This window comes from Pseudomonas putida (assembly GCF_001941965.1).
GTDB lineage: Bacteria > Pseudomonadota > Gammaproteobacteria > Pseudomonadales > Pseudomonadaceae > Aquipseudomonas > Aquipseudomonas putida_L.
This window is the reverse complement of the sequence record NZ_MKZO01000025.1, coordinates 280,941-338,611: the sequence shown is the minus strand read 5'-3', so window position 1 is coordinate 338,611 and position 57,671 is coordinate 280,941. Positions and strand designations below refer to the sequence as shown.

Genomic DNA, 57,671 nt, shown 5'->3' with positions numbered 1-57,671 from the left:
AGCACCTGGGTGTTGACGAAGAAGCCGATCAGCGGCTCGGTCTCGGCGCGGTTGCGGTTGGCGATCGGCACGCCGACGCGCACGTCGCCGTGGCCCGAGTAGCGGTGCAGCAGGGTCTGGAACGAGGCCAGCAAGAGCATGAACAGGGTCACGCCCTGCCCTTGCGCCAGCGCTTTCAGGTCGGCGGCCAGGTGCGGGTCGAGGCTGAAGCCGAGTTGCGCGCCAGCGGTGCTCTGCACCGGCGGACGCGGGTGGTCGGTCGGCAGTTCCAGCACCGGTTGCTCGCCGCCCAGTTGCGCAGTCCAGTAGGCCAACTGACGGGTTTTCTCGCCCGCTTCCAGCCAGTCACGCTGCCACAGGGCGTAGTCGGCATACTGGATCGCCAGCGGTGCCAGACGTACTTCCTCGCCCTGGCTGTAGCCGGCGTACAGGCGCATCAGCTCGTCGACCATGATCGGCATCGACCAGCCATCGGTGACGATATGGTGCTGGACCAGTACCAGCACATGCTCGTCGGCCGCCAGGTGCAACAGGCGCACGCGCAGCAGCGGACCGTTTTCCAGGTCGAACGGCCGCAGGGTCTCGGCCTCGATGAACAGGCGCACCTGCTCGTCACGCGGCAGGGCCGACTCCGGCAGTTGCTCCAGCTCCAGCATGAACGGCGCCGGCGCATGGATGACCTGCACGGCCCGGGCGCCGTCCTGGCGGAAGGTGGTGCGCAGGGTTTCGTGGCGGGCGATCAGGCGTTCGAAGCTCAGTTCCAGCGCGGCGATATCCAGCGCGCCACGCAGGCGCAGGGCGGCCGGCATGTTGTAGGCGGCGCTCTGCGGCTCCAGCTGCCAGAGGAACCACTGGCGTTGCTGGGCATAGGACAGCGCCAGCGGCTGGCTGCGGTCGGCCAGGGTGATTGCCTGCTGCTTGCTGCTTTCGGCGGCGCCGACCTGACGGGCGAAGCCGCGCAGGTCGCGGGCCTCGAACAGGCTGCGCAGCGCCAGTTCGATCTTCAGGCCCTGGCGGACCCGGGAGATGACCTGGGTCGCCAGCAGCGAGTGCCCGCCCAGTTCGAAGAAGCTGTCGTCGAGGCCGACGCGCTCGATCTTCAGCACCTCGGCCCAGATGGCTGCCAGTTGCTGCTCGAGCTCGCTTTCAGGGGCGACATAGGCGGTCTGCGAGACGCTGGTATCCGGCTGCGGCAGGGCCTTGTGGTCGAGCTTGCCGTTCGGCGTCAGCGGCATGGCCGGCAGTTGCACGACGTGGGTCGGGACCATGTAGTCCGGCAGGCTGGCTTTCAGCGAGGCCTTGAGCTGATCGATATCCAGCTCGCTGCGGGTGACCACGTAGGCGGCGAGTTGCTTGCCCTGTGGGCCGTCGATATCAAGGACCACGGTTTCGCGGATTGCCGGGTGTTCCAGCAGGCGGGTTTCGATCTCGCCCAGCTCGATGCGGTAACCGCGGATCTTCACCTGATGGTCGGCACGGCCGACGTATTCCAGCACGCCATCGGCACGGCGGCGGGCCAGGTCGCCGGTGCGGTACAGGCGTTCGCCCGGGGTACCGAAGGGGTTCGGGACGAAGACCGGGACGGTGCGGCGGGTGTCGCCGACATAACCGCGACCCACGCCGGTACCGGCGACGCACAGCTCGCCCACGGCGCCGGTCGGTACCAGTTCCAGAGCGTCGTCCAGCAGGTAGATCAGGTTGTTGTCGGTCGGGGTGCCGATGGGCAGGTAGGTGCTTTCGGTGGAATTCAGATCGACACGGAAGAAGGCCACGTCGTCCGAGCATTCGGCCGGACCGTAGGCGTTGACCAGGCCAATCTGTGGATAACGCAGCAGCCACTGGCGGGCCAGCTCGGGTGGCATGGCTTCGCCGGTCGGCAGCATCCAGCGCAGGCCGTCGAGGCTCACGCGCTCTTCGGCGAGCAGGCCCTGGATCAGCGACGGCACGCTTTCCAGCACGCTGATGCCCTGAGCCTGAACATGCGCCAGCAGCGCTTGCGGGTCACGGGCGATATCGTTCGGCACGATATCCACACGGGCGCCGAACAGCGGGGCGGCGAGGAACTGCCAGACGGAAATGTCGAAGCTCTGCGAGGCGGTCTGGGCGATCACGTCCTTGTCGCTCAGATCCAGGTACGGGACCTTGCTCAACTGGTTGTTGAGCATGCCACGCTGTTCGACCATCACGCCTTTGGGCAGCCCGGTGGAGCCGGAGGTGAAGATCACGTAGGCCAGGTTATCCGGGCCGCTGTAGCGACCGGGATTGGTGATATCAGCGCTGTGCTGAACCTGCTCCCAGACCAGCAGTTGCACCGACTCATTGTCGGCCAGCAGCTCGCGAGCCTGGGCTTCGCAGGCGGCGCTGCACACCAGCACCGGCGCCCCGCTCTGCCCGATCACGCCGCTCAGGCGCTGATTCGGCAGTGCCGGGTCCAGCGGCAGATAACCCGCCCCGGCCTTGAAGCTGCCGACAATCATGCCCAGCAGATCCGGGCCGCGTTCGGCCAGGAGTGCGATCGGTTGGTCGAAACCGGCACCTGCCGCGATCAGGGCATGGCCCAGGCGGTTGGCAGAGTGGTTCAGCGCGCTGTAGCTGATCCGCTCGTTCAGATAACTGACGGCAACCCGCTCAGGATGCGCCGCCACCCTTTCCTCGAACTGCGCCACATAACTGCGCTCCAGCGGGTACTCGCGGGCGCTCTGGTTGACGCCATGGGTCAGGAACTCCCGCTCGGCCTCGCCCAGCAGCGGCAGCGCCGCCATATCGCCATGGAAGCCTTCCACCAGCGCCAGCAGCAGGCGCTTGAACTCCGCCAGCATGCCCTCGACGGTGGTCGGGTCGAAGTAGCGCTGGTCATAGGACAGGTGCAGGCCGAGGTCATCGCCCGGGTAGCACACGGCGGTCAGCGGGTAGTTGGTGTGGGTGCGGCCGGAATCCGAGGTGGCATTCAGGCTTTGCGCACGGTCCAGCACCGAGACTTCCACCGGGGCGTTCTCGAACACGAACAGGCTGTCGAACAGCGGCAGGCCCTTGGGCAGCTCACTGAGGTCCTGGATATTCACCAGCGGCAGGTATTCGTACTCGCGCAGTTGCATGTTGCTGTCGAGCAGGCCGTTCAGCCACTGGCGCACGCTCTGCCGCTCGCCATCACGGGGCAGGCCGACACGCAGGGCGATGGTGTTGATGAACAGGCCGACGGTGCGCTGCATCTGCGGCATGTCCACCGGACGCCCGGCCACGGTGACGCCGAACAGCACGTCGCGCTCGCCACTGAGGCGACGCAGGGTCAGGGCCCAGGCCGCCTGGGCGAAGGTGTTGACGGTCAGCTGGTGCTGCTGCGCCAGTTCGCGCAGGCGGGCGCCATCGGCGGCGTCGAGGCGGGTGTAGACATCGCCCACCAGCATGCCGCCGCTTTCGCCGGCATGCTCGCGGAGGTACGGGCGGTCGCTCGGAATCGGCGTCGGCCGCTCGAAGCCGCGCAGGTTGCTGCGCCACCAGTCACGGGCCTGTTCCAGGCCGCGCTGTTGCAGCCAGCCGATGTAGTCGCGGTAGCGCGGGGCCGGGGCCAGTTGCGCGTCGCGGCCTTCGCCGAGGGCCATATACAGGTCGAAGAAATCGTTCATCAGCAGCGAACGGCACCAGGCATCGATGAGGATGTGGTGGTTGCTCATCATGAACCAGTAGCTGGCCTCGCCGACGCGGATCAGGCGCAGGTGGAACGGCGCCTGGTGCAGCAGATCGAAACCGGCCTCGCGCTCGCGCTTGTGCAGGGCTTGCAGGTTTTCTTCCTGCTGTTCGGCAGGGACGCCGCGCCAGTCGAGGTAGTCCACCGGGGTATCGCCCGGCTTGTGGATAACCTGGAGCATGCCTTCGCCGATATCCCAGCAGAAGGAGGCGCGCAGGGCTTCATGACGGGCGACCACGGCCTGCCAGGCGCGGGTGAAGCGCTCGGGATCAAGGGCGCTGTTGATGCGGTAGCGGTCCTGCATGTAGTACAGGCCGGTGCCCGGCTCCAGCAGGGTGTGCAGGAGCATGCCCTCCTGCATCGGGGTCAGCGGGTAGACATCCTCGATACGTGCCGCCGGCACCGGCAGCGCGTCCAGCTCGACCTGGGTCAGGCTGGCCAGGGGGAAGTCGGACGGGGTCAGGCCGCCGCTGCCCTCTTCCAGGCAGTGCTCGACCACCGCCTGCAACTGCAGCAGGTACGCGTTGGCGATGGCTTCGATGGTTGCCTGCTGATGGCGCTCGGCGCTGAAGGTCCAGCGCAGGACCAGCTCGCCGCCATAGACCTGGGCATCGATGCTCAGCTCGTTGGGCAGCGGCGCCTGCGGGTCATGGGCGGTGCCGGCGGACTCTTCCAGCGGGCGGAACAGCGCATCGCTGGCGAAGCTCTGGTCGAACTGGCCGAGGTAGTTGAAGGTAACCGGCGCCACCGGCAATGCCTGCATCGCGCTGCGGCTGGCGGCGTCGCCGAGGTAGCGCAGCACGCCGTAGCCGAGGCCCTTTTCCGGTACTGCGCGAAGCTGTTCCTTGATCGCCTTGATCGAGCCGGACAGGTCGGCCGCCGGGGTCAGGCGCAGTGGATAGGCGCTGGTGAACCAGCCGACGCTGCGGGTCAGGTCGATCTCGTCGAACAGGCTTTCGCGGCCATGGCCTTCCAGCTGGACCAGCGCCGAGGGCTGCTCGGTCCACTGGCAAAGCACACGGGCCAGGGCGGTCAGCAGCAGGTCGTTGACCTGGGTGCGGTAGGCGCTCGGGGCCTGTTGCAGCAACTGGCGGGTGCGCTGGGCATCCAGGCGCACGCTGATGCTGGCGGCATGGCGGTTTTCCTGGCCGCCGGCATTATCGGTGCCCGGCAGCGACATGGCGTCGGTGCCCAGGTGGGCTTGCCACCAGTCGCGCTCCGCGCGCAGCGAATCGCTGGCGGCATGGGCGCTCAGGCGCTCGGCCCAGTCGCGCATGGCGCTGGTCTTGGCCGGCAGCGGCTGTTGGCGATAAGCATTCTGCAGGTCTTCCAGCAGCACGCGCCAGGACACGCCATCCACCACCAGGTGATGGATCGCCAGCAGCAGGCGCTGTTCGCCCTGCGGGCCGCTGACCAGCAGAGCACGCAGCAGCGGGCCCTGTTGCAGGTCGAGGCTGCGCTGGGCTTCGTCGTAGAGTGCAGTGCACTGGGCCATGTCGCTGACCTGGGCGACCCGCAGAAGACTGTCGTCGCCTTCGCGGAACGCCGCCTGCCATGCGCCGTCCTGCTCGCGGAAGCCGAGGCGCAGGGCGTCATGCTGCTGTTGCAGGGCCTTCAGCGCCTGCTCCAGTTGTACGGCATCGAGCACCTGGGTCGGCTCCAGCAGAACGGCCTGGTTCCAGTGCTGGCGGTTGGCGATCGGGGTTTCGAAGAACCAGTGCTGGATCGGCGTCAGCGCCGACATGCCAGTCAGTTGCCCCTGCTCGGCGCTGACCACTTCGCGGGTGGTGGCGACGGCGGCCAGGGTCTGCACGGTCTGGTGCTGGAACAGGTCGCGCGGGGTGAAATGGATACCCGCGGCACGGCCACGGCTGACCACCTGGATCGACAGGATGGAGTCGCCACCCAGCTCGAAGAAGTTGTCGTTGAGGCCGACCTGGGCAACGTTCAGCACCTCGCCCCAGATCCGCGCCAGGCTCTGTTCCAGCTCGCTGGTCGGCGCCACGTACTGCTGGCGGTTCAGCTCCGGATCCGGCGCCGGCAGGGCGCGGCGGTCGAGCTTGCCGTTGGCGGTCAGCGGCATGGCATCGAGCAGGATCAGGTGGGTCGGGACCATGTAGTCCGGCAGTTGCGCCTTGAGCGCGGCCTTCAGTTCGTCACGCAGTTGCGACTGTTGCGCTTCATCCTGCGACGCCACATCGCTCACCAGGTAACCGGCCAGTTGCTTGCCGTCTGGTGTGTCCAGCGCCAGCACCACCGCTTCGCGGATGGCGGCATGGTCGAGCAGGCGGGTCTCGATCTCGCCCAGTTCGATACGGAAGCCACGGATCTTCACCTGATGGTCGACCCGGCCGATGTACTCCACCAGCCCGTCGGCGCGCTGGCGCACCAGGTCACCGGTGCGGTACAGGCGGCCGCCGTCATTGGCGAACGGGTCGGCGACGAAGCGCTCGGCGGTCAGGCCGGCCCGTTCGTGGTAACCCACCGCCAGCCCTGCCCCGCCGACATACAGTTCACCCGTGGCGCCCTGCGGCACCAGGGCCAGGTCGGTATCGAGGATATAGGCGACCCGCGCCCCCACCACACTGCCGATCGGCACGCTGGCCTGGCCTTCCTCCAGCTCGGCCGGCGACAGGCAGGCCAGGGGCATGACCACGGTTTCGGTCGGGCCATAGGCGTTGAAGAACAGCTCCGGCGCGAAGGCCGCGCGGATCCGTTGCAGGTGTTCGCCGGTCAGGGCCTCGCCGCCGGTGATGCACATGCGCACCGGCAGGCGCTGTTGCTGGGTTGCCAGCCACTGCGCCAACTGGCTGCCGTAGCTCGGGGTGAAGCCGAGGATATTGACGCCCTGCTCGCGGATCAGCGTGCAGATTTCCTGGGCATCCCACTGGCCCTGGGCACGGATCACCAGGCGTGCGCCGGTCAGCAGCGGCACCAGCAGACGCTCGGTGGCGGCGTCGAAGTTGATCGAATAGAAGTGCAGCTCGCAGTCGCTCGGGCGCATGTCGAAGCGCTTGATCACCGCCTGGCAGTGCATGGCGATTTCACCATGGCTGACCACCACGCCTTTCGGCAGGCCGGTGGAGCCGGAGGTGTAGATCAGGTAGGCCTGGTGCTGCGGCAGGCTGATGAAAGGCGGTTCGCTGTCCGGATAGCCGGCCAGTTTCGGCAAGTCCTCTTCCAGGCTCCAGCGCGCCACGCCGTCCGGCAGTTCGCCAAGGGCTTCGAGCAGCTTGGCGTCGCTGAGCAGCAGGCGCACGCCGCTGTCGCGGATCATGTATTGCAGGCGTTCCAGCGGGTATTCCGGGTCCAGCGGCATATAGGCGCCGCCGGCCTTGAGGATCGCCAGCAGGCCGATGACCATCTCCAGCGAACGCTCCAGGGCCAGGCCGACCCGCACCTGCGGGCCGACACCAAGCTCACGAAGCCTCCAGGCCAGGCGGTTGGCCCGGGCATCCAGCTCGGCGTAGCTGAGGGTTTCGCCACGGAAGGTCAGCGCTCCGGCCTGCGGTGCGGCCTTGACCCGCTCGCTGAACAGGCTGTGGATGCACTGGTCGAGCCGTTGCTCGCCGGCTTCCGCGCCGAGGCTGTCGAGCAGCTGCTGGCGCTCGTCGGCGGCCAGCAGCGGCAGTTCGGCGAGACGCTGTTGCGGATCGACCAGCAGCGCCTCCAGCAGGTTGCGCCAGTGCGCGGCCATGCGCGCGATACGCGGCTCGTCGAACAGGTCGGTGCTGTAGGTCAGGCAGCAGCCCAGGCGGTGGTCCAGCTCGGTGACTTCGAGGTTGAGGTCGAACTTGGTGGCGCGGGCATCGTTGACCAGGTACTCCACGGTCATCCCGGCCAGCTCGCGGCTTTGCTGGAACTCCCAGCGCTGCACGTTGCACATCACCTGGAACAGCGGGTTGTAGGCGGCGCTGCGTGGCGGTTGCAGGGCTTCCACCAGGTGGTCGAACGGCAGGTCCTGGTGGGACTGGCCATCGATCACGGTCTGGCGCACCTGCTCGATCAGGTCGCCGACGCTCATCTGCCCGTCGAGCTGCACACGCAGCACCTGGGTGTTGAGGAAGGCGCCGATCAGCCCTTCGCTTTCCGGACGGATGCGGTTGGCCACCGGGGCGCCGATGCGCAGGTCGGTCTGGCCGCTGTAGCGGTAGAGCAGCACCGCCAGGGTGGCGGTCATGGTCATGAACAGGGTCAGGCCGTTCTTCGCGTTGAAGGCGCGCACGCGGCCGGCCAGGTCATCGCTGAGGTCGAAGCGGAACAGCTCGCCCTGGTGGCTTTGCACGGCCGGACGCGGACGGTCGCCGGGCAGTTCCAGCAGCGGGTGTTCCTTGCCCAGTTGCGCCGTCCAGTAGTCCAGCTGGCGCTGGCGCTCACCGGACTCCAGCCACTGGCGCTGCCACACGCTGTAGTCCAGGTACTGCACCGCCAGCGGCTCCAGCGGCGACGGCTTGCCGTCGAGGAAGGCCTCGTAGAGCAGGCCCAGTTCGCGGGCGAAGATGTCCATCGCCCAGCCTTCGGTGACGATATGGTGCAGGGTCAGGACGAAGTAGTGCTCCTGCTCCCCGGCCTTGACCAGGCAGGCGCGCAGCAGCGGGCCGGTTTCCAGGTCGAAGGGTGTGTGCGCTTCGCTGTCGGCAAAGGCTTGCAGGCGCACCTGGCGCTCGGCGGCCGGCAGCGCGGAGATATCCAGCCACTGCATGGCGACGCCGGTCTCTTCCGCGACCTTCTGGCAAGCCACCCCGTTGACGCTCGGGAAGGTGGTGCGCAGGGTTTCGTGACGCAGGATCAGCGCCTGCAGGGCCGCTTCGAAGCAGCCGATATCGAAGGCGCCGCTGAGCCGGGCCATGCCGCCGACGTTGTAGGCGGGGCTGTCCGGCTCCATCTGCCAGAGGAACCACATGCGCTGCTGCGAGTACGACAGCGCCACCGGCTGGCTGCGGTCGACCTTGTCGATGGCCTGCTGGCTGTTGCGTGCACCGGAGGCTTGCAGCGTGGCGATCTGCGTGGCGAAGGCGCCCAGTTCGCGGTGGTCGAACAGCACCCGCAGCGGCAGTTCGACGTCGCAGGCCTGGCGCACGCGGGAAATGATCTGGGTCGCCAGCAGCGAGTGCCCGCCCAGTTCGAAGAAGTCATCGGCCAGGCCGACCTGCGGCACGCCCAGCACTTCGCGCCAGATAGCGGCGATGCTGTGCTCCAGCTCGGTCTGCGGTTCGATATGCTCGCGGGACTGCCATTGCGGTTCCGGCAGCGCGCGACGGTCCAGCTTGCCGCTCGGGCCGAGGGGCATCACGTCCATGCATACCAGTTGCGCCGGGACCATGTATTCCGGCAGCTCCAGGGCCAGCTCGGCTTTCAGGCGGGCGATCTGTGCGGCCTCGCCCTCCTGCGTTTTCTCGGCGGTGAAATAGCCGACCAGTTGCGGCCCGGAGACGGTCTGGCGCACCACCACGGCAGCCTGGCCAACGCCATCCAGCGCCAGCAGACGGGCTTCGATTTCCTGCGGCTCGACCCTGAAGCCGCGCAGCTTGACCTGGTGATCGAGACGGCCGAAGTACTCCAGCGCACCATCGGCGGCCCAGCGCACGCGGTCACCGGTGCGGTACAGGCGCGAGCCCGGCTCGCCGCCGGCATCCGGCACGAAGCGTTCAGCCGTCAGCGCAGCGCGGCCCAGGTAACCGCGGGCCAGGCCCAGGCCACCGATGCACAACTCACCGGCCACGCCATCCGGCTGGGCATTCAGTTCGCTGTCGAGGACCCGGCAGACCACGTTACCCAGCGGCCGGCCAATCGGCGAACGGGCCCCATCGCTGACCTGGCAATGCCAGTGAGTGACGTTGATCGCGGTTTCGGTCGGGCCGTAGCGGTTGTGCAGTTGCGCGTTGGGCAGTTGCGCCAATACGCGGTTGCGCAATTCGGCAGGCAACGCCTCGCCACCGGAGAACACCCGGCGCAGGCTGATGCAGTTGGCCGTCAGCGGCTCGTCGATAAACAGCTGGAGCAGCGGCGGGACGAAGTGCAGCGTGGTCACGCTATGCTGCTGGACCAGTTGGGCAATGCGATGCGGATCGCGGTGCTCGCCCGGTGCGGCGATCACCAGCTGGCAACCGGTGATCAGCGGCCAGAAGCATTCCCACACCGACACGTCGAAGCTGATCGGCGCCTTCTGCATCAGCACGTCGCTGTCGTTCAACTGGTAGGTGGCCTGCATCCATTGCAGGCGCTCGGCCAGGGCCGCGTGGGTGTTGCCGACGCCTTTCGGCAGGCCGGTGGAGCCGGAGGTGTAGATCACATAGGCGAGGTTGTCGCCGTGCAGGTGCAGGCCCGGCGCGTGGCTCGGCCAGTTGTCCAGCTTGAGGGTGTCGAGGGCGATGGCGCTGACGCCTTCGGCACTCGGCATATCACCCAGCAGATGGCTTTGGGTCAGCAGCAGCGACACGCCGCTGTCGCTCAGCATGTAGGCCAGGCGCTCGCTCGGGTAGTCCGGGTCCAGCGGTACATAGGCGCCGCCGGCCTTGATGATGGCGAGCAGGCCGATCAGCAGTTGCGGCGAGCGCTCGACGGCGATCGCGACTTTCACGTCCGGGCCGACGCCCTTGTCACGCAGGTAGTTGGCCAGGCGGTTGGCCTGGGCATGCAGGCCGGCGAAATCGAGGCTGCCGCCCTCCCAGACCAGCGCGGTGCGCTCGGGGCTGCGCTGGGCCTGTTCATTCAGCAGCTCCGGCAGCCAGCGGCTGGCGGGTGTGCACGGGGCGACGCTCCAGGTGGCCTGACGGGCCTGTTCGGCCTCGTCGAGCAGGTGCAGGTCGCCGAGGGCGATATCGGTGCTCGCGCAGACCTGGCTCAGCAGCCGCACGTAGTGCCCGGCCAGACGCTGAATGGTGGCGCGCTCGAACAGCTCGTCGGCATAGTCGAAGGACAGGTTGATGCGCCCGCTGCGGTCTTCCTCGCTGTGCAGTTGCAGGTCGAACTTGGCCTCGCGGCTGTGCCACGGCAGCTCATCGGCGAGCAGGCCCGGCAGGCGACGCAGCGCGCCGAGGTCGCGTTGCTGGTGGTTGAACATGACCTGGAACAGGCCCTGCTCGCGGGCCTGCGGGAAGGCTTCGACCAACTGGTCGAACGGCAGGTCCTGGTTGGCCTGGGCGTCCAGCGCAGCCTGACGGGTACGGTTGAGCAGCTCGGCAAAAGGCAGGCGCGCATCCAGTTCGGCGCGCAGCACCAGGGTGTTGATGAAGAAGCCGATCAGGCCCTGGGTTTCCTGGCGCGGACGGTTGGCGCCTGGCACGCCGATACGGATATCGGACTGGCCGCTGTAGCGGTGCAACAGGGTCTGGAAGCCGGCCAGCAACAGCATGAACGGCGTGGACTGGCTGCCCTGGGCCGCGGCTTTCAGGGCTTTGCTCTGCTCCGCACTCAGGCGCAGGCTGTAGCGCGAGGCGCTGTGCTGCTGGCGGGTGGAGCGTGGGTGATCGGTGGCCAGGCTGAGGCTCGGGTGTTCGTCGCCCAACTGGTTTTTCCAGTAGGCCAACTGGCGCTCGGCTTCACCACGGGCCAGCCACTCGCGCTGCCACTGGCCGTAGTCGGCGTAGCGCACCGGCAGGGCTTCGAGGGTCAGCGGCTGGTCCTGCACGGCGGCGGCATAGAGGCGCGAGAACTCGTCGATCAGCACGTTCAGCGACCAGCCGTCGGCGATGATGTGGTGCAGGGTCACCAGCAACTGGTGTTCCTGTTCGTCCAGGCAGACCAGTTGCACACGCAGCAGCGGGCCGTTTTCCAGGTCGAACGGCAGACGTGCCTGTTCTTCGCGGATGGCCTGGGCGCGGCTGCGGCGCTCGTCCTCATCGAGGTCGCTGAGGTCGATGCGCTGGATATCGAACGGGCCGGCAGCGTCGATGCGTTGCAGGGCCACACCATCCACTTCGTAGAAGCGCGTGCGCAGGGATTCATGGCGCTCGACAAGGCGCTGGAAGGCGCTGCGCAGAGCGGTTTCGTCCAGCTCGCCGCGCAGGTTGAGGCCGGCGGGAATGTTGTAGGCGCTGCTTTGCGGATCGAGCTGCCAGGTGAACCACAGGCGGTTCTGCGCCAGGGATTGCGGCAGGCCTTCGTCACCGGCCAGACGGACGATGCCGTCCTGCTCTACGGCGCCCGACTGCGCGCCTTCGATGGCGGCGACGAAGCCTTGCAGGGTCGGCGCTTCGAACAGCAGGCGCAGGTTCAGCTCGATCTTCAGGGCGTCACGCAGGCTGGCGACCACCTGGGTGGCGAGGATCGAGTTGCCGCCGAGGAGGAAGAAATGATCGTCGGCGGCGATATCGTCCACTTGCAGGTGCTCGCGCCAGGTACGGGCGACCAGCTCACCGAGGTTGGACTGGGCCAGGGCGGCATCGCTGGCCTTGGCACCGGTGTGCGGGAAGACCGCATAGCTGTCGAGGCTGCCGTCGGCCAGGCGGGTGCGGCAGGCCGAGCGTTGCAGCTTGCCGCTGGAGGTCTTCGGCAGTGCGCCGGGGTTGAGCAGCACGACGACAGCCGGGGCCTGTTGATAAGCATCGGCAACGGTTTCGCGAAGGGTGCGGATCAGTTCGTCGGCAGGCACGTTCTTCTGCACGCTGCGGCCGATCTCGGCGGCGATGCCGATGCCTTCGATACCGTCCTGGGTGACCGCGAAGGCAGCGACCCGGCCTTTGCGCACCACATCGACTTCACGCTCGACGGTCTGCTCGATGTCCTGTGGATAAATATTCTGGCCGCGGACGATCAACATGTCCTTGAGGCGACCGGTGATGTACAGCTCGCCGTCGCGCATGAAACCGAGGTCGCCAGTACGCAGCCAGGTCTGGCCGTCGTGCTCGACGAAGGTTTTCGCCGTGGCCTCCGGGTTGCGCCAGTAGCCATGGGCGATGCTCGGGCCGCTGGCCCAGACTTCGCCGACCTGGTTTTCAGCGAGCACTTCCAGGCTCTGCGGATCGGCGATCAGCACGGCGTGTTCCGGCTGGCTGGTGCCGCAGCTCATCACCGGACTGCCCTGCCCCGGCTGGGCGATATTGCGCGACAGTTCCTGCTCGTCCAGACGCAGGTGCGGGATGCCCTGGCCGCGCTTGCCACCGGCGACGAACAGGGTCGCTTCGGCCAGGCCATAGGAGGCGAAGAAGCTGCTGGCGTCGAAGCCACAGCCGGCGAATTTCCCGGCGAAGGCGTCGAGGCTGTCGAGGCGGATCGGCTCGGAGCCGGAGTAGGCCACGCGCCAGCCACTGAGGTCGAGACGCGCCAGGGCCGCCTCGCTGACCCGGGCGGCGCACAGCTGGTAGGCGAAGTCCGGGCCGCCGCTGATGGTGCCCTTGTACTCGCTGATCGCTTCCAGCCAGCGCAGCGGGCGGGTCAGGAAGTAGGCCGGGGACATCAGCACGCAGGGCACGCCGCTGAAGATCGGCTGCAGCAGGCCGCCGATCAGGCCCATGTCGTGGTACAGCGGCAGCCAGCTGACGATTACGTCATCCGGGTTGATATCGATGCCGAAGCCGTGGCGGATGAGTTTTTCGTTGGCGACCAGGTTGCCATGGCTGACCTGCACCCCTTTCGGCAGCGCGGTGGAGCCGGAGGTGTACTGCAGGAAGGCGATATGGTCGCCGGTCAGTTCCGGAGCGACCCAGGTATCGACGGGCTCCAGCGTGTCGACGCACAGCAGCGCCGGGGCGCCTTCGGCCGCCAGTTCCTCGACCTCCAGCAGGCTGTCGCGCAGGGCGGCAGCGGTCAGGACCAGGGCCGGCTCGGCATCGGCGATGATCGACAGCAGGCGCTCCTGGTGGTGGCGACGATTGGACTCCGGCGGATAGGCCGGCACGGCGATGATGCCGGCATAGAGGCAACCGTAGAACGCGGCGACATAGTCCGGGCCGCTGGGGAACAGCAGGATGGCGCGGTCGCCCAGCTGCGCCTGGCCTTGCAGGGCGGCGGCAATGCTGCGGGCGCGCTGGTCGAGGTCACGGTAGGTCAGCACCGTGCCCTGGTCCTGTTCGTCGGACAGAAAACGCAGGGCCAACTGGTCTGGCGTCTGCGCGGCGCGACGTTGAAGGGACTGGGCCAGGGTGACGGGGAGTTCGAACGCGTCCATGGAGAGTTCCTGCTTGAATTCGGGCTTGGCAAAAAAGAGGTCGGGTGACGAAAAGAAAACGCGCCGGCGCTGAACCGACGCGTGTGTCGCGTGGGCTCAGCCGGTGGCTTTGGCGGGCTGGCGGCCGGCGCGGTTGCGCCAGCGGGACAGGTGTTCCTCGGCGTAGCGGCGGATCTGCCGGAGCAACTGGGCCTGTTCGTCGATCAGGTAGAAGTGATGGCCTTCGAACATGTCGAGGGAGAAACCGGTGCAGGTGTCTTCCTGCCAGTCCAGCAACTCCTCGACCTTGACCGTGTCGCGCTTGCCGCCGAACACGTGGATCGGCAGGTCCAGCGGCTCGCGCTGGCCGTAGCTGAAGCTGCCGCAGACCAGGAAGTCGGCGCGCAGGATCGGCAGGATCAGTTCCAGCAGTTCCTCGTTGGCCAGCACGCCTTCGCTGGTGCCGCCGAGTTCGCGCAGGCGGGCAATGAGTTCGGCGTCGGTCTTGGCGATGGCGTACTCGCTGACATCGCGGCGCGCCGGGCCGGCGGTGGCCGAGGCGAACAGCGCCAGCGGTGCTGGCAGGCCGCGCTCGCGCAGCACATGGGCCAGCTCGAAGCCCAGCAGGCCGCCGAGGCTATGGCCGAAGATCGCGTAGGGGCGGTTCAGCTCGACGGCGATTTCGTCGGCCAGCAGGTTGGCCAGGGCGGCCATATCGGTGTGCAGCGGTTCGTCCATGCGCATGCCGCGACCGGGCAGCTCCAGCGGGCGGATGCTCAGCCAGGCGGGCAGCTTGTGCTTCCACGGGCTGTAGCAGGTGGCGCTGGCGCCGGAATAAGGCAGGCAGAACAGGGTCAGGCCGGATGCGTCGCGTTCGATGCCCATTTTTCGTTTTCCTGTAGGTGCACGCCCCGGCCATGACAACGGCCGGGCTTGTCTCCCAGAAGAACGGATGGCATGTGGAAATAATTAGTCCATCTGCCCACAGGCATGACTCAGGGGCCTCATCGCTGGCAAGCCAGCTCCCACAGGGATTGCGTGCACCGCTGGACCTGTGGGAGCTGGCTTGCCAGCGATGAGGCCCTCAAGAACAACAGAAAAGGAAAAAGAGAAACACCAGAAACGAAAAAAGCGACCCTAAGGTCGCTTTCTTCGTTTTGCTTCGAGGAGTTCAAGGGCCTCGAGGCGGATATGGCGCAGCGGACGGGACTCGAACCCGCGACCCCCGGCGTGACAGGCCGGTATTCTAACCGACTGAACTACCGCTGCGTATCGCACAGACTTTCGTCTGCTTGAAACTGGGATCTGGCCTGAAGGCTTCGGTACCTTCTGACCTCAAACCGGTCATGGACCGATCTGGAGAAAAGTGGCGCAGCGGACGGGACTCGAACCCGCGACCCCCGGCGTGACAGGCCGGTATTCTAACCGACTGAACTACCGCTGCGCGATGTGGACTTGCGTCCTGTTCCTCTCTGGTAGACCGTTTCTTTCGAAGCGATCCGGGTCAGGAACTCTCAGGAAGTGGTGGGTGATGACGGGATCGAACCGCCGACCCTCTGCTTGTAAGGCAGATGCTCTCCCGGCTGAGCTAATCACCCAATCTCATCAAACCTAACTTTCAAACTTCTTCACCGCTTTCGCTGTGTTTCCGCTGTGTTACGTTTGCTTCGCTGAGGCCGCGAAATTTACGCAGGTAACGAACCTAAGTCAATAGCCCCATTGAAGTTTTTTTTCAAAAAGGGCATTTTTTAGCTTCAAGCTTCAAGCTTCAAGCTGCAAGCCGTAAGCTGCAAGCAAGGGCAAAAGCAGCACGCGTGGTTTCGAAGACAGGTGAAATTGAACAGGTAACGCATATTGCTTGAAGCTTAGAGCTTGAAGCTTGCCGCTAGCAGTAGATCATCTTCCGCGTCATACCGCCGTCGACGATGAACTCCTGACCGGTGACGAACCCGGCATTCTTCGACAGCAACCAGGCCACCGCCGCCGCCACATCCTCCACCGTCCCCACCCTGCCCGTCGGATGCTGGGCATGGTCGGCTTCGCTCAGGGGCTCGGCACGTCGCGCCGAAGGATCACGGGCATCGATCCAGCCGGGGCTGACGGCATTGACCCGGATCTCCGGGCCCAGGCTCATGGCCAGGGCATGGGTCAGGGCCAGCAGGCCGCCCTTGCTCGCCGCATAGGCCTCGGTATCCGGCTCGGACTGGCGGGCACGGGTCGAGGTCAGGTTGACGATGGCCCCGCAATGCGCACGCAGGTAAGGCGCGCAGTGCTTGGCCAGGAGCATCGGCCCGCTCAGGTTGACCGCCATGACACGGTTCCAGTGAGCCAGGCTGAGGCTTTCAAGGGTGGTGTTGTGCGGGTCGGCGATCGCCGCGTTGCACACCAGTGCATCGAGGCGACCGAACTGACCGAGGACTTCCGCGACCGCAAGGGTCACCTGGACTTCATCGGACACATCCATGCCGACGAACCAGGCGTTGTCGCCCAGCACCTTGGCGACCTTGGCCCCGCGCACGCGGTCAAGGTCGGTGAGGACCACCTGCCAGCCCTCGGCGATCAGCCAGGCAGCGATGCCCAGGCCGATGCCGCGGGCGGCGCCGGTGACCAGCGCCACGCGACCGTTATGGCTGTTCTCGGCAACCGACCAGTCGATCACAGCGCCGCCAGGCCACGGGCGAGGTCGGCCTTGAGGTCGGTCACGTCTTCCAGGCCCACCGCGACACGAATCAGGCTGTCGCGGATCCCGGCCGCCTCACGCTCCTGCGGCGACAGACGGCCGTGGGAGGTGGTGCCCGGGTGGGTGATGGTGGTCTTGGCGTCACCGAGGTTGGCGGTGATCGAGATCAGCCGGGTAGCATCGATAAAGCGCCAGGCACCCTCTTTGCCGCCCTTGACCTCGAAGCTCACGACCGCGCCGAAGCCCTTCATCTGGCGCTTGGCCAGTTCGTGCTGCGGATGGCTTTGCAGCCCGGCGTAGTGCACCTTCTCGATACCGTCCTGCTGCTCCAGCCATTCGGCCAGTTCCTGGGCATTGGCGCAGTGGGCGCGCATACGCAGGTTCAGGGTTTCGAGGCCCTTGAGGAAGATCCAGGCGTTGAACGGGCTCAGCGAAGGGCCGGCGGTGCGGATAAAGCCGACCACTTCCTTCATCTGCTCGCTGCGACCGGCAACCACGCCGCCCATGCAACGGCCCTGACCATCGATGAACTTGGTCGCCGAGTGCATGACGATGTCCGCCCCCAGTTGCAGCGGCTGCTGCAGCGCCGGGGTGCTGAAGCAGTTGTCCACCACCAGTTGGGCGCCCTTGGCGTGGGCGATTTCCGCCAGTGCGGCGATATCGACCAGTTCGGCCAGCGGATTCGATGGCGATTCAACAAAGAGCAGCTTGGTGTTGGCCTTGAACGCCTGCTCCCAGGCACTCAGGTCAGCCAGCGGCACGTAGTCCACCTGGATGCCGAAGCGCTTGAAGTACTTCTCGAACAGGCTGATGGTCGAACCGAACACGCTCTGCGAAACCAGCACATGGTCGCCGGCGCTGCAGAAGGACATGACCGTGGCGAGGATCGCCGCCATGCCGGTGGAGGTGGCGACCGCCTGCTCGGCGCCTTCCAGGGCGGCGATGCGCTCCTCGAAAGCCCGTACGGTGGGGTTGGTGTAACGCGAATAGACGTTGCCTGGAACCTCGCCGGCGAACCGCGCCGCGGCATCGGCCGCGGTACGGAACACGTAGCTGGAGGTGAAGAACAGCGGGTCGCTGTGCTCACCTTCCGGCGTGCGATGCTGGCCGGCGCGTACCGCCAGCGTATCGAAAGCGACCCCGTCGAGGTCGCTGTCCAGGCGCCCGGCATCCCATTCCAATGTCATGCCGTTGCTCCTATATCAGTTGTTGTGGAGGTCGATGATCGCGCTGACCGCCTGGTTCTTGGCTTTCGCGAGGTCGTTGCGGGCCCGCTCGATGCGTTCCAGGTAGGCTGCGTCGACGTCGCCGGTGACGTACTGGCCGTCGAATACCGCGCAGTCGAAGTGCTCGATCTTGATCTTGCCGCCACCAACCGCTTCGATCAGGTCAGGCAGGTCCTGGTAGACCAGCCAGTCGGCACCGATCAGATCGGCGACGTCCTGGGTGCTGCGGTTGTGAGCGATGAGCTCGTGGGCGCTCGGCATGTCGATGCCGTAGACGTTGGGGAAGCGCACGGCCGGGGCGGCCGAGCAGAAGTAGACATTCTTGGCGCCGGCTTCACGGGCCATCTGGATGATCTGCTTGCAGGTGGTGCCACGGACGATGGAGTCGTCCACCAGCATCACGTTCTTGCCGCGGAATTCCAGCTCGATGGCGTTGAGCTTCTGGCGTACGGATTTTTTCCGCGCAGCCTGGCCCGGCATGATGAAGGTCCGGCCGATGTAGCGGTTCTTGACGAAGCCTTCGCGGAACTTCACGCCCAGGTGGTTGGCCAGCTCCAGGGCCGCGGTGCGGCTGGTGTCCGGGATCGGGATGACCACGTCGATGTCGTGGTCAGGGCGCTCGCGCTGGATCTTCTCGGCCAGTTTCTCGCCCATGCGCAGGCGCGCCTTGTATACCGAGACGCCGTCGATGATGGAGTCCGGACGGGCCAGGTAGACGTGTTCGAAGATGCACGGCGAGAGTTTCGGGCTGGTCGCGCACTGACGGGTGTGCAGCTTGCCTTCCTCGGTGATGTACACCGCTTCGCCCGGCGCGAGGTCGCGGATCAGGGTGAAGCCGAGGACGTCCAGGGACACGCTTTCCGAGGCGATCATGTACTCGACGCCTTCGTCGGTGTGACGCTGGCCGAAGACGATCGGGCGGATGCCGTTCGGGTCACGGAAGCCGACGATGCCGTAGCCGGTGATCATGGCGACGACCGCGTAGCCGCCCACGCAGCGGTTGTGCACGTCGGTGACCGCGGCGAATACGTCTTCCTCGGTCGGTTGCAGCTTGCCACGCACCGCCAGCTCATGGGCGAAGACGTTGAGCAGGACTTCCGAGTCGGAGTTGGTGTTGACGTGGCGCAGGTCGGACTCGTAGATCTCCTTGGCCAGCTGTTCGACGTTGGTCAGGTTGCCGTTGTGCGCCAGGGTGATGCCGTACGGCGAGTTGACGTAGAACGGCTGGGCCTCGGCCGAGGTCGAGCTGCCCGCGGTTGGATAGCGCACGTGGCCGATGCCCATGTGGCCGACCAGGCGCTGCATATGGCGCTGCTGGAAGACGTCACGGACCAGGCCGTTGTCCTTGCGCAGGAATAACCGGCCATCATGGCTGGTCACGATACCGGCAGCGTCCTGGCCGCGGTGCTGGAGGACCGTAAGCGCGTCATACAGCGCCTGATTGACGTTCGACTTACCGACGATACCGACGATGCCACACATGCGACGCAACCCCTACTTAATGAAACTGGATTGAACGGTGCTCACGGGACTTTTGGCCCCAGGAGCTGTTCCTTGAACGGAATATCAGCGGGAGCGCTGATTCCGCTGGCTAGCCACTGGCTGGTCAACCCCAGGATGAGGTTCTTCGACCAGTCAGCCACCAATAGAAATTGTGGCAAGAGTCGCGACTCCTGCCACCATGGATCCTGTTGTACCGGCCCCAGGCTCAACAGCCCGACGGCCACGACGACGAGCAGTGCACCCCGGGCAGCGCCGAAGGCCATGCCGAGGAAGCGGTCGGTCCCGGACAGTCCGGTGACGCGAATCAGCTCGCCGAGCAGAAAATTGATCATCGCCCCGACCAGCAGGGTGGCGACGAAGACGATGGCGCAGCCGCCGATGACCCGGGCGGACGGTGTCTGGATATAGGCGTCGAGGTACTGCGCGGCGGAGCCGCCGAACATCCACGCCATCGCACCGGCGACGATCCAGGTAAGCAGGGACAGAGCTTCCTTGACGAAGCCGCGCTTGAGACTGATCAGCGAAGAAATGGCGATGATCGCGAGAATCGCCCAGTCGACCCAGGTAAATGCCACGGTGTTGCCTGCAAACGGTTGAGGCGGCGCATTTTACCAGAGCGGAAGACTATGGGTAAGCGGTGATTTGCCGTCCGGCGCAGGCGCTGGACGGCAGGTTTCAGCCACGTTCAGGCTGGAAACGGACAACGAAGCCCTTGAGCTTCTGCTGGCGGCTGATGACATCGCGCAGGCGCTCGGCTTCGGCACGCTCGATCAGCGGGCCGACGAACACCCGGTTCATGCCGTCGGCAGAGCGGATATAGGCGTTGTAGCCCTGGCTGCGCAGGGTTTTCTGCAGGGTATCGGCACTGGCGCGGTTGGACAGGCTGGCCAGCTGGACCGACCAACTGACCGGCAGGCCATTCGGGTCGACCTTGTTGGCGCTGGCCTGGGCGGGCGCCGGCGCTTGTGCTGCCGGTTTGGCCGGAGCCGGGGTCGCCGCGACTGCCGGAGCAGGCTTGGCCGCAGGTTGCGGGGTCGGTACCGGGGTGGCCGGCTTCGGCGCTTCCTGCTGGACAACCGGCTGCTGGGCAGGCGCCTGCTGCACCGGGGCAATCGGCGTGCTCGGCGCCGTCTGCGGCTGGGCCGCGACGCTTTCGTCCGGGATCACCTGGGGCTCGGGCACCTGCACCGGTTCGACCTGCACCTGCGGCAAGGCCGGTACGGCAGGCGCCGCCGGCGCCTCGACCTTGACCTGACGCAGCTCGTCTTCCTTGGTGAACAGCATCGGCAGGAAAATCACCGCCAGTGCAATCAGCACCAGCGCCCCGACCATGCGTTGTTTCATGACCTTGTCCAGCCCCGCCATTGGCTCAGTCCTCCCTGGCCTGCCGGTCCAGCCACTCGAGGGCCTCGCCGACACAGAAAAATGATCCGAACAGCAGGATCTCATCGTCCGCCGTCGCCTGCGCGCACTGCCCTTCCAGGGCCTGTGCGACGCTGGAGTATGACTGCGCCGCAGCACCAAGGTTCTCCAGTGCCACCTGCAACTCCGCGGCCGGACGACTGCGCGCAGTCTCCAGTGTAGCTACCGCCCAGTGACGAACGTGCGGCAGCAGCGGACGAATCACGCCATCGAGGTCCTTGTCGGAGAGCAGGCCGAATACCGCCAGGCGCTGGCCTGCGACCGGACGTGCCGCCAGGCGCTCGGCCAGGTACTCGGCGGCATGCGGGTTGTGGCCCACGTCGAGGAGGATATTCAGGCGCTTGCCGCGCCAGTCGAACTGGCGGCGATCCAGGCGACCGACGATCCGCGCCGCCTGCAGGGCCTGGGCCACCACCGCCGCATCCCACGGCAGGTCCATCAGCAGATAGGTCTGCAGGGCGAGCGCGGCGTTTTCCATCGGCAGGTCCAGCAGCGGCAGGTCGCGCAACTCGACTTCAGCCCCGCGTACATCGACACCGCGCCATTGCCAGCACTGCTCGGTGTAGGCCAGGTCGAAATCGCGACCGCGCAGGAAGAACGGGCAGTTCAGCTCGCGGGCCTTGTCCAGCAGTGGTTGCGGAGGATTCAGGTCGCCGCACAGCGCCGGGCGGTCCTGGCGGAAGATCCCGGCTTTCTCGAAGGCCACGGACTCACGGGTGTTGCCCAGCCAGTCGGCATGGTCGACACCGATGCTGGTGACCACGGCAAGGTCGGCGTCCACCAGGTTGACCGCATCCAGGCGCCCGCCCAGGCCCACTTCCAGGACCACGGCGTCCAGCGCCGAGCGACTGAACAGCCAGAAGGCCGCCAGCGTGCCCATTTCGAAGTAGGTCAGGGAGATTTCGCCACGGGCCGCCTCGACGGCAGCGAAGGCCTCGCAGAGCTGTGCGTCGCTGGCATCGAGGCCATCGAGCTGCACCCGCTCGTTGTAGCGCAGCAGGTGCGGCGAGCTGTAGACCCCGACCTTAAGCCCCTGCGCCTTGAGCAGCGCAGCGATGAAGGCGCAGGTCGAACCCTTGCCGTTGGTGCCGGTGACGGTCACCACCCGAGGCGCCGGCTTGCCCAGCCCGAGCCGGGTCGCTACCTCGCGGGAGCGCTCCAGGCCCATGTCGATGGCCGACGGGTGCAACTGCTCGAGGTAGGCGAGCCATTCGCCAAGGGTACGTTGGGTCATACGGTGGCAGGCGCCGGCGGTACGACCACGGCATCGATGGCCGAAGGCACGTATTTCGGCGAAGGCTTGCCGGTCATCTGGGCCAGGATGGTGGCCAGGCGCGAACGCAGTTCGGCGCGGTGGATGATCATGTCGATGGCGCCGTGCTCCAGGAGGAACTCGCTGCGCTGGAAGCCTTCCGGCAGTTTTTCACGCACGGTCTGCTCGATGACGCGTGGGCCGGCAAAGCCGATCAGCGCCTTCGGCTCACCGACGATGACGTCGCCGAGCATCGCCAGGCTGGCGGAAACGCCGCCGTAGACCGGGTCGGTCAGTACGGAGATGAACGGGATGCCTTCTTCGCGCAGGCGCGCCAGGGCAGCGGAGGTCTTGGCCATCTGCATCAGGGAGATCAGCGCTTCCTGCATGCGCGCACCGCCGGAAGCGGAGAAGCAGACCATCGGGCAGCGGTTTTCCAGGGCGTAGTTGGCGGCGCGAACGAAGCGCTCGCCGACCACGGCACCCATCGAGCCACCCATGAAGGAGAATTCGAAGGCGCTGACCACGATCGGCATGCCCATCAGGGTACCGCTCATGGAGATCAGGGCGTCTTTCTCGCCGACCGATTTCTGCGCGGCGACCAGGCGGTCCTTGTACTTCTTGCCGTCGCGGAACTTCAGGCGGTCCACCGGCTCCAGCTCGGCACCCAGCTCGTTACGGCCTTCCGGGTCGAGGAAGATGTTCAGGCGGGTGCGTGCACCGATGCGCATGTGGTGGTTGCACTTGGGGCAGACGTCCAGGGTCTTTTCCAGTTCCGGACGGTACAGCACGGCTTCGCAGGACGGGCACTTGTGCCACAGGCCTTCGGGAACCGAACTCTTCTTCACCTCGGAACGCATGATCGATGGAATCAGTTTGTCTACTAACCAGTTGCTCATGCTTTATTTCTCCAGTAGCGGCGGCCGGCAGGCATTGGTTGGGTGCCGGGTCGCGCGTATGCCCTTGAGCTTCAAAAATGTTTCGGGAAAACCGGGCGCATCCCCGGGCGCGCTGGGTGCGCTGGCCCGGACGGCGTGCGACCGCTCGTCAATTCGTATGGCCGGCCCACGGGCCTGACCTGGCAGCACTCGGCTGCGAAAGTTATGGACGATGCCTTGTCGGCCGCCGTCACATCGACACGCATCACGCGCCGCGTACCGCAGCGAGGAAGGCGTCGATCCGCGCCGCGTCCTTGATGCCCTTGGCCTGCTCGACGCCGCCGCTGACATCCACCGCATACGGCCGCACCTGGGCGATGGCCGTGGCGACGTTGTCCGGGGACAGGCCACCGGCGAGGATGATCGGCTTGCTCAGGTGTTCCGGCACCAGCTTCCAGTCGAAGGCTTCGCCGGTACCGCCGGGCACGCCGGCCACGTAGGTATCCAGCAGAATCCCGCTGGCCCGGGCGTAGCGTTTGCACTCGGCTTCCAGGTCATCCCCGGCACGCACGCGCAGTGCCTTGATCCAGGGCCGGTTGTAGCCTTCGCAGTCGTCCGGGGTTTCGTCGCCGTGGAATTGCAGCAGGTCCAGCGGCACTGCCTCGAGGATTTCGTTGAGCTCGCAGCGGCTGGCGTTGACGAACAGGCCCACGGTGGTCACGAACGGCGGCAGCGCAGCGATGATTTCCCGCGCCTGCTGCACGGTCACTGCCCGCGGACTCTTGGCGTAGAACACCAGGCCGATGGCGTCGGCTCCCGCCTGGGCCGCGGCCAGCGCGTCTTCCACGCGGGTAATCCCGCAGATCTTGCTGCGAACGGCAGACATGGGCAGCGAATCTCCAGAGGGCGAAAGTCCCGGATGTTAGCAAATGACTGTCGGGTCGTCAGCCGTCGGGAACTCGAAACCGGTGAGGAAATGCGGGCCGATGAAACGTTCGGGCAACACGAACTCCTCCGGGTACTCCACTTGCACCAGATAGAGGCCGAACGGATGCGCAGTGGCCGCGGCCTGGCGGCGATCGAGGCTGGCCAGAATCTCCGCCGCCCAGCCGATCGGGCGCTCGCCGGCACCGATGGTCATCAGCACCCCGGCGATATTGCGCACCATATGGTGGAGGAAGGCGCTGGCGCGGATATCCAGGACGATCATCTTGCCGTGGCGGGTAACGCGCAGGTGGTGGATGGTCTTGATCGGCGACTTGGCCTGGCACTGGCCTGCACGGAAGGCGCTGAAGTCGTGGGTGCCGAGCAGGCAGCGGGCGGCCTCGGCCATGCGCTCGACATCCAGCGGCCGGTGGTTCCAGGTGACCTGGTCGCCGAGGTGGGCCGGGCGGATCTGGTCGTTGTAGATCACGTAGCGGTAGCGCCGGGCAAACGCCTTGAAGCGCGCATGGAAGTGCGCTGGCATCTCCTGCGACCAGGACACGCTGATGTCGTGGGGCAGATGGCTGTTGGCGCCCATGGTCCAGGCCTTGGGGTTGCGGATGGCGCGGGTGTCGAAGTGCACCACCTGGCCGCTGGCATGGACACCGGCATCGGTGCGCCCGGCGCATTGCACGGTGATCGGCTCGTCGGCCACTTTCGACAGGGCTTCCTCGAGGGTCTGCTGCACGCTGATCACGCCATCGCCCTGGCGCTGCCAGCCGCGGTAGCGGGTGCCTTTGTATTCAACGCCCAGGGCGATTCGGTAAAAGCCTTCGGCGGCCACTTCGGACGCCGCGGTATCGATGATTTCCAAGGGGATAACAGCCTGTCGGTTACGCAATGGCGCGGATTATAACGACAACGGCAGCCGCGAGGGCTGCCGTCGGGATTACTGCGGTAGGAGTCAGACCAGCTTGCTACGCAGCTCGTTGGCTTCGCGGCGCTGGGCCTGGTCGCCTTCCTTGTTGACCTCGTCGAGGATGTCGCGGGCACCGTCATGGTCGCCCATGTCGATGTAGGCGCGGGCCAGGTCGAGCTTGGTGGCGACTTCGTCGGTGCCGGCCAGGTAGTCGAAATCATCGTCCTCCGGCAGCGCAGCGGCGTCCTCGGCGGTGAAGTGCGGCTCCAGCGACGGGGTTTCCAGGCTGGCGGAGAGCTTGTCCAGCTCGGCGTTGACGTTGTCCAGCTCGGCGGCGAAGTTCTTCGACGCGGCATCGTCCTCGCCCGGCAGCGACAGGTCGAAGTCGTCCGGCAGCTCCAGCGGCGGCAGGTCGGCCTCCAGGCCCAGGTCGTTGTCGAAGGCCGCCAGTTCCGCTTCGATATCCAGCGGTGGACGGTTTTCGGTGGCAACGTCCGGGGTTTCGTCCGGGACGCTGAGGTCGAAGTCAGCGTCGGACAGGTCGTCGGTCGCGCCGGACTGCGCCTTGGTGTGCTCGTCGAGCAAGGCATCGAAGTCCATGTCATCGGCGGCCGCCGACAGTTCAGGCTCGGGCTCGGCTTGCGGCGCGGCAGGTACTTCCGGCTCGGTGGCGGCGTAGTCCTGGAACAGGGCATCGAAGTCTACGTCATCGGTGGTCGCTGGTGGCTCGGCCTGTGGCTCCGGTTCAACGGCCTGGGCAGCGGTGTGTTCCTGCAGCAGGCTGTCGAAGTCCAGATCGTCGACAACCGGCGGTTCCGGTTCCGGCTCGGCTTGTGGCGCCGGCTCGGCAGCCTGGGCTGCGACCTGCTCTTCAAGCAGACTGTCGAAGTCCAGGTCGGCGAAGGCGCTGGTGTCGGGCTCGAGCTGTGGCGGCTCGGCCTGCAGTGCTTCCGGGTTGTCTTGCAGCAGCGTGTCGAAGTCCAGGTCGTCCAGCGCGGCCAGGTCAGCCACTGACTCTGCTTGTGGTTCGGGAGCTGGAGCCGGCTCTGGTTGCACCTGTGCCTGCTCGCTGGCCTGGACCGCTGCCTGGTCAGCCGGAGCTTCCAGGTCCAGGCCATCGAGGTCGTCGAGGCTCAGGTCGAAGGCGCTGTCCAGGTCATCATCGGCCGGCAGGTCATCGGACTGTGGCTCGTCGGACATCAGATCCTCGACGAACTTCTCGTCGAGACCACTGGCCACGGCAGCACCGCCCGCCGCCGCGGCGACGGCAGCTACGGCCAGCATGTTGGGAAAACGGCTCTTCAGCGCTTCGACTTCGGCGAGGTTCTGCGGATTGGCCTGGAGCTGGCGCTCCTGCATGACGAAACCAGCGCGATCGCCCTGGTGCGCATAGACCTCCATCAGTTTCAGGCGCAGGTCGCTGCGCTGCGGAAACTTCTCCACCGCCGGTTCCAGCAGGTTGGACGCCTGCATCAGCCGGCCATTGGCGATGCAGTCGTCGATCTCGGCCATGAACGGATCGGTTTTCGGCTGCGCCTCGGGCTCGGCGACACGCGGCTCGCTGACCTGCTCGGCGGCGGTGGCGGCAGCGGCGGACGCGGCAACCACCGCCGGGGCCAGGGTGACGGTCGGCGGCACGATGTCGAGGCCGTCGAAGCTGCTTGGCGGCAGGTCGGCATCCGGACCGAGGTCGCTTTCTTCAGCCAGGGCGCGGGCCATGCGCAGGTGTTTTTCCGCTTCCTGCTGGGCCTTGCGCTTGCGCATCAGCAGCAATACCAGCAGAAGCAGGACCAGGGCGGCAGAGCCGGCGATCAGCGCCAGCAGCCACGGGTTGCCGAGGATGCCGTCGAGCGTGTTGCCTTGGGCCTCGGGGGTCGCAGCGTCGGCCGGTGCGGCGTCCTGCTCCGGTGCGGTATCGACCGCCGCCGGCGGCGGGGTGACTACCGGCTCGGCAGCCGGGGCCGGGCTGGGTTGCAGGGTCGCGTCGATCACCGGGGCGGTGGCCACCGCGGGCGCCACCGGAGCCGCCGGGGCATTGCCCTGGGCTTCGAGGCGGGCCAACTGGTCGTTCTTCAGCTCGATCAGGCGTTGCAGCTTGTCCAGCTGGCTTTGCAGATCGGCTACGCGGCTTTTCAGTTCGTCGCCTTCGCGGCGGCTGGTGTCGAGGTTTTCCTGGGTCGCCGCCAGCTTGTCGCTCAGCGCCTTGTCACTGCCCGCGCCCTGACCGCCGGGGGCAACCAGCTTGAGGTTGTCCTGCTGGGCGATACGCGACGGCGACGGCTGGGCCGTGCTGCGCCGGGTGGCATCCAGTTGGCGCGCCTGCGGACCAAGGCGACGGCCTTCGCGCCAGGCGGCGTATTGCTCGTTGACCTCTTTTACCGCCTGGGCCTGGGGAATGCTCTGGATCTGTTGCTGGTCCGGCATGCGCAGGACCTGGCCGGTCTTCAACTGGTTGATATTGCCGTTGATGAAGGCGTCCGGGTTGAGCGCCTGGATCGCCAGCATGGCCTGCTGCACCGAGCCGCCCTGGCGCGAGCGCGAAGCGATGTCCCAGAGGGTGTCGCGGCGCACCGTGGTGTGGCTGGCCGGGGCACTCACCGCCGGGGTCACGCCGGAGGCGGCCTGGGCGGTTTCCGGGGAGAACTTGGACGGATCGAGCAGCACGCTGTAGTCGCGCAGCAGGCGGCCTTGCGGCCACATCACCTGGACCAGGAACTTGACCATCGGCTCCGCCAGCGGCTGGCTGGAGGTGACTTTCAGCACGCTCTTGCCCGCCGGATTGATCACCGGGGTGAAGGTCAGGTCATTGAGGAACGGCTGGCGCTCGACGCCGGCCTTGGCGAATTCTTCCGCCGGCGCCAGGCTCGGCTTGACGTCGGCGGCGCTCAGGTCGCGCACATCGAGCAGTTCGATCTCGGCGTTGAGGGGCTGGTCCTGTGCCGACTTGAGGGTCAGCTCGCCAAGCCCGAGGGCATGCGCCATACCGGAAGACAGCGCCGACGCTGCGGCTATTGCTAACACCAGTTTGCGAATTCGAAGCATGACCTCATCCTTTGTTTTGAAGCGTCCCCGGGAACCGAGAAGAACTGAAGAACTGCCGTGAGGCTTGTTACCAGACTGCTATTGAAGATTGAAGGCAAGTTGCCTCCAACCTTTAATGGTCAATATGCAAAGTGTTGCCAAGTATCTTTTACACAAGGTCTTTTATCAACAATTCAGCCAGCTGTACGGCGTTCAAACCTGCGCCCTTGCGCACATTGTCGGTGGTCAGCCAGAGATTGAGTTGCTGTGGCTCGTCGATACCGCTGCGAACACGACCTACATAGACCACGTCCTGGCCGACGGCATCGCCCACCGGCGTCGGATAGTCGCCCTCCTCCACCAGCTCGACACTGTCCGCTGCGTCCAGCGCCTTGTTCACTGCGGCCAGATCGACCGCTTCGCTGGCATTCAGGCTGACAGTGTAGCTATCGCCAAAAAACACCGGGACTTGAACGCAGGTGACTGAAATCTTGAGTAAAGGCAGGTCGAGCAGTTCGCGCAACTCGCGGACCAGGCGGCGCTCCAGCAGGCCATGGCCCTGCTCGTCGCTGGCACCGACCTGGGCCAGCAGGTTGAAGGCCATCTGCCGGTCGAAGAAGCGCGGCTCCAGCGGACGGGCGTTGAGCAGTTCGGCGGTTTGCCGGGCCAGCTCGCTGACGGCTTCGCGGCCCTGGGCGGAAACGGCGAGGCTGGCGGTGACGGTGACGCGCTCGAGGGTCAGGAGGTTTTTCAGCGGGGCGAGGACAACGGCCAGGGCCACGGCGGCGGCGCTCGGGCTGTGCAGGGTGGCCGGGGCTTTCAGGGTGTCCAGCACCTGGGGATTGGCTTCCGGGACCACGGCGGGTGCCTGCTCGGCAGGCAATGCGCCGGACAGGTCGATCACCGTGCAGCCGGCGGCCTGGGCGCGGGGTGCAAAGCTCAGGGTCACGGCCGGGCCGGCGGCGAAGAAGGCCAGGCGCACCTTGGCGAAGTCGAAGTCGTCGACGTCGCGGCTGCGCAGGTTCTTGCCGCGAAAGCTCACGGCGCTGCCGGCGGATTCGTTGCTGGCCAGCAGGTACAGGGTGCCCACCGGGAAGTTGCGTTCCTCGAGGATCTGCACGAGGGTTTCGCCGACGGTGCCGGTGGCGCCGATGACGGCGATGTCGATGGGCTTGGTCATGTGGAGATCTCTCTGGCCTATTGGGACTGCTTTGCAGTCCTTCGCGGGCAAGCCACGCTCCTACAGTCACCGCGTGCTTCTGTAGGAGCGTGGCTTGCCCGCGAAGGACCGCAAAGCGGTCCCGGGAATTCGGGAGCGGCACTTTACTTTGATTTGTCCGAAAACAAAAAACCCGCGCTGTCACCAGCACGGGTTTTTCAGGTTACCGCAAGGCGATCAACGCTCCAGCAGGATCCGCAGCATGCGGCGCAGCGGTTCGGCCGCGCCCCAAAGCAGCTGGTCGCCGACGGTGAAGGCACCGATGTACTGGGAACCCATGTTCAGCTTGCGCAGACGACCCACCGGGATGTTCAGGGTGCCGGTGACGTTGGTCGGGGTCAGCTCCTTCATGCTGATCTCGCGCTGGTTCGGCACCAGTTTCACCCAGGGGTTGTGCTGGCTGATCAGGCCTTCGATGTCGGCCAGCGGCACGTCCTTGTTCAGCTTGATGGTCAGCGCCTGGCTGTGGCAGCGCATGGCGCCGATACGTACGCAGATGCCGTCCACCGGGATCGGGCTCTTGAAGCGACCGAGGATCTTGTTGGTCTCGGCCTGGGCTTTCCACTCTTCGCGGCTCTGGCCGTTCGGCAGTTCCTTGTCGATCCACGGGATCAGGCTGCCGGCCAGCGGTACGCCGAAGTTTTCGGTCGGGTAGGCCTCGCTGCGCATGGCCTCGGCGACCTTGCGGTCGATGTCGAGGATGGCACTGGCCGGGTTGGCCAGTTCGTCGGCCACGGCGGCGTTGGTCGCGCCCATCTGGCGGATCAGCTCGCGCATGTTCTGCGCGCCGGCACCGGAGGCCGCCTGGTAGGTCATGGCGCTCATCCACTCGACCAGGCCGGCTTCGAACAGGCCGCCCAGGCCCATCAGCATCAGGCTGACGGTGCAGTTGCCGCCGATGTAGTTTTTGGTCCCGGCATCCAGCTGCTGGTCGATGACCTTGCGGTTGACCGGGTCGAGGACGATGACCGCGTCATCCTGCATGCGCAGGGACGAGGCGGCGTCGATCCAGTAGCCCTGCCAGCCGGCTTCGCGCAGCTTGGGGAAGACTTCGTTGGTGTAGTCGCCGCCCTGGCAGGTCAGGATCACGTCCAGGGTCTTGAGTTCGTCGATGCTGTAGGCATCCTTCAGCGGGGCAATGTCCTTGCCCACTGCAGGGCCCTGGCCACCGACGTTGGAGGTGGTGAAGAACACCGGCTCGATAAGATCGAAATCCTGCTCCTCGAGCATCCGCTGCATGAGCACGGAACCGACCATTCCGCGCCAACCGATCAGACCTACACGTTTCATCGCAACTACACCTTCGCTAAAAGTGGGCCGCTGCCCTGTTGTGGTTTCGGCAGCGGGCCAGAGAGATTACAGATTCCGCAGCGCTGCGACTACTGCGTCGCCCATTTGCTGCGTACCGACCTTGGTGCAACCTTCGGACCAGATGTCGCCGGTACGCAGGCCCTGGTCGAGAACCAGGCTCACCGCTTTCTCGATGGCCTCGGCGGCATCGTGCTGGTTGAAGCTGTAGCGCAGCATCATCGAGACCGAGAGGATGGTCGCCAGCGGGTTGGCGATGCCTTGCCCGGCGATGTCCGGTGCGGAACCGTGGCACGGCTCGTACATGCCCTTGTTGTGGGCGTCCAGGGAGGCCGACGGCAGCATGCCGATGGAACCGGTGAGCATGGAAGCCTCATCCGACAGGATGTCGCCGAACATGTTGTCGGTGACCATCACGTCGAACTGCTTCGGCGCGCGGACCAGCTGCATGGCGGCGTTGTCGACGTACATGTGGCTCAGTTCGACGTCCGGGTAGTCCTTGGCGACGTCCTCGACCACTTCTCGCCACAGCTGGCTGGAGGCCAGGACGTTGGCCTTGTCCACCGAGCAGAGCTTCTTGCCACGCACGCGGGCCATGTCGAAGCCGACACGGGCGATGCGGCGGATTTCGCTTTCGCTGTACGGCAGGGTGTCGTAGGACTGGCGCTCGCCGTTTTCCAGCTCGCGGGTGCCACGCGGGGCGCCGAAGTAGATGCCGCCGGTCAGCTCGCGGACGATCAGGATGTCCAGGCCGGAGACGATTTCACGCTTCAGCGAGGAGGCGTCGGCCAGTTGCGGGTAGAGGATCGCCGGACGCAGGTTGGCGAACAGGCCCAGTTGCGAACGGATCTTCAGCAGGCCGCGCTCAGGGCGGATGTCACGCTCGATCTTGTCCCACTTCGGCCCACCCACGGCGCCCAGCAGCACGGCATCGGCCTTGCGTGCACGCTCCAGGGTCTCGTCGGCCAGCGGCACGCCGTGCTTGTCGATGGCGGCGCCGCCGATCACGTCGTGCTCCAGGGCGAAGCCGAGCTGGAACTTGTCGTTGGCCAGCTCCAGCACCTTGACGGCCTCGGCGGTGATTTCAGGACCGATACCGTCACCCGGGAGAATCAGAATCTGCTTGCTCATGCTTTCCTCTATCTCGAATCAAGCGGCGCGCCGAAGGTGGCGCGCCGGTAACAATCTGCTGGATTTCAGCGTTCGGCCCAGAGCACCAGGACATCGGTGCTGAAGGAGCCATCGGCTTCGATCCGGTAATACTGCCGTACTTCTTCGCCCATCGCCTGCTGCAATTGCAGGATGGCGGCGCGCATGGCTTCTGGCGTACGCATGCGTTCGACCCAGGAAGTCCATTCCAGGCGCAGGCTCTGGCGCGTGTGGCTACGCACGTGAAGGCCGGCTTCGCTGACCTGGCGCAGCCATTCGGCGGCGGAATAGTCGCGTACGTGGCTGGTGTCGCGCAGCACTTCGACGGTCTGCAGGTAGGTATCCAGCAATGGGCTGCCCGGCGACATGACATCGACGAAGGCGGCCACGCCACCCGGCTTGAGCACCCGGCGCACTTCGCGCAGGGCCAGGCCGAGGTCGCTCCAGTGGTGCGCGGAGTAGCGGCTGAAGACGAAGTCGAAGGCGGCGTCGGCGAACGGCAGGCGTTCGGCGGCACCGCGTTCGGTGACGATATTGTGCAGGCCGCGCCCGGAGGCACTGGCGGCGACCACGTCGAGCATCTGCTGCGACAGGTCGTAGGCCACCACTTCGGCGACCAGCGGGGCCACATGGAAGCTGACATGGCCGGCGCCGCAGCCCAGGTCGAGGACGCGAGCGCCCTCCTGGCCGGCCAGTTCGGCCTGGAGCAGGGCGAACTCGCTGCCCTGGGCGTGCACGGCACTGCTGAGGTAGGCGCTGGCCTGGTCGCCGAACTGGCGCTGGACAACGTCCTTGTGGCTGCTGCTGGTCATCTTTTCGTCTCCGGGGCCCTATCGCTGGCAAGCCAGCTCCCACAGGGCTCTGTGCTGTTCACACCATCTGTGCCCAACACAGGACCTGTGCATGTGCTGTTCACACTCTCCGCGTTCAACGCAGGACCTGTGGGAGCTGGCTTGCCAGCGATGAGGCCGGCACATTCAACACATCATTTGGCGTCGCGGAACAACCATGGCTGGCTGGCACGGTGACGGGCCTCGAAGGCGCCGATAGCATCGCTGTCCTGCAGGGTCAGGCCGATATCGTCCAGGCCGTTGAGCAGGCAGTGCTTGCGGAACGCGTCGATCTCGAAGCCCAGCACCTTGCCGTCGGGACGGGTCACGGTCTGCGCCTGCAGGTCGATGGTCAGCTGGTAGCCCGGGTCGGCTTCGACCTGCTTGAACAGCTCGTCGACTTCCTCGTCGCTGAGGATGATCGGCAGCAGGCCGTTCTTGAAGCTGTTGTTGAAGAAGATGTCGGCATAGCTCGGCGCGATGATGCTGCGGAAACCATACTCTTCCAGGGCCCACGGGGCGTGCTCGCGGCTCGAACCGCAACCGAAGTTCTCACGGGCCAGCAACACGCTGGCGCCCTGGTAGCGATCATGGTTGAGGACGAAGTCCATGTTCTTCGGACGCTTGCTGTTGTCCTGGTACGGCTGGCCGACATCCAGGTAACGCCATTCGTCGAACAGGTTCGGACCGAAACCGGTGCGCTTGATCGACTTCAAAAACTGCTTGGGAATGATCTGGTCGGTGTCGACGTTGGCACGGTCCAGAGGGGCAACGAGGCCGGTGTGCTGGGTAAAGGCTTTCATGCTGCGCTCCCTTGGATCAACTCGCGTACATCGATGAAACGGCCGGTAACGGCGGCGGCGGCGGCCATGGCCGGGCTGACCAGGTGGGTACGACCACCGGCACCCTGGCGGCCTTCGAAGTTGCGGTTGGAGGTCGACGCGCAGTGCTCGCCGCTCTCCAGGCGGTCCGGGTTCATGGCCAGGCACATGGAGCAGCCCGGTTCACGCCATTCGAAGCCGGCTTCGAGGAAGATCTTGTCCAGGCCTTCTTTCTCGGCCTGCTCTTTTACCAGGCCAGAGCCCGGTACCACGATCGCCTGCTTGATGGTCGCGGCCACCTTGCGGCCCTTGGCGATTTCCGCTGCGGCACGCAGGTCTTCGATCCGCGAGTTGGTGCAGGAACCGATGAACACGCGGTCCAGCTGGATATCGGTGATCGCCTGGTTGGCGCTCAGGCCCATGTACTTCAGGGCGCGCTCGATGGAGCCACGCTTGACCAGGTCGGCCTCGGCAGCCGGATCCGGCACGCGCTGGTCGATGGCCAGGACCATCTCCGGGGACGTGCCCCAGCTGACTTGCGGCTTGATGTCCGCTGCGTTCAGCTCGACCACGGTGTCGAACACCGCGTCGGCGTCGGAAACCAGGTCTTTCCAGGCTTCGACGGCCAGGTCCCATTGCTCGCCTTTCGGCGCGTACGGGCGGCCCTTCACGTATTCGACGGTTTTCGCATCGGTAGCCACCAGGCCAACACGGGCGCCGGCTTCGATGGACATGTTGCAGATGGTCATGCGGCCTTCGACGGACAGGTCGCGAATCGCGCTGCCGGCGAACTCCATGGCATGCCCGTTACCGCCGGCAGTGCCGATCTTGCCGATCACGGCGAGGACGATGTCCTTGGCGGTGACGCCAGCGGGCAATACGCCTTCGACGCGCACCAGCATGTTCTTCATCTTCTTGGCGACCAGGCATTGGGTGGCGAGCACGTGCTCCACCTCGGAGGTGCCGATGCCGTGGGCCAGGGCGCCGAAGGCGCCGTGGGTCGAGGTGTGCGAGTCACCGCAGACCACGGTCATGCCCGGCAAGGTCGCGCCCTGCTCCGGGCTGATGACGTGGACGATGCCCTGGCGCACGTCGTTCATCTTGAATTCGGTGATGCCGTATTCGTCGCAGTTTTCGTCGAGGGTCTGCACCTGCAGGCGCGACACCTGGTCGACGATGGCGTCGATACCGCCCTTGCGCTCGGGGGTGGTCGGCACGTTGTGGTCCGGGGTGGCGATGTTGGCATCGATGCGCCAAGGTTTGCGATTCGCCAGGCGCAGGCCTTCGAAGGCTTGCGGCGAGGTCACTTCGTGGATGATGTGACGGTCGATGTAGATCAGCGCGGAGCCATCGTCGCGCTGCTTGACCAAATGCGAATCCCAGAGCTTGTCGTAAAGCGTTTTGCCGGCCATCAGGCGTTCCTCATCAGTCTTTCTATGCCAATAACCCCTTGGCTTGTACGGCTGATGGTATGGCGTTAGATTGGATAACTCAAATTCATAATTTTTATGCTTTGGATAACCAAGAGGAATCCGAAACCGTGGACCTGGCCAACCTCAACGCCTTTATCGCGATTGCCGAAACCGGCAGCTTTTCCGGGGCCGGGGAGCGCCTGCACCTGACCCAGCCGGCGATCAGCAAGCGCATCGCCGGGCTGGAGCAGCAGCTCGACGTGCGCCTGTTCGACCGCCTCGGCCGCGAGGTCAGCCTGACCGAGGCCGGCCGCGCCCTGCTGCCCCGCGCCTATCAGATCATCAATGTGCTGGACGACACCCGCCGGGCCCTGACCAACCTCACCGGCGAGGTCAGCGGGCGCCTGACCCTGGCTACCAGCCATCACATCGGCCTGCACCGTCTGCCGCCGCTGCTGCGCGCCTTTACCCGGCAGTATCCGGCGGTCGCCCTGGATATCCAGTTCCTCGATTCGGAAGTCGCCTACGAGGAAATCCTCCACGGCCGCGCGGAAATCGCCGTGATTACCCTGGCGCCGGAGCCCCACGGCCTGGTGCGAGCGGTGCCGGTATGGGACGACCCGCTGGATTTCGTGGTGGCCCCGGAGCATCCGCTGGCGCGCAAGGCTGCCGCCGGTCTGGAAGATATTGCCCACCATCCGGCGGTTTTCCCCGGTGGCAACACCTTTACCCACCATATCGTGCACCGCTTGTTCGAGGGCCAGGGCCTCACGCCGAACATCGCCATGAGCACCAACTATCTGGAAACCATAAAGATGATGGTGTCGATCGGCCTGGCCTGGAGCGTTTTGCCGCGCACCATGCTCGATGACCAGGTGGCTTCCATCAGCTTGCCGGGCATACAGCTGACTCGCCAGCTAGGCTACATTCTTCATACGGAACGAACGTTATCGAATGCAGCCAGAGCCTTTATGGCACTGCTCGACAGCCATGCGAGAAAAACCTGAGGCCACCCGTTGCGCCGGGCCGGCCCATACCAAGGAAGCGTATTCGCCAAAGGTCTGGTAATCGATGCCCACTACACCCCGTTTTCCGCGCCTTCCACGTATCCTCGCGGCCGATCCCCAGGAGTCGGAGCAGACCTGGGAAAACGCTCCGCAATTGCTCGCGGCCCTGAACGGCGCCCGTCTCGGTGCCTGGTTCTGGGACGTCGAGACCGGCCGCATCAGTTGGTCGCGGGGCACCCAGGCGCTGTTCGGCTACGACCCGCGCCAGCCACTGCCCAAGGACCTGGATTACCTGGACCTGCTGCCGCCGGAAGACCGCGAGCGCACCGTCCAGGCCTTCTATGCGGTCGTGGCCGGCGAACCGCAGGAACAGGCCATGCGCCATCGCATCCGCTGGCCCGACGGCACCCTGCACTGGCTGGAGATCAGCGGCAGCCTGACCCATGACAAGGACGGCCGGCCGCAGATGGTCGGGGTGATCCGCGAGATCACCGCCCAGCGCGAGCGCGAAGCGGCGCTCAAGGACAGCCAGGAGCGTCTCGACCTGGCCCTGGACTCGGCGCAACTGGGCACCTGGGACTGGCATATCCCCAGCGGCATGCTCTATGGCTCGGCCCGTGCCGTGCAGTTGCACGGCCTGGAGCCAGTGCCCTTCCACGAGTCTTTCGAAGCCTTCTTCGAGGGCGTTCCGGAAGACGAGCGCTCCAGCATGCGCCAGGCGTACCGCAGCCTGCGCGAGGGCCCGGCGGGCAATTACCAGATCACCTACCGCATCCAGCTGGAAAACGGCAACTCACGCTACCTGGAAAGCCGCGCGCGGCTGTACCGCGACGAAGAAGGCAACCCCCTGCGCATGGCCGGGACCTTGCTGGACATCACCGACCAGGTCGAGCGCGAGCAGCGCCTGATGGCCTCGGAGGAGAAATTCGCCGGATTGTTCCAGGTCAGCCCCGACCCGATCTGCGTCACCCGCCAGGACAACGGCCAGTTCATCGAGATCAACCCGGCCTTTACCCAGACCTTCGGCTGGAGCGCCGACGAGGTGCTGGGCCGCAATGCCGAGGAAATCGGCCTGTGGGCAGAGTCCTCGGCGCGGGCCAGGCGCATCGAGCAGGTGATTCGCGACCAGGCCCTGAACAACGTGGCGATCGTGGTCAACCACAAGCACGGCCAGGCCCTGACCTGCGTTATTTCCAGCCGCCTGATCAAGGTCGACAACCAGACCTGCAGCGTCACCACGCTACGCGATATCACCCAGCAGCAGCGCGCCGAAGCCGCACTCAAGGCCAGCGAGGAGAAGTTCGCCAAGGCCTTCCACTCCAGCCCCGATGCCATCAGCATCAGCGAACTGCAGACCGGGCGCTACCTGGAGGTCAACGACGGCTTCTGCCGCCTGACCGGCTACAGCGCCGGCGAAGTGCTCGGGCGCAGCGCCAACCAGATCGGCTTCTGGGCCGATGACAAGCAGCACGAGATGCTGGTGGCCGAGCTGCAACAGCGTGAGCGGGTGCACCACCGGGAAATGCTCGGGCGCAGCAAGAGCGGCGACCTGCTGACTCTGGAAGTCTCGGTTGAACCGATCACCCTGAATGAAACCGACTGCCTGCTGCTGACCGCCCGGGATGTCAGCCAGTTGAAGAACGCCCAGGCGCAGATCCGCCACCTGGCCTACCACGATCCGCTGACCAACCTGCCCAACCGCGCCCTGCTGATGGACCGCCTGAGCCAGCAGATCGCCCTGCTCAAGCGCCACAACCTGCGTGGCGCCCTGCTGTTCCTCGATCTCGATCACTTCAAGCACATCAACGATTCGCTCGGCCATCCGGTGGGTGACACGGTGCTGAAGATCATCACTGCACGCCTGGAAGCCAGCGTGCGCCTGGAAGATACCGTGGCGCGGCTGGGCGGCGACGAATTCGTGGTGCTGCTCAGCGGCCTGCAAGGCAGCCGCGAGGAAGTCACCGAGCAGGTCCAGGAACTGGCCGATACCCTGCGCCAGTTGCTCGCCGAGCCCATGTCCCTGGACGGCCAGCGCCTGCAGGTGACCCCGAGCATCGGCGTGGCACTGATCCCCGACCACGGCTCGACCCCGGCCGACCTGCTCAAGCGCGCCGATATCGCCCTGTACCGGGCCAAGGATTCCGGACGCAACACCACCCAGTTGTTCCACACCACCATGCAGAAGGCCGCCAGCGAGCGCCTGCGCATGGAAAGCGACCTGCGCATGGCCCTGACCCGCGGCGAACTGGCCCTGCACTTCCAGCCCCAGGTGGATGCCCGGGACAACCGCATCGTCGGTGCCGAGGTGTTGCTGCGCTGGCACCATCCGCTGCTCGGCCAGCAGCCACCGGCGCAGTTCATCCAGGTCCTGGAGGAGAGCGGGCTGATCCTTGAGGTGGGCAACTGGATTCTCGACGAAGCCTGCGACGCCTGTTCGCACATGCTTCAGGACCAGTTGATCGATGCCGAGGATTTCAGCCTGTGCGTCAACATCAGCCCGCGGCAGTTCCGCCAGAACGACTTCGTCCAGCGGGTGCGGCGCAGCCTGGACGACTATCGCCTGCCCTATCGCATGCTCAAGCTGGAGATTACCGAAGGCATCGTGATCCAGAACCTCGAGGACACCATCAGCAAGATGCGCGAGCTGAAGGCGTTGGGGGTAGGGTTTGCCATGGATGATTTCGGCACCGGGTATTCATCGCTGACCTATCTCAAGCGCTTGCCGGTGGACACCTTGAAGATCGACCAGTCGTTCGTACGGGATGCGCCGGTGGATCCCAACGATGCGGAGATCGTCCGGGCGATCGTGGCGATGGCGCGGAGCCTGGATTTGACGGTGATTGCGGAGGGGGTGGAGCTTTCCGAGCAGCTTGAGTTTCTCGAACGGCAGGGGTGCTTCCTGTATCAGGGATATCTGCATAGCCGGCCGCTGCCGCTTGGGGATTTCCGGGCGATACTGCTGGAGACTCCCGCTGACTATTAGGGCCTCATCGCTGGCAAGCCAGCTCCCACAGGGTCCGCGGTGTATACGATCCCTGTGGGAGCTGGCTTGCCAGCGATGAGGCCCGCAAGAACAATAAAAAAGGGCGCCTGCATAAGGCGCCCTTCTCTTTTCACCTACCCCGCACTCAATTCAGCGCAGGCTTGTCCCCATTGATCGGGATACGCTTGGCCTTCGCCTCTTCCGGCACCACCCGCAGCAGATCGACGCTGAGCAGGCCGTTGGCCAGGGCCGCCGATTTGACTTCGATATGATCGGCCAGGCGGAAGGACAGTTTGAACGCACGCTGGGCAATGCCCTGGTGCAGGTAGGTGACGCTGGCATTGCCGTTGCTGTCGCGCTTGCCGCCAGTGACGGTCAGTACGCCTTTTTCCACTTGCAGATCCAGGTCTGCTTCCTGGAAGCCGGCAGCGGCAACAACGATGCGATAGTGGTCATCGCCATGTTTTTCAACATTGTAGGGTGGGTAGCTGCTACCCGACTCATTACGCGCCGCAGATTCGAACAGGTCATTGAAACGGTCGAAACCAACGGAATGGCGGAACAGTGGAGCGAGGGAAAAAGCGGTAGTCATGGATAGATCTCCTGAACATCAGCGAGTTGGGTTTGCTACGCGACCCGACTTCGGCATCGCGTACCCCATAGATGTGGACCACCAAGACCATTTCAAGCGTCGCCGGTAAAATTTTTTACGCCGCGGCGACCAGCGGCGGTACGCCAAGCAACAGGCCGACCCGGTCGCAGTCGGTTTCCCGGCGCAGTTCGGTGAACAGCGCGGTGGCTTCCGGGTAGCTCCGAGTCAGCATCGCTATCCACTGCTTCAGGCGACCCGGGGCGGAACGCGGGGTCAGCTCGACCCGGACCCGACGCCAGAAGTCCTGAATCAACGGCATCAGTTCGGCCCAGTCCATCGGCACGCACTCGACGCCATCGCGCACGGCGGCGATCTGCCGGGCCAGGTCCGGGCGCGAGACCAGGCCGCGACCCAGCATGATGTCCTTGACCCCGCTGACCTCGCGGCAGCGCCGCCAGTCGTCCAGGGTCCAGACCTCGCCATTGGCGAACACCGGCACCTTGACTACATCCTGCACCTTGGCCACCCACTCCCAGTGGGCGGGCGGTTTGTAGCCCTCGACCTTGGTCCGCGCATGCACCACGAGATGCGCCGAGCCGCCTTCGGCCAGGGCGCGGCCGCAGTCCAGGGCGCCGTCCGGGGTTTCGAAGCCCAGGCGCATTTTCGAGGTGACCGGGATGTGCGCGGGTACGGCCTTGCGCACCTCGCTGACAATGCGGAACAGCAGCTCCGGCTCCTTGAGCAGCACCGCGCCGCCGCGGGATTTGTTCACGGTCTTGGCCGGGCAGCCGAAGTTCAGGTCGATCACCGGCGCACCCAGCTCGCAGGCCAGGGCGGCGTTGTCGGCCAGGCAGACCGGGTCGGAGCCCAGCAACTGCACGCGCATCGGCACGCCGGCCGGCGTCAGCGAGCCGTGCGCCAGCTCGGACGCCATCTTGTGGAACGTGGCCTCGGGCAGCACCCGGTCGCAGACCCGGATGAACTCGGTCACGCACCAGTCGATGCCGCCGACGCGGGTCAGCACGTCGCGCATGATGTCGTCGACCAGCCCCTCCATCGGGGCCAGGGCAATTTGCATGGGGGAGAACCTCGGAAAAAGTGCGTGCATGGTAAACGGGGATGCTTCCTACAGCCACATAGGAAGAGGCCGACATGACAGGCGCACAGTTTATCTTGAAAGTACTGCGGGACCCTGTGGGAGCTGGCTTGCCAGCGATAGCGATGGTGAATTCACTACCGCTATCGCTGGCAAGCCAGCTCCCACAGGGTCCGCGCACGTCAAATCTGAAGGAGATCGATCACATGTCCACGTTCTTTGCCAACAACCAGCACCAGCACACCATCGGCCAGGGAACAGGACATGCAGATCAGAAAACACAACTACGACCTTCTCAACTTCGAACCTGACCCGCCTCCCGGGCCGGAATTGCGCTTGCCAGAGCCCCCTCGGAAAAGGCGCTCGTTCATTCAACGGGTCCTGGAAATGCTCAAGCCAAAACCTTCTCCATGAACACCCGGTTGAAGCCATGCTCGCTGCCGCGATGGGTTTCGCGGTAGCCAAGGCGCTGGTAGAGCGCCACATTCCCGGTCATGGCGGCATTGGTGTACAGGCGGATCAGGGAAAACCCGGCTTCGCGGGCACGGGCTTCGGCGAAGTCGACCAGTTGCCGGCCAAGCCCCCGCCCCTGGCAAGCCGGGTCCACGGCCACATTGGACAGCAGCATCGCCGCCGGCTCGGGACACAGCACCAGCACCGCGCAATCGTCCAGCAGCCAGACCTGCCCCCGCCGAATCAGATCACCATAATCATCATCCAGCGGCCCGGGTCGCACACCAATACGCTCGACATACGGCAGATAAGCCGCTTCCACGACCCGGCGCACGGTCATCTCATCGCCATCGAGCGCCTGCCGTATCACGCCTGCTTTTCCAGCAACGCCTGACCATAACCCTCGAGGAATTCCTGCGGCATGCGCTTGGGCTTACCTGTGGACAACTCGATGCAGACGAAGGTGGTCTGGGCCCGCAGCAAGGTGGTGCCGTCGCTCGGACGGACCAGCTGGAAGTGCCGGGTCATTTTCAGGCGCTGGTCCCAGTCGACGATCCAGGTCGCCAGTTGCAGCTCGTCGTCTTCGTAGGCGCTGGCAAGGTAGTCGATTTCATGGCGGACTACAGCCATGGCACGATCGAGGCGACGATACTCGGCCAGGTCCAGCCCCAGACGCTGGGAATGGCGCCAGGCACAACGCTCCAGCCAGGTGACGTAGACCGCGTTGTTGGCGTGCCCCAGTCCGTCGATATCCTCGGCACCCACCCGCAGGTCGATGACGAATGGCGTTGCCAGATCCCAGCTCATGCCCGCTCCCGTTTGTGATGAACGGGCATGAGTGTAACGGATGATCAGGCCGATTGGCGCAATGGCATCGCCGTGCGCTGCAACAGGTCGAGCACACCGGCGATGACCTGGGGATCGGCCAGCACGCGCTGGTGACCGCCCTCCTCCAGCATCAGCAGGCGGCTATCGAACCAGGCCTCGTGCATCAGTTGCGCTTCCCGGGCGGAAACCAGCTGATCGTCCTTGGCATGCACGATCAATCCAGGCAGATCCAGTTGGTAGCCCTTGACATCCAGATGTTCGATAGCCACCCCGACATCGCGCTCGACCTTGCGGATAAACGCCGCACGGGCCCGCGGCGGCAGGTTCAGGCGGCGGGCAAAGCCGCGCAGGACGCCGATCAACCGCGAAGGCGCAGCGATGCTGACCACGGCCTCGGCCCGTAGCCCCCATTGCAGGGCAAGCAGCATGCTGGCGCCGCCCATGGAGTGACCGATCACCGCCTTCAACGGCGGCAACTCGGCCGCCGCTTCCAGCATTGCCCTGGCGAACAGTCCAACATGCGCCTCCGCGCCCGGCGAACGGCCATGCCCGGGACCATCCAGCGCAACAGCGGTATAACCCGCCTCGACCAGCGCCTCGATCAGCCGGGCAAACTGGGTCGGGCGCCCTTCCCAACCATGCATCAGCAACACCGTCGGACCCTGCCCCCAACGCAGCGCGGAAAGACCGAAGCGCAGGGTGATGCGCTCCGCCGTCGCCAGGATCGGCAACTCCCACTCACGCGGCGGCTTGGTGTAGGGGGTCATGAAGGCACGGTGCATCTTGCTGGCGATATGCCCAGGGACCAGTCGCCCCAGGGTGCCATTGACGCCACGAATCCAGCTCAGGGTATTCATCGCTTCGCTCCAGTGGGGTTGTTTCAGATCACCGCTGTTTTGGCGGCGCGCAGAATGCGATCGGACAGTTCATCGTTACCCAGGGCGCGGGCCAGGGCCAGGCCGCCGACCATCAGGGCGAGGTCGGCGAGGAATTTGTCGGCGTCTTCGGGGCTGTCCACCAGCTCGGCGGTCATCAGCTCGATATGCTCGGCCAGGACCTGGCGAAAGTCGTCGGGCAGGCGGGTCATCTCGCTCAGGGTAGTCGGCAGTGGGCAGGCATCCACCGTGGAATCGCGGTGCTTGCGCGACAGGTAGAAGGCGGCGACCAGGGCCCGCCGGGACTGCCCGTCCAGCGCCGGATCGACCTGGGCCAGCAAGGCACGGCGCTCGCCGAGCAACTGGCTGAAGGCCTCGAGCATCAGCGCTTCCTTGCTGTCGAAGTGGGCATAGAAGCCGCCAACAGTCAGGCCGGCAGCGCTCATTACCTGGTTGACGCTGGCATCGGCCGGGCCCTGCTGGATCAACGCACAACGGGCGGCATCGAGGATGCGTTCGCGGGTCTTGGCTTTCTTGTCGTTCATGACGCTCACCGGAAAATATTATGGGTTTAATATTATGCTCATAATATTTTCTGGCAAGTCTTTTTCCTGGCCGCTTGTCGCCCCAGGGCAAAAACTTTTTCGCGGGAAAAAACAAAAGGCTCATTCAATAATCGAATGAGCCTTGAAATTCCGCAGAGCGGATAAAATGGCGTCCCCTAGGGGACTCGAACCCCTGTTACCGCCGTGAAAGGGCGGTGTCCTAGGCCACTAGACGAAGGGGACTTGTAACCTTCGTGCAGATCCGTTTTCACGAATCCTGGCGGAATTGGTGGAGCTAAGCGGGATCGAACCGCTGACCTCCTGCATGCCATGCAGGCGCTCTCCCAGCTGAGCTATAGCCCCGGATTTCTAGCCTCGCGGCCCAGCGACCTCTTTCGATATCGCTTGTGTGAAACTGGCGTCCCCTAGGGGACTCGAACCCCTGTTACCGCCGTGAAAGGGCGGTGTCCTAGGCCACTAGACGAAGGGGACGAACCTTCTTACCTTCAAGACCCGGTTGCTGGACCCGGTCTTGCTTGTCAGCCTCGGCTGCCAAGCGGAATTTGGTGGAGCTAAGCGGGATCGAACCGCTGACCTCCTGCATGCCATGCAGGCGCTCTCCCAGCTGAGCTATAGCCCCACAATGTCGCTCTGAACTTGATTCGCTTGGCTGGGTGCTTCGCGTTTCGTTTTCGTTCATCGCTGTGGACGGGGCGCATATTAAGAGCGGATGACAGACCTGTCAAACTTATTTTCAAAGAAATTCAAAAATTTTTTCCCAGATAACAACCACTTACCGTCCCCAAGCGGGAAAAGCCCCGTGTTTGCTGGGTCCCGCGCCTTTCGGCGGTGGCCTGAACGACCGCGGGGCGAGCCCCCTGCCCCGGCCAAGTGCCGAAGGTAGAAGGCTCGCCCCGCGAAAAAAACGGGTGAAGGCAATCAGGCGATGGTGCCCAACAGCTTCTCCCATTCCTTGTTTTCTTTCTTGGACACGCCGCCCAGCAGGTCCAGGGCCTGGCGCAGACGGTAGCGGGTCAGGTCCGGGCCGAGGATTTCCATGGCGTCGAGTACCGAGACCGAGCTGGCCTGGCCGCTGATCGCCGCAAACATCAGCGGCATGGCGTCACGCAGCTTCAGCTCCAGGGCCTCGACCACGGCCTGGATGCAACCGGTGATGCGGTCCTTTTCCCACTGACGCAGGCTTTCCAGTTTCCACAGGATCAGCTGGATGACCTGGCGCACCTGGTCCGGCGACAGCTTCTTGTGCTCGAACAGCTTCGCATCCAGCTTCAGCGCGCCTTCGAAGAAGAAGCCGCCCAGCGGAGCGATCTGGCTGAAGGTCTCGACCCGGCCCTGCACGTGCGGGGCGATCTTCATCATGTAGTCGCTGTTGAACGCCCACTTCTGGACCCGTGCGGCGAACTCTTCCACCGGCAGGTCACGCAGCCACTGGCCGTTGAGCCAGGACAGCTTCTCGATATCGAAGATCGGACCGCCCAGGGACACGCGGGACAGGTCGAAGTGCTCGACCATCTCGGCCAGGGAGAACTTCTCGCGCTCGTCCGGCATCGACCAGCCCATGCGGCCCAGGTAGTTGAGCATGGCTTCGGGCATGAAGCCCATGCGCTCGTAGAAGGTCACCGAGGTCGGGTTCTTGCGCTTGGACAGCTTGCTCTTGTCCGGGTTGCGCAGCAGCGGCATGTAGCACAGCTTCGGTTGTTCCCAGCCGAAGTACTCGTACAGCTTGATCAGCTTCGGCGCCGACGGCAGCCACTCTTCGCCGCGCAGGACGTGGGTGATGCCCATCAGGTGGTCGTCGACCACGTTGGCCAGGAAGTAGGTCGGCAGACCGTCGGTCTTCATCAGGACCTGCATGTCCATGCGGTCCCACGGGATCTCGACGTCGCCACGCAGCATGTCCGGGACCACGCAGACACCTTCGCTCGGCACCTTCATGCGGATCACGTGCGGCTCGCCGGCGGCCAGGCGACGTTGCACCTCTTCCGCCGACAGCAGCAGCGCGCGGCCGTCGTAGCGCGGGGTTTCACCGCGGGCCATCTGCTCGGCACGCATCTGGTCCAGCTCTTCGGCGGTGCAGAAGCACGGGAAGGCGTGGCCCAGGTCAACCAGTTGCTGGGCGTACTGCTTGTAGATCTCGCCCCGCTCGCTCTGCCGGTAAGGGCCGTGCGGACCGCCGACATCCGGGCCTTCGGCCCATTCGATGCCCAGCCAGCGCAGGGCGTCGAAGATCTGTTGCTCGGATTCGCGGGTCGAACGCAACTGGTCGGTATCTTCGATACGCAGGATGAACTCGCCGCCGTGCTGCTTGGCAAAGCAGTAGTTGAACAGGGCGATGTAGGCGGTGCCGACATGGGGATCGCCAGTCGGCGAAGGCGCGATGCGCGTACGAACGGTGGTCATGAGAGTCTCGAGAAGAGGTGAAACAAAGGCGGGATGTTAACAGGGTGCAGGCGCCGGGCTCCAGTAATGGGCGTGATCGTCACTTGCGTCGCTGGATCCAATATTTGTTAAATTTGCTTACATTTTCGGAACGATCGTCCTCATGCCTGCCCAACTCAAGCGTCGCCTGCTGATTTTTCTTTTCCTGGTCCTGATGGTTGCCCTCGCCTTCTTTGCCCATTGGTATTTGAAGGGACGCTTCTATGAAAGCACCGACAACGCCTATGTCCAGGGCGAGATCACCCGGGTTTCCAGCCAGTTGAGCGCACGCATCGACAGCGTGCTGGTACAGGACAACCAGCATGTGCAGAAAGGCGACCTGCTGGTGCGCCTGGAGTCCGATGACTTCCGCTTCGCCGTCGAGCGCGCCCGCGCCACCCTCGATACCCGCCAGGCCGAACGCCTGCAGGCGGAAAGCCGGCTGACCCAGCAGTCCAGCCTGATCGCCGCCGGCCAGGCCCAGGTGTCGGCGAGCCAGGCCACCCTCGGCCGCACGCAACTGGACCTGAACCGCGCCCAGGCCCTGCGCAAGCCGGGCTTCGTGTCCGAGGAACGGGTCACCACCCTGTCGGCGGAAAGCAATGTCGCCCGTTCCCAGGTGAGCAAGGCCCAGGCCGACCTGCAGGGCCAGCGCCAGCAGGTCAGCGCCCTGGAGGCCGAACTCAAGCGCCTCGATGCGCAGATCGCCACCGCCCGCACCGACCTGGCCCAGGCCGAGCTGAACCTGACCCGCAGCGAAATCCACGCGCCGATCAGCGGCATGATCGGCCAGCGCGCCGCCCGCGACGGCCAGTACGTACAGAACGGCGCCTACCTGCTGTCCATCGTCCCGGACCAGGACATCTGGGTTCAGGCCAACTTCAAGGAAACCCAGATCGGCAAGATGCAACCCGGACAGCGCGCCGAACTGGTCTTCGACAGCTACCCGGACACCCCGATCGAAGGCCGCGTCGACAGCCTGTTCGCCGCCTCGGGCGCGCAGTTCAGCCTGCTGCCGCCGGATAACGCCACCGGTAACTTCACCAAGGTCGTACAGCGGATTCCGGTGAAGCTGACCTTCGCCGCCGACAACCCGTTGCATGGCCGCATCCGTCCGGGCATGTCGGTCACCGCCACCGTCGACCTGCGCAGCGATGGCCGGTGATCAACTGATCCGTCCCGTCGGCGAACCGAGCCGGCGCGACTGGATCGCGGTCATGAGTGCGATGCTCGGTGCGTTCATGGCCGTGCTCGATATCCAGATCACCAACGCCTCGCTAAAGGATATCCAGGGCGCGCTGTCGGCGACCCTGGAGGAAGGCTCGTGGATTTCCACGTCCTATCTGGTGGCCGAGATCATCATGATCCCGCTGACCGCCTGGCTGGTGCAGTTGCTCTCGGCGCGGCGCCTGGCGGTGTGGGTGTCGCTCGGCTTCCTGGTGTCGTCGCTGCTCTGCTCCATGGCCTGGAACCTGGAAAGCATGATCCTGTTCCGCGCCCTGCAGGGCTTCACCGGCGGTGCACTGATCCCCCTGGCCTTCACCCTGACCCTGATCAAGCTGCCGGAACACCACCGCGCCAAGGGCATGGCGATGTTTGCCATGACCGCCACCTTCGCCCCGTCCATCGGCCCGGCGCTGGGCGGCTGGCTCACGGAGAACTGGGGCTGGGAGTACATCTTCTACATCAACATCCCGCCGGGGTTGCTGATGATCGCCGGCCTGATGTACGGCCTGGAGAAGAAGGAAGCGCATTGGGAACTGCTGAAAAGCACGGACTACGCCGGCATCGTCACCCTGGGCGTCGGCCTGGGTTGCCTGCAGGTGTTCCTCGAGGAAGGCCACCGCAAGGACTGGCTGGAATCGAGCCTGATCGTCGGCCTCGGCAGTATTGCCCTGGTCAGCCTGATCACCTTCGTCATCATCCAGTTCTCCCGGCCCAACCCGCTGATCAACCTGCGTATTCTGGGCAACCGCAATTTCGGCCTGTCGAGCATTGCCAGCCTGGGCATGGGGGTCGGGTTGTATGGCTCGATCTACCTGCTGCCGCTGTACCTGGCGCAGATCCAGAACTACAACGCCTTGCAGATTGGCGAAGTGATCATGTGGATGGGGATTCCGCAGCTGTTCCTGATCCCGTTGGTGCCCAAGCTGATGAAGGTGATTCCGCCGAAGGTGCTGTGTGCGCTGGGCTTTGGCCTGTTCGGCTTTGCCAGCTTCAGCTCCGGGGTACTCAATCCGGACTTTGCCGGGGCGCAGTTCAACAACATCCAGATCATTCGTGCCCTGGGGCAGCCGATGATCATGGTGACCATCTCGTTGATCGCCACGGCCTATATCCAGGCGCAGGATGCGGGGTCGGCGTCGAGTCTGTTCAATATCCTGCGCAACCTTGGCGGGGCCATTGGTATCGCCTTGCTGGCGACGCTGCTGGATGCGCGGACCAAAGTGTATTTCGACTATCTGCGCGAAGCGGTGGTGCCGACCAATCCGCAGGTGGCGGAACGCCTGGGGCAACTGGCGGAGAAGCTGGGCAGCGATGGCGCGGCATTGGCAAGGTTGAGCGAGATCACCCATCAGCAGGCGCTGATCATGGCGTACAACGATGCCTTCCATTTTGTCGGGATCGGGCTGGCGATCAGCATGATTGCGGTGTTGATGACCCGGAAGCTGCCGCAGGGGCTCAAGGCTGGAGAGGCGCATTGACCTTCAGGGCCCTATCGCTGGCAAGCCAGCTCCCACAGGTATCGCGTGCGCCGCAGACCCTGTGGGAGCTGGCTTGCCAGCGATGAGGCCCTCAAGAGCAATAAAGAACTTCAGGCAGTAATCAGCTTCTCACGCAACTTGGCAATATCGTCGCGCATCTGCGCCGCCGCTTCGAACTCCAGGTCCCGCGCCAGCTGGTACATCTTTTCTTCCAGTTGCTTGATGCGCTTGGTGATCTCCCCCGGCGAACGCAGCTCGGCCTCGTACTTGGCACTCTCCTCCGCCGCCTTGGCCATGCCCTTGCGCTTCTTGCTGCGCGAGCCAGGGACATTGGCGCCTTCGAGGATGTCGGTGATGTCCTTGACCACACCCTTGGGCACGATGCCGTTGGCCTCGTTGAAGGCAATCTGCTTCTCCCGGCGCCGCTCGGTCTCGTCGATCGCCCGCTGCATCGAACCGGTCATCTGGTCGGCATAGAGAATCGCCCGGCCATTGAGGTTGCGCGCCGCCCGACCAATGGTCTGGATCAACGAACGCTCGGAGCGCAGGAAGCCCTCCTTGTCCGCATCGAGGATCGCCACCAGCGACACCTCGGGCATGTCCAGGCCCTCGCGCAGCAGGTTGATCCCCACCAGCACATCGAAGGTGCCCAGACGCAGGTCGCGGATGATCTCGACCCGCTCCACCGTGTCGATATCCGAGTGCAGGTAGCGCACCCGGACATCGTGGTCGGCGAGGTAGTCGGTCAGGTCCTCGGCCATGCGCTTGGTCAGGGTGGTGACCAGCACGCGCTCTTCCAGCGCCACGCGCTTGCGGATTTCCGAGAGCAGGTCGTCGACCTGGGTCAGCGCCGGGCGGATTTCCACCTGCGGGTCGACCAGGCCGGTCGGCCGCACCACCTGCTCGACCACACGGCCGGCATGTTCCGCCTCGTAAGGCCCCGGGGTCGCGGACACGAAAATGGTCTGCGGGCTGACGCTCTCCCACTCGTCGAAGCGCATCGGCCGGTTGTCCAGCGCCGAGGGCAGGCGGAAGCCGTATTCCACCAGGGTTTCCTTGCGCGAACGGTCGCCCTTGTACATCGCCCCGACCTGCGGAACGCTGACGTGGGATTCGTCGATTACCAGCAGCGCATCCGGCGGCAGGTAGTCGTACAAGGTCGGCGGCGGCGCACCGGCCGGGCGGCCCGAGAGGTAGCGCGAGTAGTTTTCGATGCCGTTGCAGTAGCCCAGCTCGAGGATCATCTCCAGGTCGAAGCGGGTGCGCTGTTCCAGGCGCTGGGCTTCCACCAGCTTGTTGGCCTTGTGCAGGTACTCCAGGCGGTCCTTGAGCTCGTCCTTGATCCCGTCCACCGCCTCCAGCAGGGTTTCCCGCGGGGTGACGTAGTGGCTCTTGGGGTAGAAGGTGAAACGCGGCAGTTTGCGGATCACTTCGCCGGTCAGCGGATCGAAGGCCGAGAGGTTTTCCACCTCGTCGTCGAACAACTCGATGCGGATGGCTTCCAGGTCCGATTCGGCCGGGAACACGTCGATCACATCGCCACGCACGCGGAAGGTGGCGCGGGCAAAGTCCATTTCGTTGCGGGTGTATTGCAGGTCGGCCAGGCGGCGCAGCAAGGCGCGCTGGTCGAGCTTGTCGCCGCGGTCGATGTGCAGGACCATCTTCAGGTAGGTTTCCGGGCTGCCCAGACCGTAGATGCAGGACACCGTGGTGACGATGATGGCGTCGCGCCGCTCCAGCAGGGCCTTGGTGGCCGACAGGCGCATCTGCTCGATATGGTCGTTGATCGAGGCGTCCTTCTCGATGAAGGTGTCCGACGACGGCACATAGGCTTCCGGCTGGTAGTAGTCGTAATAGGAAACGAAATACTCGACCGAGTTGTTCGGGAAGAACGCCTTGAACTCGCCATACAGCTGCGCGGCGAGGGTCTTGTTCGGCGCCAGCACCAGGGTCGGGCGCTGCACCTGGGCGATGACGTTGGCGATGCTGAAGGTCTTGCCCGAGCCGGTCACGCCGAGCAGGGTCTGGTGCGCCAGGCCCGCCTCGATGCCTTCGACCATCAGGCGGATGGCTTCCGGCTGATCGCCGGCCGGCTGGAAACGGGTGACCAGTTGAAACTCGGACATGACGGACCTCTGCGCAAGTGCGGATACAGCTAACTGTATTTTTAGCCAGTAGTTATACCCAATTAAAGGCGCTCTGCGCCAGTTTCAAGACCGGGCACCCACGGTTGACCGGGGGATTCGACTAACGGTCGAAAAATATTCCCGGAAACAGCCGGAAAAGCTGCGGCAGACTGTCGCCGTGACCGAGCGGTATCACTATACTGACTCCCCGTTTGTGCACCGCTCTAGTGCATTCGGCTGGAGCGTGCGGACCCTACTCACCCTCCATTCAGAGCCAAGGTAATAATGAGCCTGTTTTCCGCTGTCGAGCTGGCACCACGCGATCCCATTCTGGGCCTCAACGAAGCATTCAACGCCGACACCCGTACCGAGAAAGTCAACCTCGGCGTAGGCGTTTACTGCAACGAAGAAGGACGCATCCCACTGCTGCGTGCGGTCATCGAAGCCGAAACCCAACGTGCCGCCCAGCACGCTTCCCGCGGCTACCTGCCGATCGACGGTATCGCCGCCTACGACCAGGCCGTGCAGAAACTGCTGTTCGGTGCCGAGTCGCCGCTGCTGGCCGAAGGCCGCGTGGTCACCGTGCAGGCCGTCGGTGGTACCGGCGCCCTGAAGATCGGTGCCGACTTCCTCAAGCAACTGTCGCCGAACGCCGTCGTCGCCATCAGCGACCCGAGCTGGGAAAACCACCGCGCGCTGTTCGAAACCGCCGGCTTCCCGGTGCAGAACTACCGCTACTACGACGCCCCGAGCAACGACGTCAACCGCGCCGGCATGCTGGAAGACCTGAACAACCTGCCATCGGGTTCGATCATCGTCCTCCACGCCTGCTGCCATAACCCGACCGGCGTCGACCTGAGCCTGCAGGACTGGAAAAACGTTCTGGAAGTGGTCAAGGCCAAGGGCCACGTGCCATTCCTCGACATGGCCTACCAGGGCTTTGGCGACGGCATCGCCGAAGACGCCTTCGCCGTGCGCCTGTTCGCCGAGTCGGGCCTGGAGTTCTTCGTTTCCAGCTCGTTCTCCAAATCGTTCTCGCTGTACGGCGAGCGCGTCGGCGCCCTGTCGATCGTCACCAGCGCCAAGGAAGAAAGCGCTCGTGTGCTGTCGCAGGTCAAGCGCGTGATCCGCACCACCTACTCCAACCCGCCAACCCACGGCGCCAGCATCGTCGCTGCCGTGCTGAACAGCGCCGAGCTGCGTCAGATGTGGGAAACCGAGCTGGGCGAAATGCGTGGCCGCATCCACGGCATGCGCAAGCAGATGGTCGAACTGCTGGCCGAATACGGTGCCAAGCGTGATTTCAGCTTCGTCGGCCGCCAGCGCGGCATGTTCTCCTACTCGGGCCTGAGCGTTGAGCAAGTGGCGCGGCTGAAGAACGAATACGGCATCTACGCCCTGGACACCGGCCGCATCTGCGTGGCCACCCTGAACCAGAGCAACATCCACGTAGTGACCAAAGCCATCGTCGACGTGCTGTAAGCGATATTTGCCAAGGGGAAGCTTGACTTCCCTTTGGTAATCAGTAAGATACGCCACAGATTCCGCGATAGCTCAGTCGGTAGAGCAAATGACTGTTAATCATTGGGTCCCTGGTTCGAGTCCAGGTCGCGGAGCCAAATACTGAAAACCTCCAGATGCGTAAGCACTGGAGGTTTTTTATTTCAGCCGCAAGCTGCAAGCTTCAAGCCGTAAGAAAAAGCAGTCAGCGGCGCAATCGCTTTTTCTTGCAGCTTGAGACTTACGGCTTGCAGCTCAAAGCCGCCCGATCGGATAGAACTCTCCGGAACTCCACACGCCGAGCCAGGCCTCGCCTTCGATCTCACGAGACACCGCCAGCTCCACCAGTTCGTAGAACACATTGCGATGGATCAGCGCTTCGAGATTGGCGCGCATATGCACGTAGGGCGATGGCTCCTGGGTCACGGGATCGATGACGAAACGCAGCGGATGCCCGGGACCGGCCTCGACCTGATCCTCGACATTGCTGGTAAAACGCAGCACCTGCGCCTCGCCACTGCCCTGCACGTCCACGCTGACCGCCACGAACGGCGCATCATCGACCTTGATCCCGACCTTCTCCACCGGCGTTACCAGGAAGTAATCGTCAGCGTCACGGCGAATGATGGTGGAGAACAGGCGCACCATGGGTTTGCGGCCGATCGGCGTACCCTGGTAGAACCAGGTGCCATCCCGGGCGATACGCATGTCGATATCGCCGCAGAAATCCGGATTCCACAGGTGCACGGGCGGCAAGCCTTTTTCCGCCTTGGGGATTTGCGCCAGCAGGTCACCGGCCTTGCCCGTGTCAGCCATGTTCGATACTCCTCAGTTGCTCAAGCCCAACAAGGCACGAGCGTAGTCTTCCAGGGGAGGACCAATCAAATCTTCCGGCTTGTTGTCGTGGAACGTCAGCAAACCGCCACGGGTGTGGATACGCGCGGTGTCTATCAGGTAGCGGGTGCTGGTTTCGATCAGCATCATCTGAATGGTGCCGGTATCGATGCCGAGGCGATCCACGGCCTGTTCGTCATACCACTCGTCGCCGTTGCCGATGCGGTTGTCCGCCCGGGCGAAACGGGTGTAGAGCAGGTAGTGGGCGCCGACGGAGCGAGCTTCAGCCAGCGCATCCTCCAGGCCAATCGGCCCTTGCGCGCGACGCACCAGCGGGAAGTATTCGACGAAGCCCTTGAAGGCCTCCTCCGCCACCACGTTGGGACGCGGATACGCCCGGCCCGGCGGCACGAACACCCCCTGGGCAATGAAAATGAACGAGTCGGGTTGCAGGCGCAGCGACATCGAGCGCTGGGTGTTGGCGTGATCCAGGAAGCCGGCATCACTCATGTGATAACGGGTGGCCTCACCCATGTCGCTGACAGTCATGCAGCCGCCCAGCGTGATGAACGCCAGCAGCAGAACCAGGCTACGCATCTTTCCTCCAGAGGCCGGCGACGGAAAACCGGCGAACAGCCCGCTGATGCAGGTTCTGTTCCAGATTGATTGGAGGATTAGCCGCCGATGATCTTCATCACAGTCGCGCCGCCAGAGAAGGCCACGCTCTGCTTGTCGCCGATGGCCTTGACCAGCAGGCCCTGCAAGGCCGGGAGGGCCAGGTGGCGAGGACGATCGAGAAGGTCGCCGATGTAGTGGCGGTTGCTTGACGACAGGCAGCCGTGCAACCAGCCGGTGGAGGACAGGCGCAGGCGGGAACAGGTCCGGCAGAACGGCACGCTTTCGTTGGCGATCACCCCGAAGCAGCCCTGCCCCGGGATGCGGTAGCGCAAGGCGGTGGCGTCGATCGGCGCTTCGGCCTGGGCATACTCATAGCGCTCGCCGATCACCTGCAGCAAGGTTTCCAGACCGACGAACTGCTGCAGGAAGGCATTGTTGTCCCGGGCCAGATGGCCCATGCGCATCAGTTCGATGAAGCGCAACTCGTAGCCGTGCTCCAGGCAGTACTCCAGCAGCGGCAGGACCTGGTCAAGATTCTGCCCGCGCAGCGGCACCATGTTGACCTTGATGTTCATGCCCGCCGCCGACGCCTGGGCCATGCCGTCGAGCACCGTCGCCAGATCGCCACCGCGGGCAATGGCACGGAAGGCCTGGGGATCGAGGGTATCGAGGGACACGTTGAGACGGCGGATGCCAACATCCACCAGCAGCGGCAGCTTGCGCGCAAGCAACTGGCCATTGGTGGTCAGGCTGATGTCGTCGAGGCCGAAGCCGGCCACGGTGGTCAGGAAGGTTTCCAGCTTGGGACTGACCAGCGGCTCGCCCCCCGTCACCCGCAAACGCTCGATGCCGGCCGCCTCGATCAACCAGGCCACGCCACGGGCCATAGCCTCGGCGGAGAGTTCGTCCTGGGCGGCGACCAGGCGCTTGCCGTCGGGCACGCAGTAGGTGCACGCGTAGTTGCAGGCGGCGGTAAGGCTGACACGCAGATTGCGAAAACGCCTGCCTTGACGGTCGACGATCATGGATTACTCCGGCATGGGTGAATCGGGCCTGCAAAACCTGACTCAAAAATCAGGTTTTTGCAAGCCTACCCTCCAAGTATATTCCTGTGCCGTCGCATCCAATAGCGGACGTGTCGCCAGCGGATATCAGCTGGCGGACGGCTCCGGGTCACGCTTGCGCTTGTTGCCCATGCGCACGCCGATGTCCATCAGGAACTGGAAGAAGCCTTCCTGGTCTTCCAGGACGTTGCTCCAGAACGGCGAGTGATACAGCGCCACCGCGCCATGCACCAGCGCCCAGGCGGCGCAGTAGTGGAAGTACGGCGGTACGTCCTCGAGCTTGCCTTCGCTGATGCGGCCCTTGATCAGCAGGGTCAGGCGGTCGAAGTTGGAGGCGCGGATCTTGTGCAGTTCCTCGACCATCTCCGGCACCTGATGGCCCTTGACCACTTTCTCTTCCAGGCGATCGAACAGGCGGTAACGCTGTGGATCGCGCATGCGGAATTCGAAGTAGGCGCGCGACAGGGCTTCCTTGTCACGGTCGACATCGGCGGAGTGCAGCAACTGGTTCAAATCGCGCTCGTAGTCGAGCATCAGGCGCAGGTAGATCTCCGCCTTGGACTTGAAGTGCTTGTAGATCGTGCCTTTGCCGATACCCACAGCATCAGCGATCATCTCGACGGTGACGCTGTCTTCACCCTGTTCGAGAAACAGCTTGAGGGCGGTATCGAGAATCTCTTGCTCACGGCGACGAAATTCACGGACCTTGCGAGGTTCTTTCTGCATAAGAAGGACTGATCAAAATCGAAGCCAGGTATTATGCCTAACTTGCGGGAAAATGCACGGATCATCCAAGCATGTCCCCGCGTTCGAGAACCTTTGCCAGGAGCGATGCGCTCTCAGCAGCGCCGGGCGTATTCCAAATCTGTTTAAAAAACGAGCAATGTTCGCTGGAAGCCCATCAATCCTGATTAATACTTGAATTGTTGGCGGGGCATATCCCCCCAAGTGTCCTGCCGATAAAGGTGAACAAGGAGCGCTCGCCTTTGTTTTACTCCTAATGGTCTTAACCCGGATTCCTCCCCCAGAACCCGGGTTTTTTTTGCCCGTTCGCCGGCCTCAGGCCTGCCGCACTCGCGCCAGCGGGAACAACCGGCGGAAATTCTCGGTGGTCTGCTCGGCCAGTTGCTCGTAGCGCTCACCGCGTACAAGGGCGATGAACTCGGCGACATCACGCACGTATTCCGGCAGGTTCGGCTTGCCGCGATGGGGAATCGGCGCCAGATAAGGGGAATCGGTCTCCACCAGCAGGCGATCGGCCGGCACCTGGCGGGCCACGTCGCGCAGGGCGTCAGCATTGCGGAAGGTGACGATGCCGGACAGGGAGATGTAGTAGCCGAGGTCCAGGGCGGCCTTGGCCATGTCCCAGCCCTCGGTGAAGCAGTGCAGCACGCCGGCCTGGGGCAAGGCGGCCTCGCGCAGCAGGGTCAGGGTGTCGGCCCGGGCGGCGCGGGTGTGGATAACCACCGGTTTGCCGGTGATGCGCGCGGCATCCAGGTGCAGGCGGAACGAGGCCTGCTGCAGCTCGGCCGCTTCCGGCTCGTAGTGATAGTCCAGGCCGGTCTCGCCGATCGCCACCACGTTCGGGTGGTTCAGCTCCTGCAGCAGCCAGTCCAGCGCCGGCGCTTCGCCGGGCGCCAGGTCCAGCGGATGGATGCCCACCGAGCAATCGACATCGGCGTACTGCTCGGCCAGGGCCTTGACCTGGGCGGCGTTGTCGGCGCTGACCCCGATACACAGGAAATGCCCGACGCCACGGGCCCGCGCTGCCGCAAGCGCGGCATCCAGGGAGCCATCGTGGGCAGCGAGATCAAGACGGTCGAGGTGGCAATGGGAATCTACGAGCATGGCGAAATCACGGTCTGAAAAGGGAAATTGAAGAACTCAGCGCTGGCCCGGCAACATCGCCCAGGAAGCCAGCAAGGCTTCGAGCAGCAGCACGCGGTTGAGGTTGGCCTTGCCGAGGACCTTCTGGCGCTGCTCGAGAATCCAGTCCTGGATCTCCAGCACCCTGCCCTGCGGGCTTTTCTGCGCGAGGTATTGCACCACCTTGCGCATATCGGGCAGGCCCAGGCCTTCCTCGTCCTGGGTCAACTGGTAGCGCAGGACCAGGTTCGACCAGTCGCAGAACCAGTCGAACAGGTGCAGCAATGACACATCCTTCCAGGCTTCAGCGAGTTGGGTCGGCGATTGCTGCTGCTTGAGCAGCTTCTTCACCCCATCGACCACCTGGGCACGGTGCTCGCGCACGCCCTGGGCCTGCAGGCTGACCGCCATCAGCGGCGAACCGGCGGCCAGGCTCAGCAGCTCGACACGCTCCTGCTCCTCGCACTCCGGCAGCGCTGCGGCCAGCCAGGCGAGGCTCTCGGCCTCCTTCGGCTGCGGACAGGCAATTTGCTGGCAACGGCTCTTGATGGTCGGCAGCAGGCGGCTCGGCTGGTGACTGACCAGCAGCAGCACGGTGTCGCCAGAAGGCTCTTCGAGGCTCTTGAGCAAGGCGTTGGCGGCGTTGACGTTCATCGCCTCGACGGGCTCGATCAACACCACCTTGCGTCCGCCAAGCTGGGCGGTCTGGGTGACGAAGCCGACCAGGTCACGGACCTGGTCGACCTTGATCGGCTTGTCCGCTTCTTCCGGCTCCAGCATGTAGTTGTCCGGGTGACTGCCGGCCGCCAGGAGCATGCACGATTTGCACTGGCCACAGGCCTTGAGCTCCGCGGGGCGCTGGCACAGCAGCAGCGCCATCAGGTTCTCGGCCATGGCCCGCTTGCCGATGCCCTGCGGGCCGTGCAGCAGGTAGGCGTGGGCATGCCGGGCGCGCCCGGCCAGTTGCTGCCAGAGCGCCGCCTGCCACGGGTAGGCCTCAGCCACGGCAACGCTCCACGATCTGCCCGACCAGGCCATCCAGCGATTGCTGCACGGCGGCCAGCGGCTGGGCCGCGTCGATCAGGCGATAGCGTTGCGGATCGGCCTTGGCGCGCTCCAGATACGCCTGGCGCACAGCCTCGAAGAAGGCCTGGCCTTCCTGCTCGAAGCGATCCAGGCGGCCACGGGCCGCGGCACGGGACAGGCCGACTTCCACCGGCAGGTCGAACAGCAGGGTCAGGTCGGGTTGCAGGCCGCCCTGGACGAAGCGCTCCAGGGTGGCGATGCGCTCGACGCTGAGGCCGCGACCACCACCTTGATAGGCGTAGGTGGCATCTGTGAAGCGATCACAAAGGACCACCGCCCCACGGGCCAGGGCCGGACGAATCACTTGCGCCAGATGCTGGGCGCGGGCCGCGAAGACCAGCAGCAGCTCGGTGTCGGCATCCATCTTTTCATCACTGGGTGCCAGCAGCAGCTCGCGGATCCGCTCGGCCAGCGGCGTGCCGCCCGGCTCGCGGGTCAGCAGCACGTCCAGGCCCTGGTCGCGCAGATGCCCGGCCAGGTAGTCGCGGTTGGTGCTTTTGCCGGCGCCTTCCGGGCCTTCCAGGGTAATAAACAAACCGCTCACTCAGCGTCCTCGAAAATGGTCATTGCTTGGGGGCATCGCCGCTGTCCGGCGCTTCGGCAGGTGCTTCGGCCGGGCCGATGGCCGGCGGCACGGCAGGCGCTTCCTGCTGCACGGGGACATCCGGCAGGCTCTTGCCATTGCCATTGCCGTTCTGCGGGGCCGGGCTGGAACGAT

At 64.9% G+C, this 57,671-nt stretch carries 39 protein-coding genes and 8 tRNA genes (2 of these 47 cut by a window edge); 6 read left to right on the top strand and 41 right to left on the bottom strand.

Translation table 11 applies throughout. The annotated features are described in order from the left end of the window. The 21 genes from PSEMO_RS15910 to leuC all read right to left on the bottom strand — a co-directional run. Positions 1 to 13,793 carry the 5' portion of a non-ribosomal peptide synthetase gene (locus PSEMO_RS15910; protein WP_075803930.1) on the bottom strand. The gene continues 6,781 nt to the left of window position 1, outside the view, so 13,793 of the gene's 20,574 nt are visible here — the first part of the coding sequence; its start codon is at positions 13,791 to 13,793; its stop codon lies beyond the left edge, outside the window. Positions 13,794 to 13,889: 96 nt separating this feature from the next. Beyond that, a complete protein-coding gene (locus tag PSEMO_RS15905; RefSeq protein ID WP_075803929.1) occupies positions 13,890 to 14,657 on the bottom strand; it encodes a thioesterase II family protein in 768 nt (255 codons plus the stop codon). Positions 14,658 to 14,964: 307 nt separating this feature from the next. Beyond that, positions 14,965 to 15,041, bottom strand: a tRNA-Asp gene (locus PSEMO_RS15900). Positions 15,042 to 15,139: 98 nt separating this feature from the next. Next, positions 15,140 to 15,216: transfer RNA gene (locus PSEMO_RS15895), tRNA-Asp, on the bottom strand. A gap of 78 nt (positions 15,217 to 15,294) precedes the next feature. Continuing rightward, positions 15,295 to 15,370 (bottom strand) — tRNA-Val (locus tag PSEMO_RS15890). Between the two features lie 287 nt (positions 15,371 to 15,657). Beyond that, positions 15,658 to 16,431: an SDR family oxidoreductase gene (locus tag PSEMO_RS15885; RefSeq protein WP_075803928.1), complete on the bottom strand. Its 774-nt coding sequence runs from the start codon at positions 16,429 to 16,431 to the stop codon at positions 15,658 to 15,660. Continuing rightward, the gene (locus PSEMO_RS15880; protein ID WP_075803927.1) at positions 16,428 to 17,639 is read right to left on the bottom strand and encodes an O-succinylhomoserine sulfhydrylase; all 1,212 of its coding nucleotides are present in this window, start codon (positions 17,637 to 17,639) and stop codon (positions 16,428 to 16,430) included. Before PSEMO_RS15880 ends, PSEMO_RS15885 begins: the two co-directional genes overlap by 4 nt. Before the next feature lie 15 nt (positions 17,640 to 17,654). Then, positions 17,655 to 19,160: an amidophosphoribosyltransferase gene (purF, locus tag PSEMO_RS15875; protein WP_075803926.1), complete on the bottom strand. Its 1,506-nt coding sequence runs from the start codon at positions 19,158 to 19,160 to the stop codon at positions 17,655 to 17,657. A 41-nt stretch (positions 19,161 to 19,201) separates the two neighbouring features. Further along, on the bottom strand, positions 19,202 to 19,756 hold the full coding sequence (locus PSEMO_RS15870) for a CvpA family protein (RefSeq protein WP_075803925.1): 555 nt from the start codon (positions 19,754 to 19,756) through the stop codon (positions 19,202 to 19,204). 100 nt (positions 19,757 to 19,856) lie between these two features. Further along, positions 19,857 to 20,546: an SPOR domain-containing protein gene (locus tag PSEMO_RS15865; RefSeq protein ID WP_075803924.1), complete on the bottom strand. Its 690-nt coding sequence runs from the start codon at positions 20,544 to 20,546 to the stop codon at positions 19,857 to 19,859. A gap of 4 nt (positions 20,547 to 20,550) precedes the next feature. Then, the gene (folC, locus tag PSEMO_RS15860) at positions 20,551 to 21,837 is read right to left on the bottom strand and encodes a bifunctional tetrahydrofolate synthase/dihydrofolate synthase (protein ID WP_075803923.1); all 1,287 of its coding nucleotides are present in this window, start codon (positions 21,835 to 21,837) and stop codon (positions 20,551 to 20,553) included. Then, entirely contained in the window at positions 21,834 to 22,754 is a 921-nt protein-coding gene (gene accD, locus PSEMO_RS15855) for an acetyl-CoA carboxylase, carboxyltransferase subunit beta (protein ID WP_075803922.1), read from the bottom strand. Before accD ends, folC begins: the two co-directional genes overlap by 4 nt. 244 nt (positions 22,755 to 22,998) lie before the next feature. Next, on the bottom strand, positions 22,999 to 23,619 hold the full coding sequence (locus PSEMO_RS15850; RefSeq protein WP_075803921.1) for a phosphoribosylanthranilate isomerase: 621 nt from the start codon (positions 23,617 to 23,619) through the stop codon (positions 22,999 to 23,001). 36 nt (positions 23,620 to 23,655) lie between these two features. After that, the gene (gene truA / locus PSEMO_RS15845) at positions 23,656 to 24,537 is read right to left on the bottom strand and encodes a tRNA pseudouridine(38-40) synthase TruA (RefSeq protein ID WP_075803995.1); all 882 of its coding nucleotides are present in this window, start codon (positions 24,535 to 24,537) and stop codon (positions 23,656 to 23,658) included. An 84-nt stretch (positions 24,538 to 24,621) separates the two neighbouring features. Then, positions 24,622 to 27,618 carry a FimV/HubP family polar landmark protein gene (locus PSEMO_RS15840; protein ID WP_075803920.1) on the bottom strand — a complete coding sequence of 999 codons (2,997 nt, stop codon included), beginning with the start codon at positions 27,616 to 27,618 and terminating at the stop codon, positions 24,622 to 24,624. A gap of 148 nt (positions 27,619 to 27,766) precedes the next feature. Continuing rightward, the gene (locus PSEMO_RS15835) at positions 27,767 to 28,777 is read right to left on the bottom strand and encodes an aspartate-semialdehyde dehydrogenase (RefSeq protein WP_075803919.1); all 1,011 of its coding nucleotides are present in this window, start codon (positions 28,775 to 28,777) and stop codon (positions 27,767 to 27,769) included. A 216-nt stretch (positions 28,778 to 28,993) separates the two neighbouring features. Continuing rightward, complete coding sequence (asd, locus tag PSEMO_RS15830; RefSeq protein WP_075803918.1) at positions 28,994 to 30,106, bottom strand: aspartate-semialdehyde dehydrogenase; 1,113 nt, start codon at positions 30,104 to 30,106, stop codon at positions 28,994 to 28,996. A gap of 66 nt (positions 30,107 to 30,172) precedes the next feature. Further along, complete coding sequence (gene leuB, locus PSEMO_RS15825) at positions 30,173 to 31,255, bottom strand: 3-isopropylmalate dehydrogenase (protein WP_075803917.1); 1,083 nt, start codon at positions 31,253 to 31,255, stop codon at positions 30,173 to 30,175. A gap of 65 nt (positions 31,256 to 31,320) precedes the next feature. Further along, positions 31,321 to 32,085, bottom strand: a complete 765-nt coding sequence (locus tag PSEMO_RS15820; protein ID WP_075803916.1) for a class I SAM-dependent methyltransferase — start codon at positions 32,083 to 32,085, stop codon at positions 31,321 to 31,323. Positions 32,086 to 32,258: 173 nt separating this feature from the next. Then, positions 32,259 to 32,906, bottom strand: a complete 648-nt coding sequence (gene leuD, locus PSEMO_RS15815; RefSeq protein WP_075803915.1) for a 3-isopropylmalate dehydratase small subunit — start codon at positions 32,904 to 32,906, stop codon at positions 32,259 to 32,261. After that, positions 32,903 to 34,336 carry a 3-isopropylmalate dehydratase large subunit gene (gene leuC, locus PSEMO_RS15810; protein ID WP_075803914.1) on the bottom strand — a complete coding sequence of 478 codons (1,434 nt, stop codon included), beginning with the start codon at positions 34,334 to 34,336 and terminating at the stop codon, positions 32,903 to 32,905. The genes leuD and leuC overlap by 4 nt, the downstream gene beginning before the upstream one ends. Positions 34,337 to 34,464: 128 nt before the next feature. On the opposite strand from leuC, the gene PSEMO_RS15805 reads away from it, so the two are divergent. Together PSEMO_RS15805 and PSEMO_RS15800 are read left to right on the top strand one after the other, a co-directional pair. Then, positions 34,465 to 35,343, top strand: a complete 879-nt coding sequence (locus tag PSEMO_RS15805; protein ID WP_075803913.1) for a LysR family transcriptional regulator — start codon at positions 34,465 to 34,467, stop codon at positions 35,341 to 35,343. 64 nt (positions 35,344 to 35,407) lie between these two features. Then, positions 35,408 to 38,326 carry an EAL domain-containing protein gene (locus PSEMO_RS15800; RefSeq protein ID WP_075803912.1) on the top strand — a complete coding sequence of 973 codons (2,919 nt, stop codon included), beginning with the start codon at positions 35,408 to 35,410 and terminating at the stop codon, positions 38,324 to 38,326. 145 nt (positions 38,327 to 38,471) lie between these two features. Here PSEMO_RS15800 and PSEMO_RS15795 read toward each other — a convergent pair whose 3' ends face one another. The 11 genes from PSEMO_RS15795 to gltX form a co-directional block, all read right to left on the bottom strand. Next, on the bottom strand, positions 38,472 to 38,918 hold the full coding sequence (locus tag PSEMO_RS15795; RefSeq protein ID WP_075803911.1) for an Hsp20 family protein: 447 nt from the start codon (positions 38,916 to 38,918) through the stop codon (positions 38,472 to 38,474). 115 nt (positions 38,919 to 39,033) lie between these two features. Next, positions 39,034 to 39,996 (bottom strand): tRNA dihydrouridine synthase, encoded by a 963-nt coding sequence (locus PSEMO_RS15790; RefSeq protein WP_075803910.1) that lies wholly within the window; start codon positions 39,994 to 39,996, stop codon positions 39,034 to 39,036. A gap of 409 nt (positions 39,997 to 40,405) precedes the next feature. Beyond that, complete coding sequence (locus tag PSEMO_RS15785; protein WP_081430264.1) at positions 40,406 to 40,837, bottom strand: GNAT family N-acetyltransferase; 432 nt, start codon at positions 40,835 to 40,837, stop codon at positions 40,406 to 40,408. Next, complete coding sequence (locus tag PSEMO_RS15780; protein WP_075803909.1) at positions 40,834 to 41,274, bottom strand: acyl-CoA thioesterase; 441 nt, start codon at positions 41,272 to 41,274, stop codon at positions 40,834 to 40,836. Before PSEMO_RS15780 ends, PSEMO_RS15785 begins: the two co-directional genes overlap by 4 nt. 44 nt (positions 41,275 to 41,318) lie before the next feature. After that, positions 41,319 to 42,152 carry an alpha/beta fold hydrolase gene (locus PSEMO_RS15775; protein ID WP_075803908.1) on the bottom strand — a complete coding sequence of 278 codons (834 nt, stop codon included), beginning with the start codon at positions 42,150 to 42,152 and terminating at the stop codon, positions 41,319 to 41,321. 23 nt (positions 42,153 to 42,175) lie between these two features. Beyond that, positions 42,176 to 42,715: a TetR/AcrR family transcriptional regulator gene (locus tag PSEMO_RS15770; protein ID WP_075803907.1), complete on the bottom strand. Its 540-nt coding sequence runs from the start codon at positions 42,713 to 42,715 to the stop codon at positions 42,176 to 42,178. 167 nt (positions 42,716 to 42,882) lie between these two features. Beyond that, positions 42,883 to 42,958 (bottom strand) — tRNA-Glu (locus PSEMO_RS15765). A gap of 44 nt (positions 42,959 to 43,002) precedes the next feature. Further along, positions 43,003 to 43,078 (bottom strand) — tRNA-Ala (locus PSEMO_RS15760). A gap of 53 nt (positions 43,079 to 43,131) precedes the next feature. Beyond that, a tRNA-Glu gene (locus PSEMO_RS15755) sits at positions 43,132 to 43,207 on the bottom strand. Positions 43,208 to 43,279: 72 nt separating this feature from the next. After that, positions 43,280 to 43,355 (bottom strand) — tRNA-Ala (locus PSEMO_RS15750). A 299-nt stretch (positions 43,356 to 43,654) separates the two neighbouring features. Continuing rightward, positions 43,655 to 45,136: a glutamate--tRNA ligase gene (gltX, locus tag PSEMO_RS15745; RefSeq protein WP_075803906.1), complete on the bottom strand. Its 1,482-nt coding sequence runs from the start codon at positions 45,134 to 45,136 to the stop codon at positions 43,655 to 43,657. Between the two features lie 142 nt (positions 45,137 to 45,278). Here gltX and PSEMO_RS15740 point away from each other — a divergent pair, with 142 nt between their 5' ends. Together PSEMO_RS15740 and PSEMO_RS15735 are read left to right on the top strand one after the other, a co-directional pair. Further along, positions 45,279 to 46,319, top strand: a complete 1,041-nt coding sequence (locus PSEMO_RS15740; RefSeq protein ID WP_075803905.1) for an HlyD family secretion protein — start codon at positions 45,279 to 45,281, stop codon at positions 46,317 to 46,319. Further along, positions 46,309 to 47,859, top strand: a complete 1,551-nt coding sequence (locus tag PSEMO_RS15735) for an MDR family MFS transporter (protein ID WP_075803904.1) — start codon at positions 46,309 to 46,311, stop codon at positions 47,857 to 47,859. Before PSEMO_RS15740 ends, PSEMO_RS15735 begins: the two co-directional genes overlap by 11 nt. A gap of 110 nt (positions 47,860 to 47,969) precedes the next feature. On the opposite strand, the gene uvrB is transcribed toward PSEMO_RS15735, so the two are convergent. After that, positions 47,970 to 49,985 carry an excinuclease ABC subunit UvrB gene (gene uvrB, locus PSEMO_RS15730; RefSeq protein WP_075803903.1) on the bottom strand — a complete coding sequence of 672 codons (2,016 nt, stop codon included), beginning with the start codon at positions 49,983 to 49,985 and terminating at the stop codon, positions 47,970 to 47,972. Between the two features lie 285 nt (positions 49,986 to 50,270). Here uvrB and PSEMO_RS15725 point away from each other — a divergent pair, with 285 nt between their 5' ends. Together PSEMO_RS15725 and PSEMO_RS15720 are read left to right on the top strand one after the other, a co-directional pair. Then, a complete protein-coding gene (locus tag PSEMO_RS15725; protein ID WP_075803902.1) occupies positions 50,271 to 51,467 on the top strand; it encodes an amino acid aminotransferase in 1,197 nt (398 codons plus the stop codon). A 61-nt stretch (positions 51,468 to 51,528) separates the two neighbouring features. Continuing rightward, positions 51,529 to 51,604 (top strand) — tRNA-Asn (locus PSEMO_RS15720). Positions 51,605 to 51,740: 136 nt separating this feature from the next. Here PSEMO_RS15720 and PSEMO_RS15715 read toward each other — a convergent pair. The 8 genes from PSEMO_RS15715 to mltG form a co-directional block, all read right to left on the bottom strand. Beyond that, the gene (locus PSEMO_RS15715) at positions 51,741 to 52,301 is read right to left on the bottom strand and encodes a DUF1285 domain-containing protein (RefSeq protein ID WP_075803901.1); all 561 of its coding nucleotides are present in this window, start codon (positions 52,299 to 52,301) and stop codon (positions 51,741 to 51,743) included. Positions 52,302 to 52,313: 12 nt separating this feature from the next. Then, positions 52,314 to 52,916: a DUF4823 domain-containing protein gene (locus PSEMO_RS15710; protein ID WP_075803900.1), complete on the bottom strand. Its 603-nt coding sequence runs from the start codon at positions 52,914 to 52,916 to the stop codon at positions 52,314 to 52,316. A 77-nt stretch (positions 52,917 to 52,993) separates the two neighbouring features. Continuing rightward, complete coding sequence (locus PSEMO_RS15705; RefSeq protein ID WP_075803899.1) at positions 52,994 to 53,962, bottom strand: GTP 3',8-cyclase MoaA; 969 nt, start codon at positions 53,960 to 53,962, stop codon at positions 52,994 to 52,996. A 126-nt stretch (positions 53,963 to 54,088) separates the two neighbouring features. After that, positions 54,089 to 54,727, bottom strand: a complete 639-nt coding sequence (locus tag PSEMO_RS15700; RefSeq protein WP_075803898.1) for a TetR/AcrR family transcriptional regulator — start codon at positions 54,725 to 54,727, stop codon at positions 54,089 to 54,091. A gap of 333 nt (positions 54,728 to 55,060) precedes the next feature. After that, entirely contained in the window at positions 55,061 to 55,849 is a 789-nt protein-coding gene (locus PSEMO_RS15695; protein WP_075803897.1) for a TatD family hydrolase, read from the bottom strand. Between the two features lie 36 nt (positions 55,850 to 55,885). Next, a complete protein-coding gene (locus tag PSEMO_RS15690; protein WP_075803896.1) occupies positions 55,886 to 56,872 on the bottom strand; it encodes a DNA polymerase III subunit delta' in 987 nt (328 codons plus the stop codon). Next, positions 56,865 to 57,497 (bottom strand): dTMP kinase, encoded by a 633-nt coding sequence (tmk, locus tag PSEMO_RS15685; RefSeq protein ID WP_075803895.1) that lies wholly within the window; start codon positions 57,495 to 57,497, stop codon positions 56,865 to 56,867. Before tmk ends, PSEMO_RS15690 begins: the two co-directional genes overlap by 8 nt. Positions 57,498 to 57,516: 19 nt before the next feature. Beyond that, positions 57,517 to 57,671 carry the final stretch of an endolytic transglycosylase MltG gene (gene mltG, locus PSEMO_RS15680; RefSeq protein WP_075803894.1) on the bottom strand. 1,012 nt of this gene lie beyond the right edge of the window, so only the last 155 of its 1,167 coding nucleotides appear in the window; its start codon lies off the right edge, out of view — the gene reads right to left on this strand; it ends in the stop codon at positions 57,517 to 57,519.

Bases quoted from the DNA above. Each gene is read 5' to 3' on its own strand.
- PSEMO_RS15820 (WP_075803916.1), bottom strand. From the start codon at position 32,085: ATGACCAGCAGCAGCCACAAGGACGTTGTCCAGCGCCAGTTCGGCGAC.
- PSEMO_RS15695 (WP_075803897.1), bottom strand. From the start codon at position 55,849: ATGCTCGTAGATTCCCATTGCCACCTCGACCGTCTTGATCTCGCTGCC.
- PSEMO_RS15735 (WP_075803904.1), top strand. From the start codon at position 46,309: ATGGCCGGTGATCAACTGATCCGTCCCGTCGGCGAACCGAGCCGGCGC.
- PSEMO_RS15780 (WP_075803909.1), bottom strand. From the start codon at position 41,274: ATGAGCTGGGATCTGGCAACGCCATTCGTCATCGACCTGCGGGTGGGT.
- PSEMO_RS15790 (WP_075803910.1), bottom strand. From the start codon at position 39,996: ATGCAAATTGCCCTGGCCCCGATGGAGGGGCTGGTCGACGACATCATG.
- PSEMO_RS15770 (WP_075803907.1), bottom strand. From the start codon at position 42,715: ATGAACGACAAGAAAGCCAAGACCCGCGAACGCATCCTCGATGCCGCC.
- gltX (WP_075803906.1), bottom strand. From the start codon at position 45,136: ATGACCACCGTTCGTACGCGCATCGCGCCTTCGCCGACTGGCGATCCC.
- PSEMO_RS15865 (WP_075803924.1), bottom strand. From the start codon at position 20,546: ATGGCGGGGCTGGACAAGGTCATGAAACAACGCATGGTCGGGGCGCTG.
- leuB (WP_075803917.1), bottom strand. From the start codon at position 31,255: ATGAGCAAGCAGATTCTGATTCTCCCGGGTGACGGTATCGGTCCTGAA.
- PSEMO_RS15705 (WP_075803899.1), bottom strand. From the start codon at position 53,962: ATGATCGTCGACCGTCAAGGCAGGCGTTTTCGCAATCTGCGTGTCAGC.
- asd (WP_075803918.1), bottom strand. From the start codon at position 30,106: ATGAAACGTGTAGGTCTGATCGGTTGGCGCGGAATGGTCGGTTCCGTG.
- PSEMO_RS15905 (WP_075803929.1), bottom strand. From the start codon at position 14,657: ATGGGCATCGAACGCGACGCATCCGGCCTGACCCTGTTCTGCCTGCCT.
- purF (WP_075803926.1), bottom strand. From the start codon at position 19,160: ATGTGTGGCATCGTCGGTATCGTCGGTAAGTCGAACGTCAATCAGGCG.
- PSEMO_RS15740 (WP_075803905.1), top strand. From the start codon at position 45,279: ATGCCTGCCCAACTCAAGCGTCGCCTGCTGATTTTTCTTTTCCTGGTC.
- PSEMO_RS15800 (WP_075803912.1), top strand. From the start codon at position 35,408: ATGCCCACTACACCCCGTTTTCCGCGCCTTCCACGTATCCTCGCGGCC.
- PSEMO_RS15850 (WP_075803921.1), bottom strand. From the start codon at position 23,619: ATGTCTGCCGTTCGCAGCAAGATCTGCGGGATTACCCGCGTGGAAGAC.
- accD (WP_075803922.1), bottom strand. From the start codon at position 22,754: ATGAGCAACTGGTTAGTAGACAAACTGATTCCATCGATCATGCGTTCC.
- folC (WP_075803923.1), bottom strand. From the start codon at position 21,837: ATGACCCAACGTACCCTTGGCGAATGGCTCGCCTACCTCGAGCAGTTG.
- PSEMO_RS15880 (WP_075803927.1), bottom strand. From the start codon at position 17,639: ATGACATTGGAATGGGATGCCGGGCGCCTGGACAGCGACCTCGACGGG.
- PSEMO_RS15715 (WP_075803901.1), bottom strand. From the start codon at position 52,301: ATGGCTGACACGGGCAAGGCCGGTGACCTGCTGGCGCAAATCCCCAAG.
- PSEMO_RS15840 (WP_075803920.1), bottom strand. From the start codon at position 27,618: ATGCTTCGAATTCGCAAACTGGTGTTAGCAATAGCCGCAGCGTCGGCG.
- PSEMO_RS15725 (WP_075803902.1), top strand. From the start codon at position 50,271: ATGAGCCTGTTTTCCGCTGTCGAGCTGGCACCACGCGATCCCATTCTG.
- PSEMO_RS15710 (WP_075803900.1), bottom strand. From the start codon at position 52,916: ATGCGTAGCCTGGTTCTGCTGCTGGCGTTCATCACGCTGGGCGGCTGC.
- PSEMO_RS15835 (WP_075803919.1), bottom strand. From the start codon at position 28,777: ATGACCAAGCCCATCGACATCGCCGTCATCGGCGCCACCGGCACCGTC.
- PSEMO_RS15795 (WP_075803911.1), bottom strand. From the start codon at position 38,918: ATGACTACCGCTTTTTCCCTCGCTCCACTGTTCCGCCATTCCGTTGGT.
- uvrB (WP_075803903.1), bottom strand. From the start codon at position 49,985: ATGTCCGAGTTTCAACTGGTCACCCGTTTCCAGCCGGCCGGCGATCAG.
- PSEMO_RS15775 (WP_075803908.1), bottom strand. From the start codon at position 42,152: ATGAATACCCTGAGCTGGATTCGTGGCGTCAATGGCACCCTGGGGCGA.
- PSEMO_RS15700 (WP_075803898.1), bottom strand. From the start codon at position 54,727: ATGCAGAAAGAACCTCGCAAGGTCCGTGAATTTCGTCGCCGTGAGCAA.
- leuD (WP_075803915.1), bottom strand. From the start codon at position 32,906: ATGAAAGCCTTTACCCAGCACACCGGCCTCGTTGCCCCTCTGGACCGT.
- leuC (WP_075803914.1), bottom strand. From the start codon at position 34,336: ATGGCCGGCAAAACGCTTTACGACAAGCTCTGGGATTCGCATTTGGTC.